General features: G+C 39.9%; 59 protein-coding genes and 1 pseudogene (1 of these 60 running past the window's edge). 53 read left to right on the plus strand and 7 right to left on the minus strand.

The annotated features are described in order from the left end of the window. The first annotated feature begins 45 nt into the window (after nucleotides 1-45). From SPD53_RS05555 to SPD53_RS05715, 33 genes and pseudogenes are all read left to right on the plus strand, one after another. The gene (locus SPD53_RS05555; protein WP_156857068.1) at nucleotides 46-249 is read left to right on the plus strand and encodes a hypothetical protein; all 204 of its coding nucleotides are present in this window, start codon (nucleotides 46-48) and stop codon (nucleotides 247-249) included. A gap of 730 nt (nucleotides 250-979) precedes the next feature. Then, a complete protein-coding gene (locus SPD53_RS05560; RefSeq protein ID WP_336251879.1) occupies nucleotides 980-1,276 on the plus strand; it encodes a WXG100 family type VII secretion target in 297 nt (98 codons plus the stop codon). 184 nt (nucleotides 1,277-1,460) lie between these two features. Next, on the plus strand, nucleotides 1,461-4,994 hold the full coding sequence (gene esaA / locus SPD53_RS05565; protein ID WP_336251880.1) for a type VII secretion protein EsaA: 3,534 nt from the start codon (nucleotides 1,461-1,463) through the stop codon (nucleotides 4,992-4,994). Further along, nucleotides 4,966-5,466: a type VII secretion protein EssA gene (gene essA, locus SPD53_RS05570; protein ID WP_336251881.1), complete on the plus strand. Its 501-nt coding sequence runs from the start codon at nucleotides 4,966-4,968 to the stop codon at nucleotides 5,464-5,466. The genes esaA and essA overlap by 29 nt, the downstream gene beginning before the upstream one ends. An 11-nt stretch (nucleotides 5,467-5,477) precedes the next feature. Next, complete coding sequence (locus SPD53_RS05575; RefSeq protein ID WP_336251882.1) at nucleotides 5,478-5,735, plus strand: EsaB/YukD family protein; 258 nt, start codon at nucleotides 5,478-5,480, stop codon at nucleotides 5,733-5,735. 166 nt (nucleotides 5,736-5,901) lie between these two features. Next, nucleotides 5,902-7,122 carry a type VII secretion protein EssB gene (essB, locus tag SPD53_RS05580; protein ID WP_336251883.1) on the plus strand — a complete coding sequence of 407 codons (1,221 nt, stop codon included), beginning with the start codon at nucleotides 5,902-5,904 and terminating at the stop codon, nucleotides 7,120-7,122. Nucleotides 7,123-7,197: 75 nt separating this feature from the next. Continuing rightward, nucleotides 7,198-11,643 carry a type VII secretion protein EssC gene (gene essC / locus SPD53_RS05585; protein WP_336251884.1) on the plus strand — a complete coding sequence of 1,482 codons (4,446 nt, stop codon included), beginning with the start codon at nucleotides 7,198-7,200 and terminating at the stop codon, nucleotides 11,641-11,643. A gap of 12 nt (nucleotides 11,644-11,655) precedes the next feature. Then, entirely contained in the window at nucleotides 11,656-12,072 is a 417-nt protein-coding gene (locus SPD53_RS05590) for a YwqH-like family protein (protein WP_336251885.1), read from the plus strand. A 5-nt stretch (nucleotides 12,073-12,077) separates the two neighbouring features. Beyond that, nucleotides 12,078-12,383: a TIGR04197 family type VII secretion effector gene (locus SPD53_RS05595; protein WP_336251886.1), complete on the plus strand. Its 306-nt coding sequence runs from the start codon at nucleotides 12,078-12,080 to the stop codon at nucleotides 12,381-12,383. Between the two features lie 50 nt (nucleotides 12,384-12,433). Further along, entirely contained in the window at nucleotides 12,434-13,774 is a 1,341-nt protein-coding gene (locus SPD53_RS05600) for a T7SS effector LXG polymorphic toxin (protein WP_336251887.1), read from the plus strand. Nucleotides 13,775-13,809: 35 nt separating this feature from the next. Beyond that, nucleotides 13,810-14,328, plus strand: coding sequence for a hypothetical protein (locus SPD53_RS05605; protein WP_336251888.1), 519 nt, complete (start codon nucleotides 13,810-13,812; stop codon nucleotides 14,326-14,328). A gap of 207 nt (nucleotides 14,329-14,535) precedes the next feature. Further along, a complete protein-coding gene (locus SPD53_RS05610; RefSeq protein WP_336251889.1) occupies nucleotides 14,536-15,081 on the plus strand; it encodes a hypothetical protein in 546 nt (181 codons plus the stop codon). Nucleotides 15,082-15,135: 54 nt separating this feature from the next. Beyond that, nucleotides 15,136-15,432 (plus strand): DUF4176 domain-containing protein, encoded by a 297-nt coding sequence (locus SPD53_RS05615; RefSeq protein WP_336251890.1) that lies wholly within the window; start codon nucleotides 15,136-15,138, stop codon nucleotides 15,430-15,432. A gap of 745 nt (nucleotides 15,433-16,177) precedes the next feature. Then, nucleotides 16,178-16,591 carry a YwqH-like family protein gene (locus tag SPD53_RS05620; protein ID WP_336251891.1) on the plus strand — a complete coding sequence of 138 codons (414 nt, stop codon included), beginning with the start codon at nucleotides 16,178-16,180 and terminating at the stop codon, nucleotides 16,589-16,591. Nucleotides 16,592-16,596: 5 nt separating this feature from the next. After that, nucleotides 16,597-16,902, plus strand: a complete 306-nt coding sequence (locus tag SPD53_RS05625) for a TIGR04197 family type VII secretion effector (RefSeq protein ID WP_336251892.1) — start codon at nucleotides 16,597-16,599, stop codon at nucleotides 16,900-16,902. A gap of 15 nt (nucleotides 16,903-16,917) precedes the next feature. Next, complete coding sequence (locus tag SPD53_RS05630; RefSeq protein WP_336251893.1) at nucleotides 16,918-18,444, plus strand: T7SS effector LXG polymorphic toxin; 1,527 nt, start codon at nucleotides 16,918-16,920, stop codon at nucleotides 18,442-18,444. 40 nt (nucleotides 18,445-18,484) lie between these two features. Next, the gene (locus tag SPD53_RS05635) at nucleotides 18,485-19,138 is read left to right on the plus strand and encodes a DUF443 family protein (RefSeq protein ID WP_336251894.1); all 654 of its coding nucleotides are present in this window, start codon (nucleotides 18,485-18,487) and stop codon (nucleotides 19,136-19,138) included. 185 nt (nucleotides 19,139-19,323) lie between these two features. After that, nucleotides 19,324-19,977, plus strand: a pseudogene (locus SPD53_RS05640) (DUF443 family protein). Nucleotides 19,978-20,195: 218 nt separating this feature from the next. Beyond that, nucleotides 20,196-20,507 carry a DUF4176 domain-containing protein gene (locus SPD53_RS05645; RefSeq protein WP_336251895.1) on the plus strand — a complete coding sequence of 104 codons (312 nt, stop codon included), beginning with the start codon at nucleotides 20,196-20,198 and terminating at the stop codon, nucleotides 20,505-20,507. 31 nt (nucleotides 20,508-20,538) lie between these two features. Continuing rightward, nucleotides 20,539-20,730, plus strand: a complete 192-nt coding sequence (locus SPD53_RS05650) for a hypothetical protein (protein ID WP_336251896.1) — start codon at nucleotides 20,539-20,541, stop codon at nucleotides 20,728-20,730. Between the two features lie 40 nt (nucleotides 20,731-20,770). Beyond that, a complete protein-coding gene (locus SPD53_RS05655; RefSeq protein WP_336251897.1) occupies nucleotides 20,771-21,214 on the plus strand; it encodes a hypothetical protein in 444 nt (147 codons plus the stop codon). A 24-nt stretch (nucleotides 21,215-21,238) separates the two neighbouring features. Then, a complete protein-coding gene (locus SPD53_RS05660; protein WP_336251899.1) occupies nucleotides 21,239-21,847 on the plus strand; it encodes a hypothetical protein in 609 nt (202 codons plus the stop codon). 100 nt (nucleotides 21,848-21,947) lie between these two features. Continuing rightward, the gene (locus SPD53_RS05665; RefSeq protein ID WP_336251900.1) at nucleotides 21,948-22,442 is read left to right on the plus strand and encodes a hypothetical protein; all 495 of its coding nucleotides are present in this window, start codon (nucleotides 21,948-21,950) and stop codon (nucleotides 22,440-22,442) included. Between the two features lie 73 nt (nucleotides 22,443-22,515). After that, complete coding sequence (locus SPD53_RS05670) at nucleotides 22,516-22,914, plus strand: hypothetical protein (protein WP_336251901.1); 399 nt, start codon at nucleotides 22,516-22,518, stop codon at nucleotides 22,912-22,914. Between the two features lie 301 nt (nucleotides 22,915-23,215). Beyond that, complete coding sequence (locus SPD53_RS05675) at nucleotides 23,216-23,758, plus strand: hypothetical protein (RefSeq protein ID WP_336251902.1); 543 nt, start codon at nucleotides 23,216-23,218, stop codon at nucleotides 23,756-23,758. A gap of 327 nt (nucleotides 23,759-24,085) precedes the next feature. Then, nucleotides 24,086-24,244 (plus strand): hypothetical protein, encoded by a 159-nt coding sequence (locus SPD53_RS05680; protein WP_156857075.1) that lies wholly within the window; start codon nucleotides 24,086-24,088, stop codon nucleotides 24,242-24,244. Continuing rightward, complete coding sequence (locus tag SPD53_RS05685; RefSeq protein ID WP_336251903.1) at nucleotides 24,244-24,888, plus strand: DsbA family oxidoreductase; 645 nt, start codon at nucleotides 24,244-24,246, stop codon at nucleotides 24,886-24,888. The genes SPD53_RS05680 and SPD53_RS05685 overlap by 1 nt, the downstream gene beginning before the upstream one ends. A 153-nt stretch (nucleotides 24,889-25,041) precedes the next feature. Beyond that, nucleotides 25,042-25,905, plus strand: a complete 864-nt coding sequence (locus SPD53_RS05690) for an MBL fold metallo-hydrolase (protein WP_336251904.1) — start codon at nucleotides 25,042-25,044, stop codon at nucleotides 25,903-25,905. Nucleotides 25,906-26,058: 153 nt separating this feature from the next. Continuing rightward, entirely contained in the window at nucleotides 26,059-26,922 is an 864-nt protein-coding gene (locus SPD53_RS05695) for a putative RNA methyltransferase (RefSeq protein ID WP_336251905.1), read from the plus strand. Nucleotides 26,923-26,942: 20 nt separating this feature from the next. Then, nucleotides 26,943-27,374, plus strand: coding sequence for a VOC family protein (locus SPD53_RS05700; protein WP_336251984.1), 432 nt, complete (start codon nucleotides 26,943-26,945; stop codon nucleotides 27,372-27,374). 158 nt (nucleotides 27,375-27,532) lie between these two features. Beyond that, on the plus strand, nucleotides 27,533-28,183 hold the full coding sequence (locus tag SPD53_RS05705) for a B3/B4 domain-containing protein (protein WP_336251906.1): 651 nt from the start codon (nucleotides 27,533-27,535) through the stop codon (nucleotides 28,181-28,183). A gap of 359 nt (nucleotides 28,184-28,542) precedes the next feature. Beyond that, nucleotides 28,543-29,499 (plus strand): carbamate kinase, encoded by a 957-nt coding sequence (gene arcC, locus SPD53_RS05710; protein ID WP_336251907.1) that lies wholly within the window; start codon nucleotides 28,543-28,545, stop codon nucleotides 29,497-29,499. A 493-nt stretch (nucleotides 29,500-29,992) separates the two neighbouring features. Next, nucleotides 29,993-31,012, plus strand: coding sequence for a DUF1646 family protein (locus tag SPD53_RS05715; RefSeq protein WP_156857080.1), 1,020 nt, complete (start codon nucleotides 29,993-29,995; stop codon nucleotides 31,010-31,012). 225 nt (nucleotides 31,013-31,237) lie between these two features. Here the strand turns inward: SPD53_RS05715 and SPD53_RS05720 are convergent, their stop codons facing one another. Beyond that, nucleotides 31,238-33,415, minus strand: coding sequence for a DNA topoisomerase III (locus SPD53_RS05720; RefSeq protein ID WP_336251908.1), 2,178 nt, complete (start codon nucleotides 33,413-33,415; stop codon nucleotides 31,238-31,240). Between the two features lie 160 nt (nucleotides 33,416-33,575). Between SPD53_RS05720 and SPD53_RS05725 the strand changes: the two genes are divergently transcribed. From SPD53_RS05725 to SPD53_RS05765, 9 genes are all read left to right on the plus strand, one after another. After that, nucleotides 33,576-34,136 carry a hypothetical protein gene (locus SPD53_RS05725; RefSeq protein ID WP_336251909.1) on the plus strand — a complete coding sequence of 187 codons (561 nt, stop codon included), beginning with the start codon at nucleotides 33,576-33,578 and terminating at the stop codon, nucleotides 34,134-34,136. A gap of 93 nt (nucleotides 34,137-34,229) precedes the next feature. After that, nucleotides 34,230-35,510 (plus strand): molybdopterin molybdotransferase MoeA, encoded by a 1,281-nt coding sequence (locus tag SPD53_RS05730; protein WP_336251910.1) that lies wholly within the window; start codon nucleotides 34,230-34,232, stop codon nucleotides 35,508-35,510. Nucleotides 35,511-35,634: 124 nt separating this feature from the next. Then, nucleotides 35,635-36,183, plus strand: a complete 549-nt coding sequence (locus tag SPD53_RS05735) for a DUF1648 domain-containing protein (RefSeq protein ID WP_336251911.1) — start codon at nucleotides 35,635-35,637, stop codon at nucleotides 36,181-36,183. A 179-nt stretch (nucleotides 36,184-36,362) separates the two neighbouring features. Beyond that, nucleotides 36,363-37,241 (plus strand): protease HtpX, encoded by an 879-nt coding sequence (gene htpX, locus SPD53_RS05740; RefSeq protein ID WP_336251912.1) that lies wholly within the window; start codon nucleotides 36,363-36,365, stop codon nucleotides 37,239-37,241. Between the two features lie 302 nt (nucleotides 37,242-37,543). Further along, entirely contained in the window at nucleotides 37,544-37,861 is a 318-nt protein-coding gene (locus tag SPD53_RS05745; RefSeq protein ID WP_336251913.1) for a PadR family transcriptional regulator, read from the plus strand. A 3-nt stretch (nucleotides 37,862-37,864) separates the two neighbouring features. Then, complete coding sequence (locus tag SPD53_RS05750) at nucleotides 37,865-38,425, plus strand: HAAS signaling domain-containing protein (RefSeq protein ID WP_156857114.1); 561 nt, start codon at nucleotides 37,865-37,867, stop codon at nucleotides 38,423-38,425. Then, nucleotides 38,418-39,218: a DUF4097 family beta strand repeat-containing protein gene (locus SPD53_RS05755; RefSeq protein ID WP_336251914.1), complete on the plus strand. Its 801-nt coding sequence runs from the start codon at nucleotides 38,418-38,420 to the stop codon at nucleotides 39,216-39,218. Before SPD53_RS05750 ends, SPD53_RS05755 begins: the two co-directional genes overlap by 8 nt. Nucleotides 39,219-39,259: 41 nt before the next feature. Beyond that, a complete protein-coding gene (locus tag SPD53_RS05760) occupies nucleotides 39,260-40,996 on the plus strand; it encodes an ABC transporter ATP-binding protein (RefSeq protein WP_336251915.1) in 1,737 nt (578 codons plus the stop codon). 152 nt (nucleotides 40,997-41,148) lie between these two features. After that, nucleotides 41,149-41,634, plus strand: a complete 486-nt coding sequence (locus SPD53_RS05765) for a competence protein ComK (RefSeq protein WP_336251916.1) — start codon at nucleotides 41,149-41,151, stop codon at nucleotides 41,632-41,634. A gap of 40 nt (nucleotides 41,635-41,674) precedes the next feature. Here the strand turns inward: SPD53_RS05765 and SPD53_RS05770 are convergent, their stop codons facing one another. Then, nucleotides 41,675-42,751, minus strand: coding sequence for an NAD(P)H-dependent flavin oxidoreductase (locus SPD53_RS05770; protein WP_336251917.1), 1,077 nt, complete (start codon nucleotides 42,749-42,751; stop codon nucleotides 41,675-41,677). Between the two features lie 191 nt (nucleotides 42,752-42,942). On the opposite strand from SPD53_RS05770, the gene SPD53_RS05775 reads away from it, so the two are divergent. After that, nucleotides 42,943-43,089, plus strand: coding sequence for a hypothetical protein (locus tag SPD53_RS05775; protein WP_156857091.1), 147 nt, complete (start codon nucleotides 42,943-42,945; stop codon nucleotides 43,087-43,089). Between the two features lie 45 nt (nucleotides 43,090-43,134). After that, nucleotides 43,135-44,628 carry a peptide MFS transporter gene (locus tag SPD53_RS05780; protein ID WP_336251918.1) on the plus strand — a complete coding sequence of 498 codons (1,494 nt, stop codon included), beginning with the start codon at nucleotides 43,135-43,137 and terminating at the stop codon, nucleotides 44,626-44,628. Between the two features lie 47 nt (nucleotides 44,629-44,675). On the opposite strand, the gene SPD53_RS05785 is transcribed toward SPD53_RS05780, so the two are convergent. Both SPD53_RS05785 and SPD53_RS05790 read right to left on the minus strand, forming a co-directional pair. Beyond that, nucleotides 44,676-45,032, minus strand: a complete 357-nt coding sequence (locus SPD53_RS05785) for a DMT family transporter (RefSeq protein WP_156857115.1) — start codon at nucleotides 45,030-45,032, stop codon at nucleotides 44,676-44,678. A gap of 267 nt (nucleotides 45,033-45,299) precedes the next feature. Next, nucleotides 45,300-45,611: a DMT family transporter gene (locus SPD53_RS05790; protein ID WP_336251919.1), complete on the minus strand. Its 312-nt coding sequence runs from the start codon at nucleotides 45,609-45,611 to the stop codon at nucleotides 45,300-45,302. A gap of 114 nt (nucleotides 45,612-45,725) precedes the next feature. Between SPD53_RS05790 and SPD53_RS05795 the strand changes: the two genes are divergently transcribed. The 6 genes from SPD53_RS05795 (at nucleotide 45,726) to SPD53_RS05820 (ending at nucleotide 50,333) form a co-directional block, all read left to right on the plus strand. After that, the gene (locus SPD53_RS05795; protein ID WP_336251920.1) at nucleotides 45,726-46,427 is read left to right on the plus strand and encodes an ABC transporter ATP-binding protein; all 702 of its coding nucleotides are present in this window, start codon (nucleotides 45,726-45,728) and stop codon (nucleotides 46,425-46,427) included. Continuing rightward, nucleotides 46,417-47,559: an ABC transporter permease gene (locus tag SPD53_RS05800; RefSeq protein WP_156857095.1), complete on the plus strand. Its 1,143-nt coding sequence runs from the start codon at nucleotides 46,417-46,419 to the stop codon at nucleotides 47,557-47,559. The genes SPD53_RS05795 and SPD53_RS05800 overlap by 11 nt, the downstream gene beginning before the upstream one ends. Nucleotides 47,560-47,647: 88 nt before the next feature. Then, nucleotides 47,648-47,794 (plus strand): hypothetical protein, encoded by a 147-nt coding sequence (locus tag SPD53_RS05805; protein ID WP_156857096.1) that lies wholly within the window; start codon nucleotides 47,648-47,650, stop codon nucleotides 47,792-47,794. A gap of 14 nt (nucleotides 47,795-47,808) precedes the next feature. Then, nucleotides 47,809-48,477 carry a uracil-DNA glycosylase gene (locus tag SPD53_RS05810; RefSeq protein ID WP_336251921.1) on the plus strand — a complete coding sequence of 223 codons (669 nt, stop codon included), beginning with the start codon at nucleotides 47,809-47,811 and terminating at the stop codon, nucleotides 48,475-48,477. 138 nt (nucleotides 48,478-48,615) lie between these two features. Next, on the plus strand, nucleotides 48,616-49,725 hold the full coding sequence (serC, locus tag SPD53_RS05815; RefSeq protein ID WP_336251923.1) for a 3-phosphoserine/phosphohydroxythreonine transaminase: 1,110 nt from the start codon (nucleotides 48,616-48,618) through the stop codon (nucleotides 49,723-49,725). A 2-nt stretch (nucleotides 49,726-49,727) separates the two neighbouring features. Continuing rightward, complete coding sequence (locus SPD53_RS05820) at nucleotides 49,728-50,333, plus strand: SAM-dependent methyltransferase (RefSeq protein WP_336251924.1); 606 nt, start codon at nucleotides 49,728-49,730, stop codon at nucleotides 50,331-50,333. A gap of 199 nt (nucleotides 50,334-50,532) precedes the next feature. Here SPD53_RS05820 and SPD53_RS05825 read toward each other — a convergent pair whose 3' ends face one another. The 3 genes from SPD53_RS05825 to pulA form a co-directional block, all read right to left on the minus strand. Further along, nucleotides 50,533-51,519, minus strand: a complete 987-nt coding sequence (locus SPD53_RS05825) for a diaminopimelate dehydrogenase (RefSeq protein WP_336251925.1) — start codon at nucleotides 51,517-51,519, stop codon at nucleotides 50,533-50,535. Between the two features lie 101 nt (nucleotides 51,520-51,620). Beyond that, nucleotides 51,621-51,755, minus strand: a complete 135-nt coding sequence (locus SPD53_RS05830; RefSeq protein ID WP_255454397.1) for a hypothetical protein — start codon at nucleotides 51,753-51,755, stop codon at nucleotides 51,621-51,623. A gap of 70 nt (nucleotides 51,756-51,825) precedes the next feature. Beyond that, complete coding sequence (gene pulA / locus SPD53_RS05835; RefSeq protein WP_336251926.1) at nucleotides 51,826-53,922, minus strand: type I pullulanase; 2,097 nt, start codon at nucleotides 53,920-53,922, stop codon at nucleotides 51,826-51,828. Nucleotides 53,923-54,583: 661 nt separating this feature from the next. Between pulA and glgB the strand changes: the two genes are divergently transcribed. The 3 genes in view from glgB to glgD are tightly spaced (each overlapping or abutting the next) and all read left to right on the plus strand, a layout consistent with a single transcriptional unit that may run on beyond the window. After that, nucleotides 54,584-56,491, plus strand: coding sequence for a 1,4-alpha-glucan branching protein GlgB (gene glgB / locus SPD53_RS05840; protein ID WP_156857101.1), 1,908 nt, complete (start codon nucleotides 54,584-54,586; stop codon nucleotides 56,489-56,491). Beyond that, entirely contained in the window at nucleotides 56,488-57,654 is a 1,167-nt protein-coding gene (locus SPD53_RS05845) for a glucose-1-phosphate adenylyltransferase (protein WP_336251927.1), read from the plus strand. Before glgB ends, SPD53_RS05845 begins: the two co-directional genes overlap by 4 nt. Beyond that, nucleotides 57,654-57,671 carry the beginning of a glucose-1-phosphate adenylyltransferase subunit GlgD gene (gene glgD, locus SPD53_RS05850; protein WP_156857102.1) on the plus strand. The gene runs 1,086 nt beyond the window's last position, so only the first 18 of its 1,104 coding nucleotides appear in the window; the start codon lies at nucleotides 57,654-57,656; its stop codon lies beyond the right edge, outside the window. Before SPD53_RS05845 ends, glgD begins: the two co-directional genes overlap by 1 nt.

The raw sequence follows: 57,671 nt of genomic DNA on the forward strand, positions 1-57,671 counted from the left end.
AATAAGATGTGAAAACAAATAAATCTTCCAGGAAGGTGCAAATAAATGAAAGGTACAGCATTACTAATCAATGACGATCAGATCGTAACGGTATTGGAGAATATTGGTCATGAGGTATATGAGGAGATAAAGCATCAGAAGCCCAAGGAGCATGTCCATTGTGAAATCAATAAGAAAAAAGTAGAATTCGGACCCATTACAAAGATTGTCTGGTTAGAAGATAATGTTGACTGGCAATATGGATATTAGAAGTAACATTACAATAAATCGAAGCTTGCATGAGTTGTGAACTTCGCCCTGTTAAGTAGACGGGGAAAACAAAAAATCTATGCTGCAGCCTAGTACCAGAATTCTAACGGTGCTAGGCTATTTAATTTCTTGTGAAATCATTTTTCATTATAAAATTTAATATAGCTATCAATGTCTTTTTTCTCATTCCTCGTAGCCCTTACACTGCTTTTGATTCCTTCTTTCAACGTATGCTCACTCATTCTTTTAGGCATAAGAAATGCCACCCATATAGCAGACAGATAGTTTTTATTATTTCTCCGTCTACTATATGGAGAGCTTATCATTTATGCTTTTTTTGTTTTTATAGATATTGAATTAAAGTTTTATACATCTTTAAAAATGCTATTCTTTCAGCAGGGAGTTTTGATGTTCAGCAGTGAACGAACTTCCGGGTATACATACAAATTCGAACGCCGCCATTAAAATAGCACACCCCTCTCCGGCCGCCCCCAAATGAACCAAGAAAAAGGGTAATCACATGAGTAAAATGGTATGTTTTTCCGCCTCTTTTAAAAATATATATTCTAAATGATTCGGGTCTTATTAATCATTTTTATTAAAAGACCAATCGTCCATTGACACGGTAATTGTCGGATACTAGTCTAATTACTAGGTAGGTAAAATTGTAACAAAACTGTCGATACTTTTTTACTTGCCTTAAATTAAGAAACAAGGGAGATGGGGAATTATGTCAGGACAAATTCGTATGTCGCCAGATCAGTTACAAGCAAAGGCGAAACGTTATGGTCAAAGTTCAGAACAAATTGATCAGATTTTAAGAGATTTATCTAATCTTCAGGAAGAGCTACGTGGTGAATGGGAAGGTCGTGCATTTGAGCGTTTCGATGATCAGTTCAGAGAATTGAAGCCAAAAGTACAAGAGTTTTCTCAATTAATGATGGAAATTGAAATGCAATTAACGAAAACTGCTGAGGCAGTCGCACAACAAGATCAAGCATTGTCTCAAAACTTTGGACTTAGATAGTTCTCTACTGACGTGAGCTGCACGACGAATGTTGTGTAGCTCAAAAATTCTTTAAAGCAGTTAAAGAAGTATAGATCTTTCTATACATACATTTTTACATACATAATCCAGGAATTTTATGGGGCTCCCCGCGCTCCACTTGAAAAAGAAATTGCTTTACAATGCTCGGCAGGAGTTGAAGAACATGAAAAAACTAAATAAACAATGGCTATTGTTTCTTATATTAATTCTATTATTGGCTACAGGCTTACCGTATTCATCATTGTATCAAGAGCGCGATTCGGCATCGGTAGAAGATGCCGATGTACAAGCTATGTCGATTGCCCTTGTGAACGAAGATGAGGGTGCTATATTTAACGGTGAAACAATAACATTTGGAGAGGCTTTTGTTAAAAGCTTGGATAATGATGAAAATCATAACTGGTTCGTCGTTAGCCGTGGGGTAGCTGAAAGTGGTCTGAATCGAAATATTTACGATATGATGATCGTCATACCAAATGACTTTTCAACAAAAGCGTTATCCATTGAATCTGAAGTACCGGAACAAGTCGTGCTTAATTATCGGATTAACGCATCGGATGATGTACATGTGAAAGCCGAGGCGGAGAGAACAGCTAGTACCATATTAAATGAATTCAATCGTCGAATTATCGATGTATATTTTACAAGTATCATAGGAAATTTACATGAGGCACAGGACGCGATTGGAGAAATCGTTGACAAACAAACAGAGCTAACATCCACTTATAACCATAACATTAACCAGCCACTTTCCAACTATACTAATCAATTTGGCATGATTAAAAATAATACAGAATTATCTAGAACTAATTTTAATGGATTGAATGAACAGTTAGAACACTTTGAAAATCGCTTAGGAGAGGGAACGAGTCAAACTTCAGACTATTTATCTGAACTGGATAGTTTTACCTCCATGAAGGATGGAAATAACGCTGAGTTACTAAGTTTTAGCGATGTATTACTACAGTTTAATCTATTGTTAAATAATAAAGGTGCAGAAGAAAACCTAGAACAATTACAGCAGGCGAATCGGTGGATTAATTATCAGTTACAACCCGTTAATGATGGAGAAAATATTGTAACTGGTATAGGCAATTTAAAAGCAACGATAAATGATGCAATAAATAAGGTGGATACAGCTGACAATATCCTGGTTGCGAGACTGGATGGGCTATATGAAGAAGTGGATGAAAAAGTATCTGCTACGTTTCGCGAAATAATGCAGGCATCTGAAGATCAGGAAGAATTTATTAAAAATCTATTTATCACGCAAGACAAAAATGTCAGAGGAAATATTAATGAACAAATTTCCAACTTACCATCATTAAATGAAGCTGATTTTGAAGGGATCGGATTACCAGAGCGAACGGTACGTGAAATCAAAAATGTAATTGCTATCGCAAAAGGATATAATAAGGACCCTGAATTTGACTATGCGGCTTCCCGTATAGACCAGGATGAAATATTACCTCATTATATAGCAAGATTAAAAAATCACTTAAGTGATAATGGAATAACGATAACAGATACGGTTTGGATTCCTGAGAATGAGGAAAAAGGACAAGAATTTACTCTTCATTTACCAGAAGAATACGAATTAGTGAAATTGGGACTGACATTTCCCGGTCAACCTAAGGGAGATTACACGAACGCCTATAAAAAGAACAATAAACTAATACTCGATCCAAATGAAGAAGGAAAATTCCAATTAGAAATTTCATTAAGGCTAAAAGATAAAGACAGTGATATTGACGTATTTGAACCAGTAAAAATTGGCTGGGAACTTAAACATAAATATATTAAAAAAGAAGAAATAGATGAAGCAAGTGCGTACTATACAATGATACCAAGTCGTTTACTGGCGGCAAGTACTTCAGCCGAAAATGAGGAGAGCGAAGAAGCTAAAACCACACCAGCTAGCAGCAGTGAGGTGGAAACAGACACCGACCCGGAAGAAGACGACTCCGTTGCTGACGAGACGAATAATGAAGAAACGAATGCAGGTAATGAAGGCGTAGATAACTCAGATAAATCGGCAAAGGAAGAGGTTGACGAATCAGGTAACGAGCCTATAAACGGTGAAGAGGATCACATTGATGATGAACAAGATATGGAGGAAGATGACCCCGATACAGATAATGGTGAGGAAACAGAAGACGACTCGGATAAAGAAATAGAAAAAGTGAAAGTTTTTAATAACCGTATCAGTCATCAAATTACGGAACCAATAAACAAGATGGATGATGCAACAGCAGCTTTAATTCGTGTTGTTACGAATACGATAAGCCCGTATCAACAGCTGTATGCTACATTTGACAATTATTTCGGTACCGGAGTAATGGAAATGGATACAGCAGATATAAAAAATAAAATAGAGAAAATCGGTCTAAAGAACTTAGCACTAGAGAACGGCAGAAATTCGCTTTACAAATTCTTTAACCATACGGATATTGAAGAAATTATTACGGGAGAAATGGTGGATGCAGTAATTGCGAGCATCTATAGAGAAATTGAAACACCGCTCTCCCGCTTCCAGGAAAACATTGCTAACTTTAAACAAAATGTCAATAAAGTTACGAATGAACAACTTCAAGACATTATGGAAGAAATAGAGAATACAGGACGGGCTGCGCAAACTTTAAATGATAACCTTGGTGACATACTCGAACAAGTAATCAATTGGCGTGAGCAGAGCACAAACCTAATGGAAGCACATCGTGTAATCGAAGCGAATGACGGGGAGGAACAGATGGCCGTGATGTCGCTCTACAATGGCTTCGAGCCGCTTCTCTCTAACAGCCAATCCATTGTTGAAGAGGCAAAGGGGAATTTGAGCAATGCGGAAACGGTTTATGAAACACTGGATACGATTGATAATCAGGCTGAAGACATTGAACAAAGTGGCGTAACTCTCGTAACACAGGCTGACCAGCTATCCAGAAATATGACGGATAAGCTGTTGGATGACCAAGTATTTGCAACTAACTTTGCCGATGTACTTGCAAATAGTCGGTTAGGAGAAAGGGAGAATGAAAACTTATATAACTTCCTGTCCAATCCCGTCCTAACAAGTAATGAAGGGACGATTACATCCGGTGATAACGCACCACCATATTTTCTAGTCCTTTCGATATTCATTGTGGTGTTTTTCACTGCTTATGTTTTATCAACGCTGCAGCAAAGGCGAACTGAAGCAAATCAATTTGCTGAGGAAAAATCCTTGATGGACACAAATATACCAATCACGATTATTACAGCAGGCATTGGTGTACTGGAAGGATTAACAGTAGGTCTTATTTCTAGTCATTTCCTTGGCATAAGTGATGGTGGTATGGTGCTCTGGATAGTGCTCGTCACAGTATTAATTACTGGCATGTTGCTAGTGGCAACGTATTTACTAAGGCAGTTAAAAATGCTTGGTATGTTCGTTCTATTAATTGTCCTGAGTATGTATCTGTTTACAACAAACGCATTTGGAACAGGAATAACCGGTTTAGATTTTCTAAGGAATTATTCACCGCTACAATATGTAGAAAGACTCCTGATGCAAGTAGGACAGGGTCATGCAAATTACTTACTAGCGATGCTTGTTATCGGCGGGTTAATCCTGATAGGTGCACTAGCAAATTTACTTGTCATAAACAGAGATGGAAAAGGGGACCTCGAGGATGAAGGTTCAGAAAATGAAGCTAGCTAAGTATTTCATTTTACATTGTCTATGTTTAGGAGTACTAGTATTCATACCGATGTCAGTAGTTGCTGATGAAGACACACGCGGAAATTTGCAAATTAAAACGGACCGAATCATGAAAGGCCAAAATGAAAATACAAACCTCCGGGAAACAGAGTTGGAAAAAGTATTTCCAACACTATTTATGGAAGAAACGAAAGAAGAAATTGCAGAAATAGAGCTTGAGAGAGAAAGAAAGATGAAGGGGTTAGAGCAATCCATATTTTTCATCGATAAAGAGACAGCCACAACCACCCAAGATGTAAGAGACAGCCTGTTCTCGGAAGAATATACTGCCGTAGCCGCCAGTAAAGATCAGGTGACGGAGGAGTCCTCCTCAAGCAGCAGTCTAAGCAACACGCTAATGGCTGTATTTATCGGAATAGGGATATTATTATTTGTTGGCCTTTATGCCGCAATGCGGTCCTTGTTTGATTAGGAGAATGAAAAATGGCTCAAGTTACACATATCAATGTTACCGTTGATTTCAGCAAACGAATAAAGAATGGAAAACAATACGATTTACGTATTCCTGTTCAATTAAATGTAAAGCAGTTAATGCAATATATTATGGAAGCACTAAATATAGATTACAGTACCAATGCAAAAAGTATGATTAAGGTATTAACGAAAGACCTATTAATCACGGATGAAGACAATCTTACCGATTATCCCGTAACAGATGGTGATGTATTTCTTATCTTATAATGATATTCGTTTCCAACAACTAAATGGAGATCCATCAGCAGATGACGACTCTGTTGATGGAGATTCATTTATGTAGTTAAGGTTAATCGCATTTAGCTTGACTGTATAAATGAGTCTTTTTACAAGAAAAAGAACGTCTCACCGTATAAAGAAGGAGTTAATAGCAATGCAGGAAAAAACAATAGAAATGGAAGATGTAACCCTTCATCTTTCACAGGATAATAATGGCTGGTATGTACAGGTGCCAAAATCGCAAACGAGAATCGAGGACATTCGACAAATGGATTTATTAAAGGTGCCCTCTGATTATTTAGCTCCTATGGAAATAGAAGAAAAAGAAGATGCGTTCCTATTTCATATTACAATAGAGCCAAATCAAAAAAACTGGGAGACTATCCGTAAATTAAAGCTCAACGAAAAGCTGCGTTTATTATGTAATATGGCGAAATTGGAGCGGTTTCTATCCACGCGAATTACTTTATTACTTCACCCGGAAATGATTTTGTTTGATGATAATCTAATGCCGGTTGTTACTTACCGGGGACTTAGAAATTTAATACCGCCCTTTGAGCAAGATGAAGCAGTTTTTTTAAAGCAATTTAAATGCTACATTATTGCACTTACCTCAGAAAAATATGATTTTGATCAACTTTATCACGGTTCATTAAGAAATGCCGATGATACAGAGTTCCAGCGCCAGGTGCGTGATATGGAAAGTCTTGCACAGCTAGAGACATTCCTTCTTGAAACGTATCGAGAAGAACAAAATAAAACGGAACGAACGCAAGTCTTAGTCTCATCAAAAAAGTTTCGCCTTTTTAGACAACTAGCAATCATAATGATTCTTGTATCCGTGTTACTCGCCACCCCGCTTGCCTATTATGGATTAGTTAAAAGTCCTTATCAGGATAAGTTGCTGGAAGCGCATGGTAAGTACTTGTCTTCAAATTACGGAGAAATCATTTCGATATTACGCGCGGAGGACCCGGAAAAACTTCCATTCCAAACGCAGTATATCCTTGCCGATTCCTATATCCATGTAGAAAACTTATTAGATAGGGAAAAAGAAGTTATTTTAAGAAATGTTAGCTTAAAGAGTGATACGGACTATTTACTATACTGGATTTATAATGGACGCGGAGAATTTGAAGAGTCCCTGGAAAAGGCAAAGTACATAGATGATGTGCAGCTCATTATGTACGGATTAATTAAACAAATTGAAGAAGCAAGAAACGATCCGGAATTAACCGGCTCCGAACGAGAAGAACGGCTGAATGAGCTTCAGGATGAACTGGACCGTTACCAGGAAGAATATAATTTGAATGAAGAAGACACTGATGAATCCAGTAGTGGCGAAGCAGAAGAAGAGATAGAAGAAGATGAATAGCTCGCCGGGACAGTATGGTTAGAGAGATTTCAAATGAAAGATAAAGGGCGGGCGCGTGAGGAAAGGAAGAAAAGGATGGCACAGAAATTACTCCTGTTAACCTATAGCAACCAACTGCATAAATGCCATTTAACAGACAATAATTCAAGAGATATTACAATTGGAAATGCTTGGACCGACGACATTACATATACAAATATAAACGAGACAATCAAGGTGAATTGGAACGGGTCTGTTTGTGAAATAGAGGGAAATAAATGGCATGACCACTGGCAACAGTCTGTTTCAGGTGAACCGATGGAGTTTTATTTACTCGATAATGAAAAAAGAAAAATTTATGATATTACTGGAAAAAACACGATTACCATTGGTGGCGATGCATACGCTGATATTAGGATAGACGGACTTCAAACTGAGTTCGTATTGATTAAACAAGCGGATGATAAGGAATTCACATTGAATGTTCAAAAGGGAAACGTCTATCATAACTTCTCTATCGTAAGTGAACATGTCCACGTGCATTTCGGAGATCATTTATTTGCAAATGGTATTTATTTGATAATTGGACAGAAAGAAATCCAGTTAATAGACTCCGGTAGAGAGGTTACAACTAAACTCGTCACCCTTCCGGAAGTTGAACATCCCTACAAAGGAGATTACCCGAATTATCATCGTTCACCAAGGATCATTTATAGAGAACCGGAAGAAAAGAAGGAGTTAGCGAAACCGTCTAACAAGCCATCCAAGCCGAGTGAACAGCTAGCACGTACAATTGTACCACCCCTTGTATTGATTGTGGCACTTGTACTTATTTCATTTGTAAATCCTAGAGGAATTTATATCATCGTGATGCTTGCTGTCACGGTAACAACGATTATATTCTCTATTACATCCTACGTGAAGAATGTACGTAAATATAAACGAGATATGATAGAAAGAGAAGAAACCTATAAAAACTACCTGCAACGGAAAACGAAGGAACTTTATCAAACGAGTGAAGAACAAAGACATGCATTAAATTACCATTATCCAGACATAGAGGAAATCCGTAATATGGCAGTTAATATGGAATCAAGGTTGTATGAAAAAACCATGTTCCATCATGACTTTTTATATTTCCGCACTGGTCTTGGAGAGGTGGAATCGAGTTTTGAAATTAATTTTAATGAAGAGGAGTTTACTCAAGAAAAAGATGAATTGGTCGATCAAGCACGTGAATTGCTTTCCCAATATCAACGAATCGAAAATGTTCCGATTGTGACCTCGTTAATGAAAGGTCCAGTAGGGTATATCGGCCACAGGCAATTGGTTTTAGAGCAGCTCCAATTATTGGTCATGCAGCTTTCCATCTTTCATAGTTACCATGATTTGCAGTTTATTACTATTTTTCCGGAAGAAGAGAAGCATGAATGGGATTGGATGCGCTGGCTACCTCATGCAAGCATGAGGGATGTAAATGTCCGAGGTTTTGTATACCATGAGCGTTCAAGGGATCAAGTGCTAAACACAATGTATCAGATTCTGAAAGAGAGAAAACTTATTCTGGATGATAAAGAAAATAGCAATGAAAAGACGTATTTTACCCCACATTTCGTTGTATTAATAACGGATGAAAAAATGATTCTGGACCACACGATTATGGAATTCTTTAACGAAGATCCAAGTGAGTATGGTGTCTCTCTTGTTTTTGTTCAAGATGTGATGCATTCCTTACCGGAGCATGTGAAAACAGTCATTGATATTCGGGATGCCAAACACGGGAATATCATCCTGGAAGAGGCAGAACTTGTTAACAAACGTTTCACACTCGATCACTTTAGAAGAGATTTTAATAAGGAAGATGTTTCCCGGGCATTGGCGCCGATTAATCATTTACAAAGCTTAAAAAACTCCATCCCTGAAAGTGTTACATTCCTGGAAATGTACGGGGTTGAGAACGTGGAGGAACTAGCTATCGAACAGCGCTGGAAGGCGAATGAAACATATAAAAGTCTAGCGGTTCCACTTGGATTAAGAGGAAAAGAGGATGTTGTTCAGCTGAACCTGCATGAAAAGGCACACGGTCCGCATGGGCTCGTAGCAGGTACGACAGGTTCTGGTAAGTCGGAAATTATTCAGTCCTATATCCTTTCGCTAGGGGTAAACTTCCACCCGCATGAAGTAGCCTTTTTGTTAATTGACTATAAAGGCGGGGGAATGGCGAATTTATTTAAAAACATGCCCCACCTTGTTGGAACGATTACGAACCTGGATGCCGCCCAGTCGATGCGGGCACTTGCTTCTATTAAAGCGGAATTACAGAAGAGACAGAGGCTCTTCGGAGAACACGATGTGAACCATATTAATCAGTATCAAAAGCTTTATAAACAAGGTGAAGCTAGTGAAGCGATGCCACATTTATTCTTGATTTCCGATGAGTTTGCTGAATTGAAATCCGAACAACCAGACTTTATGAAAGAACTTGTATCAACGGCACGTATTGGACGTTCGTTAGGAATCCATTTAATCCTAGCAACGCAAAAGCCTAGCGGTGTGGTGGATGACCAAATCTGGTCGAACTCTAAATTTAAGCTAGCCTTGAAAGTGCAAAATGAAGGAGATTCCAATGAAATTCTAAAAACACCAGATGCCGCGGAGATTACATTACCGGGACGTGCATATTTGCAAGTTGGTAATAATGAGATCTATGAGCTTTTCCAAAGTGCATTTAGTGGTGCCGACTATGTACCAGATAAAGATAATCATGCGTACATTGATACGACAATCTATGCCATCAACGAGCTTGGTCAGTACGATATTTTAACGGAGGATTTAAGTGGGCTTGATCATAAGGAAAACATTGAAAAAGTACCAACAGAGCTTGAAGCGGTAATCGACCACATTGCGGAATTTGCTAAGAATAAGCAAATTGAACAGCTGCCAAGACCATGGCTGCCACCACTTCCTGAACGAATTTTTGCGGATGAATTGCATTCTTTAAATTACAAAGAGGAATGGGAGCAACCGAAGCAACCATTGAAGGTGACAATTGGTCTTCTGGATCAGCCGGAATTGCAATCTCAATCACCACTTGAGCTTGATTTATCAAAGGATGGGCATATTGCCGTCTTCTCTAGTCCAGGGTACGGAAAATCCACCTTCCTGCAAACGGTTATGATGGACTTAGTACGCCAGCATAATCCAGAACATTTACATGTCTATTTACTGGACTTTGGTACAAATGGACTCTTACCATTGAAAAATTTCCCGCATGTAGCAGATACCATTCAGCTAGATGATACAGAAAAGGTCGGGAAATTGGTTCGTCTTTTGACCGGTGTGATAAAAGAACGCAAACATAAACTAAGTAAATTTGGTGTTGCCAACATGGAAATGTATGAACGGGCAAGTGGCGACCTGCTCCCGAATATCTTTATAATTATTGATAACTTTGATTCTGTTCGTGATACGGATTTCGCTGATGAATTTGAGAAGCTGATTACGCAAATAGCTAGAGAAGGTACGAGTGTAGGACTATATCTCGCAATCAGTGCGGGAAGACAGAGTGCGATGAGAATGCCACTGCTTTCCAATATTAAAATGCAAATGCCATTATATTTAATTGAACGAATGGAAGCCCGAACAATTGTTGGAAAAACGGATATTGAGATTGAAGAGATACCGGGACGTGGGTTAGTGAAACTGGAAGACCCAACGCTGTTCCAAACAATGCTGCCGATTGAGGGGGAAGAATCCCTTGAAATCATAGCTAACATTCAAGTACTTGCTGAGGAAATGAGTGCAGCGTGGGAAGGTGGGCGCCCAGAAGAGATACCGATGATGCCTGAGGGCGTGCTCGACTTTGAATCATTTGTAAATCGGAGAAAGACAAAAGAAATATTAGAAAACAAGCAACTGCCACTAGGATTAGAATTTGAGGAAGTAGAACCAATCGCTTTTAAGCCTGAACAACAAGGACATCTAACTGTTGTAAGTGATAGACGGGATGGCCTTGAAAACATGATTAAATCATTAGGAAAGAACCTTACTCGTTTAACTGGAACTTACGAAACGATGATCATTGATACACGTGAACAACTATTATCAAACATAGGTAATGAAGTAAATGCTTATATTTCTGAAGACGATGGCATCGTTACTGTTAAAGAGACGTTGCTCAACGAAATAAATAATAGGCTAGATAACCAAGACAATGAAAAAGAATGGATAGTGCAAATTACAGATTTAAAGGATTTTAACGAGCGAAGCAATATGGATGATGAAATAGCTACTCTTCTAGAGCAAGGAGCTAGAGTTGGAATTCACTTTATCATCTGTGGGGATTACAGTTATATTGGAATGAGTTTTGAACAAACACCAAAGTATGTTAGAAATCAGGCGACAGTTGGGTTAGTTAGTATGCGTCTCGGTGATCAGGACATATTTAAACAGCCATTTATCAGACAGGAAAAGTACCCTGAACCATTTGAATGTTATTTTGCTATGGACCATCAGCATCTGAAAATAAAGATACCTGAATAGGGAGGGGCAATGATGAGCGTCGATGTAGCTTTGTTAAAGAAACAAAGGTCTACTGTTATAAGTGGGATGAGTAATTCCAGACAGCAAATTAGTATCTTATCAGATAAGATCTCTAGATTACAAGCAGCGTCTAGTAATCTACAATCCTCCATTGCTGAACTGGAAACGAGTAAAAATAATATTAATAATCTATCCATAGATAATAGTAAATGGGAAGGATCAAAGGAAAATAAATTTAGTAATCATTATTCGGATTATCGGACCAGTTTAAGGGATTATCTTCAGAGCGTAAATGATGCGAAAGAGGGCATTGATGAAGAAATAAGACGACTAGAGCAGAGTAAGGCAGGCTATATGAAAGGCTTGGGTAACCTTGAATCGACTTTAAGTTCTTTAAATAACCAAATCAGCCGTGCAGAAAGTAGGTGAATGAAATGCCTGAAGTCGGAATTAATTATGATTTGTTTCAAACGGCGATCAATCATTTAAATAACTCAGTTACTGCATTAGAAAGTAGTATGAAAACTAATCGAACGTTTGAAAAGACGAACATCACGCTTTTTACGAATGATTTGGAGAATATAATTAAGGCTGTCGAGTTACTCAACAGGTATAAACAAGTTTTAATTCAAGATATTAGCACCTTGCAAGATATTGGAGAACAGATGAAGCAGAAAGATGAGGAATTAGCTGGTAGGACTAATCAAGTTAGCGATGGTCCCATACCGATACGTATGTGAGGAACAATTAGAACATCCTAAGTTCCGCTTAACAAGGAGGGGTAGATAGAATGGGGAAGAAAGTTGATATTACGGAAGTAAGTGATCTTTCAAGTGATGTATCATCGGCCACAGCCGATATTACGACGCAATTAGAGCGAATCAAAAGTAATATAGAACAAATAACTACCATGGATTCTTTTTCTGGGGAAGCGGCTAACCAGGCAAAAAGTTATTTCACGGATCTGCATCAGACGGTACTAAAATCATTTAATCAATTATTTACGGATCTTGATACTCAATTGAAACAAAACCTCCAATCCTTTCAATCAAATGTTGATTCAAGTGTAAATACAATCATTGAAAGTAATTATCTGAACGAGACAAAAATGGATGTAGACGACGAATTTCAAAATATAAGTCTTGAGCACCAATCGATTAATCGCACCATCGCTAATGTTGCAGATATCACTAGTATAGCTGCACCAGTTTTTTCAAGCCTTACCAATCATAATAATAGGGTTGTTGAAACTATTTTTGATTTGGAAGAAGACTTTACCTCTTTTACAAGCGAGAGAAGTAATCGTGATTCGCAAATAAAAGATTTATTGCATCATATTGAAGTGACGATCAATCGAGTAAATACACAAAATGGAAATGCTCGGTTCACTGATTATCAAAGTAGTTCAACAAACGTTGGATTAGCGGTGCTGAGAGGCTATGCTGATACGAATAAACAAGAAGAAATTAATAACTTAAATGATGATGAACGAGCTATTATCGCAAAAGCTGAAAAGGATTATGAGAATGGGGATATTGATTGGTTAACATATGATTCCATTATATCAGGAGTAATTGCGACTGGTACACAATTTATTAGGAATGCTGCCACTTCGAAATTAACAGAAAGTACTTCCCAAGAGATTGCGAGGTCTGTTACTCATTGGCTACAAAGCAATACGAAACACTTTCTTGATCTCGGACTAGTAGCCGCTCCTGTAGAAGGGAATGTTCAAATATTTTCAGAACCTCCATCAAGTTGGTCTAAAATAATAAGAACAGGAGCAAGGTATGGCGTACCTGTAGTCGGATCTGTTATTGACTTTGGTATTCAGATATATCTAGGAGAAGATGCTACTGATGCTGCAATTAAAACTGCCGGTCATTTGGGAGCTGGAATGGCTGGTGCAGCAATTGGTTCTGCAATACCTGTTATAGGTACATTTGGAGGATTTTTGGTAGGGGTAGGACTCTCAATGACCTTTGATTGGATATATGATAACTCTGATAATATTACAAAAGGATTGCAAAATTTTGCTGAAGGTACGATAGAAACTGTAACTAACGTAGGAGAGCAAATAGGGGATGCTGTTTCTGGATTTTTTAATGGCTTGGGATCTGTATTTGGATAAATACTGGGCAAAATTAATAATGTGAGGAAATGATGATGATGAAACTTATTCCCATCTACACAGAGAATCTTAAAGGAAGACAAAATTACACAATTTTTATTGATAAACAAACCAATTTAACATACAAGGCTTTTCAAAAAGAACCTAGACAAGCTACATATTGGATTGCTTTTTTTATCGTATTAGCGATATTAAGGGGTATACAAGAGATATCTATTACTATTACTAATCCAGTAGCAATTTTATTGTTTTTAACTCTTACCGTATTAGGGATTTTGTCTGGGAAATTATATTATAAAAAATTTGTTTATGAAGAAATAAAGGAAATATATTTAACAGAGTCGATGATTAAGGAGTATATTGAACGAGGGAAAAGAGGATTTAAATTAGAAATAAAGATTGCGGTAATTAGTCTAGTAATTGTACTACTACTAGCATTGTTATTTTTTATAAGTCACAGCATCATTCTGTTAATATTTATGTTTTTTACATTTGTATTTTTTATTGTATATTTATTCCGTTTACCAGTAGAAAGATTTCATTTTTATAAATGAAGATTCTTCATTCTTTTTCAATTAATTAGTACTTGAAAGCTATAAGCGTAGGAGTTAAAGCAAATGGAGATCTTACTAATAGGAAGTGTTGTAAAAATTTATAAGTGAAATTAATGATATAAATAGAGCCCCTCTATATAATCAAGATTGAGATATAGTTTATTTTGATTATTCAGCTTGCATCTATCCGGCTTGAGGAGTGAAGTGGTGAATTATAAATTAATTCCTTTTTATAGGGAGAAAGAGCTGTATACTCTTTTTTATGATCATGAGAATAGCCATATGTATAAATTACAACATGGAAAAAAGTCATTTGCAATGTTTTATCTCGTAATTCTGGCAGTGTTATTTGGATCACAGTATCTTGATCGTATTTACCAAGTTTATAAAGGACCATTCATAAATATTATATTATTCATAGCAGCTTTAATAATAGGCTACATCATTGCAAAAATGGTTTACGATAATAATTATATTCAGGATACAAAACGGAAAGTTATATTTGATGGTCCTACTTTGCAGGAATTTGCTATGAAAGCAAAAAAACAATTTCGTATTGAAATCTATGCTTGTTTATTTGGAGTAATCGTGGCTATTCTATGTTTTGCTTTGTTTTTTTCAATTAACAGGATACAACCGTTACTAATTGGTTGTTTCAGTATTTCGGCTCTATTTATCATACTTTTTATGAAGCCTTTCAGAAGATTAAAGATGCTAAAAGGGTTTATTGAAAATGAAATAAGTATAAAATAAAATCGCCATAGTCTTGACATAAAAAAAATGGGGGATAAAAAGGAGTAATTATAAATGGATATTTTACCAATTGGAAGTGTAGTTAGACTAAAAAATGGAGAAACGAAGTTAATGATTTTAAACAGAGCACCACTATATAACCAGGGTGGAGAAATTGGATATTTTGATTACTCAGCATGTATCTATCCATCGGGTAAAGTGGAAGATCAAGTATACTTTTTTAACAATGAAAATATAGAAGAAATATATTTTAAAGGTTACATAGATGAGCAAGAAGAATTATTTCAACAGGAGTATGAAGAGAAAATAAAGGCTGTTAAATATCCTAAATTTAAAATTGAAGATGAGTGAAGAGGGTGTGGAACAGCCGGCAGCAATGAAAAAGTAATCACAGTAATAAAGTGGAGATCTTATGAAGGATAAGAATGTACGGACGGGAAAATTATTATCAAGAATCGGCGGTACCATTTGCTTAGCTTCGGTGGTGTCATGTTTTTCATCAGCATGGTGACACCGGTAGGATTAAGGAGTATATTGAACGAGGAAAAAGAGGATTTAAATTAGAAATAAAGATTGCGGTAATTAGTCTAGTAGTTGTACTACTACTAGCATTGTTATTTTTTATAAGTCACAGCATCATTCTGTTAATATTTATGTTTTTTACATTTGTATTTTTTATTGTATATTTATTCCGTTTACAAATAGAAAGATTTCATTTTTATAAATGAAGATTCTTCTATTCTTTTTCAATTAATCAGTACTTGAATGTTAATGTGGTTCGATGATGGAGTCTTGAAGGTGTAATAGTGAAAAAAGATTGCTCCTTCTTTAGAAGGGGTTGGAAATTCGATGAATTGACATTCCCTGTTGATATAGCTTATGAATCATTGATTGATCAATTTATTGACCAACAGGAACGGTAAAAAACGATGAAGTGTGTTTGACATTAGGTGACAGCATGCTAGGTAGGTATGCGGCTGAGTGTTAGGACATATGAAAATTGCCATTTATAAGAAAGAAAAAAGTATCTGGGACCATTTGAGTGTTTTGTTGCTGCATTTGAAGTAAAGATACCGGAGTTAGGAGGAGAAAGCATATGACGTCGATTAGCCAGTTAAATGATCAAAAATTAACCGTATTAAGGGGCATCGCAGATACGAAAAACAATATTTCAAATGTGGAAGATAAGATCACACGCTTACAGCAAGCATCAAGTAACCTGGCAAAAAGTATTTCAGAATTGGAAACACTTAAGCGTTCTATAGATAGTTTGATAATAGACACGGGGAAATGGAAGGGTGAAGAGAAAGATAAGTTTGAGGAGAATTATAGCAGTTACAAAGAAAGTGTGAAAAAATTTGTAGCTAGCACGGAAGATGCCAAAGATGCTATTGATCAAGATATTAAGCGGTATGAAGCAGAAAAAGCTACTTGGGCAACAGGGCTAAATAACTTAGAAAATGAGCTTGATTCAATTGATTGGAAAATAAGTCAAGCGGGAAAGGAGTGATTTAAATGAAAGAAGTCGGCATAAATCTGAGTGAGTTCCAGTCCACTATTTCAGGATTAAGGTCTTCGGCGTCCAGTATAGAGTCGAGTATAAAGACCAATCGAACGTTCAATAAAACGAATATCAAACCATTTATACAAGACTTGGAACATGTGATTAAAGCCGCCGAATTACTGACGAAATATCAAGCACTGCTAAGTTCGGACATTGATGTGTTAGAGCAAACTGGAGAGCAAATACGGGAAAAAGATGAAGAGTTAGCGGCAATATCTAATATGGATATCACTGGCCCACAACGGCTACACAGTTAAGGGAGGGTATAAATCGTGCAGAAAGTGGACATATCCGAAGTTATTGAGTTATCAGAGGACTTAAATACTGCTGCTGCAGATCTTAAAACAAGTCTGAACCGTGTGGAAAAAAGTATTGATGAATTGACGGCGATGCGATCTTTCTCAGGGAAAACAGCTGATGAGGCCAAGCACTATTTTACCGATCTTCATCAAACCCTTTTAAAATCCTTTGAGATTTTACTTACGGACCTTGATGAACATGTAAAAAAACATTTGAATGCATTTAATTTTAGGGTAGACACCAGTGAATCTGCCATTATTGAGAAGGATTATTTGATGGATACAGAAGAAAATATGAAGGATGATTACGACCGTTTAAGCGAGGAGCAGGAGTCTGTCAGGGAGACGATTGCCAGTGTCTCCGATATTAGCAGTGCAAACCATCCCTCAACGATATCGCTGAACAGCAATCACAGGTCTTCCATAAAAGTAATCACGGATTTAGAGAGTGATTTAGAATCCTATACAAGTGCAGGAAGGCCGGAAATTTCACAAATAGAAGAGATGCTTCATCATTTGGAGATTGCGATTAAGAATGCAGGGGCAGTATCTGGGAGTGCCCGATTCACGGATTATGCTGGAAATTCCAAGTCTGCTGGCCTAGCGATTTTGAAGGGATATAATGATGAAAGACATGAAGCGATAATAGGGAAAGCGAAGGATGCGAAGGAAACGGCTCTAAAGGATGTGAAATATTCGGCGTCTAAAGATGTCATTCAACGTGCTTATCAGGAATTTGCCAATGGTGAAATTGATGAAGAAACATTTTATTCCATCTTGTCATCTGTTAAGAATACAGACGGAAACGGGAATTTTGAACAGTTACAAGGTAATGATTACAAAGTTCTTATTGAATACCTGGAAGACCGCGAGATGCTGGAAGATTATGTAGCAAGTAATAAGAGTTTTGCAGAATATGTATTAAATAACCTACCTAAGATTGGTTACGAGGCAACACCTCGTGCTATCACTATCTTCGCTGAAAGAGTTGGCCTTACGATGAAAGACGTGGCAAAGTATATAGGCGACCAGCCAGTTCCACTTACAAAGGCATCCGAAGAGCTATTTGATAAAGCCGGACAGATTTTAAAATACGGAAAGGCAGTAGGTTCGATTTTCACTGTCGCGGGACTCAGCTACGGCATGTATGACGATATGATAAAGAAAAATAAAACTGCCGGTGAGGCGGTTGTGCATAATTCAGGATCCCTATTAGCCGGGGTTGGGGCTGCTGCATTCGCTGGTCTGTTCCTTTCTAATCCAGCAGGATTGGGGGTTATTGCAGCAGGTGTAGCGGGAACAGTAATTTTTGAGTATGCATATGAAAGGAATTTTCTTGGACTCCAAACCGGTGTGGATTGGGTAGGTCAACAGCTTGATTGGGCAGGTGAACAATTAAATAACGGCTTGGATACGGTAAATCGTTGGGCAAATGATGCCGCGGATGCTGTTGGCGAGGCTGTTACAGGCGCCCTTGATTGGATCAATCCATTTTCTTAAAAGGTTTTATTTTGCTAATTGAGAAAGGAAGTATTATTTAATGAACTGCGAAGTACAACGCTTAGAGGACAATATCCGATATCGGATTTTAATAATTAATGGAGAGCAGTATATCATCGACATGGAACGGTCCTTTTGGAAGACTGTCTTTCCATTTTTCAATTGGATACTCCCTAGTACGGTATTTAAAGTGGAGGATTCTTCTATCGTAGAACGACTGAAGGGACCGAATAAGGAGAAAGTGGGAGGGGGCTGGGTCACCTCTTTAGCTGGGATAGGCTACTTTCTCGGTATCCTGTTAGCTCCTTTAATGGGTTACTTTGAGATCCCAATGTCTCCTTTGGTCAATACAATGCTCTTAGTGCTTGCTTTAATCTTTGTTACTATCCTATATATGTCAATGAGTCATCGTAGAAAGAAGAAGCTGGAAACCGTTGTAGACCTAGATGAACTATCCAGGAGAGAATTACGAATCCTACCCAGCTCAAAAAAACAGGTATTCAAGTTGTTAGCAGCATTTCTTTGGTTTGTAGTATTTAATGGATTCTTTTTAGCGGTTTATATTGTGTCTGGGAATATTATGGTATTATTCGGTGTATCGTTTTTCTTTTTTATCTATTTATTAGCATCTCGTGTAACAGTTGAAGAAGGCCATACCACTGTTAGATTTAAAGATTTAAAGCATGCGGTTTGAAACTTTCAGAAAAATTAGATGCTATAGACATGTAGAGTATGAGATGGGTTATCTGTAAATGGATACTAGTAGCATGAAGCCGATTCTTCAGATATTATTGGCAAGACTATTAACAGGCATCTTTGACTGAATTAACCTTCTTTCTTAACGAGGATTAATTGTGATGTGAAAAGGGAGATCGTTTCATGAACTGTGAAGTACAACATTTAGAAAAGAATATACGTTATCGAATACTAATTATTGATGGGGAAGAGTACATCCTGGACATGGAACGGTCCTTTTGGAAGATTGTATTTCCATTTTTCAATTGGCTGCTCCCTAGTACGGTATTTAAAGTGGAGGACTCTTCTATCGTAGAACGCCTGAAGGAACCCAATAAGGAGAAAGTGGGAGGGGGATGGATAACATCTTTAGCTGGAATAGGATACTTCCTTGGTATCCTATTAGCTCCTTTAATGGGTTACTTTGAGATTCCGACGTCTCCTTTGGTCAATGCGATGCTTTTGATACTTGCTTTAACCTTTGTGACTATCTTATACATATCGATGAGTCATCGTCGAAAAAAAGAAACTGGAAACCGTTGTAAATCTAGATGAACTATCCAAGCGTGAACTATGGATTCGTCCAAGTTCAAAAAACAAGTATTTAAGTTGGTGGCAGCACTTCTCTGGTTTTTCGTGTTTAATGGACTATTTTTATTGGGCTATATTGAAAGTGGGAATATTATGGTATTATTCGGTGTATCTTTTTTCTTTTTTCTCTATTTATTAGCATCTCGTGTAACGGTTGAAGAAGGCCATACCACTGTTAAATTTAAAGATTTAAAGCATGCGGTTTGAAGCTTAAAAAAATTAGATGCTGTAAACATGTAGAGTATGGGATGGGTTATCTGTAATTGGATACTAGTAGCATGAAGCCGATTCTTCAGATATTATTGGTAAGACTACTATTACAGGCATCCCTGACTGGATTAACTTTTTTTAATAAGGATTAACAAATGGCTTAAGATTTGTATTAGAAAAAAATGTAAAAATAGATGAAGAGAGGTAGAAAAATCATGTTACCAATAGGATCGATTGTGTATTTAAAAGAAGGAACAAGTAAATTAATGATTTTGAACAGAGGGCCGATTCTTCCATCAGAGGAACCAGAGGGGAAAGGGACAATGTATGATTATGCAGGATGTTTTTATCCCCAAGGTTTAGATCCTACTAATGTTTTCTATTTTAATGAAGAAAATATAGATAAAGTAGTATTTGACGGATTTAAGGATGAAGAAGAAGAGCGTTTTCAAGAGATTTATGCTCAGTGGCTGGAGGACAATAAATCAATGATTAAAAAGGGAGATATAAAAGATCCATTAAAATAAACAATTTTCAAACAAAGGAGCGTGTGGAGATATGCTTCTTTGTATATTTGTATGGAATTTCAAAAAAACGCATTCATTAAAAGATTGCAAAGAGGAAATCAAACATAAAGAGGGATTCATCATCCACGTAAAAGTACCGGCAGAAAGAATGCCAGAAGAGAAACGGTTGTATCAGGCAACAGAACTCGCCGGCAGGATTGATGATATTCAGGTCATTCAGTAATGGAGGACACGAGAAACAAGCGTAAGAAGGAGCCGGTAAGATGACAGATGAAAGCAAACTATGGAATCTATTAATCACATCGTCTAGAAAGGCTGCCCGTCTAGGCATCATTATTCCGATTATATTTGCACTAACGGTGGTTATTACTGCTTTAACGGGAGTTTTCCTGCCGGATACATATGAGGGTTCCATCCAGGTGTTGAAGATTGGCTTAAGTATCGGCTTTTCGATTATTCTAGTATTCTACCTGATCACTTGGTTCTCCTGTCTGGATTTTTTAAGGGAAACGAAGCAGCAAGATATTGCAGATGAAAAACTGCGGAGACTGATTGTAATGAATCGTGTCAGCTGTATTATATTTATGATTCCCATCATCTTTTTCGTCGGCCTGTTTGGATTCTTTAAAGTGAAGACATTCGCGGAAGGAAAGGTGCAAAAGGGAACGTTAGACCAAATTTTATATCATTATTTCATTGATAAATAATGAATCGTAGGAGAGATAGGAAGTATGAAGAAGATAATTGGTATCCTAGTAGTCGGAGTATTATTCTTATCCGCTTGTACCGATGGAGATACGGAAGAAGTTGAATCCGACAGCGGACAGACGGAAGAGACCACGGAGCAGGTGGAAGAGAGTAACGGACAATCCGAAGGGAATCAGGAAGAAGTTGAAGATTTGACATTACAGGTGACGAAAGTGGATGAAGAGGCAGGAGTCACGATTGAAAATAGTGAGATCTATCAGGAGCTGAATGAATTCGTTAAAGAAAATTCGAAGTTTGGTACGCCGAATGACTTTTCCTTGCTATCGGTCTCCATGGTGGAGGATGCGGAGGGGAATCAGCAAATGCTGTTCCTGGGAGTGAATCGGCTCGGTTCACCAGTGAAAAATATAACGTTTGATATCACGTTAGGCAGCACAGAAGGTGATATGGTCTGGGAGGACTTCCCAGTCACATTGGATGAGGAAAATGCAGGAGTGTTAGAAACTAATGCAGCATTACCAATTTTCCTGCCAGTCACTTCACAAGAGCAAATCGATGTGATGAACACCATCAGTCAGGAAAACCTTGTGATGGAGTTTAACAACTTCAACTTTGAAACGGTAGATCAGTAGACATTGATAGAGCCTCACAGCAAGTGAGGCTCTTTTCAACAAAGCGATATGGCGTACATCGAAACAAGGTATGCCGTGTAGACAGAAATGGAGGTGCGGGATGAAAGCAAGATATGTATTATCTACAGCCTTTTTAAGCCTAATAATCAATGGAATCAGCCTCTACAACCTTCCGATTGGATACATTTCCATCTTCGTCATGTTGCTCATATTCATCCCCAATCTATTTCTGAAGATCATTGCAATCGGAAAGAACAAAAAAGCGAAGGGGGCTAATCATATACTGGTGAAAACTGCGGTTGATTTTGAGAAGAATACCCACTCAAAAGTTCCTTATATTTTGTTGATCGTGATGATGTATATCGGAGGCGGTGCACTGATTTCTTTCCAAATCTATCAATATGATTATATAGATGCCCTCGTCACAGACAATGTTCACTTTCCTATGTTTTATACCGTTGCCCCATACTTGATTGGGACGGGATATGTTCTCTTTGTCGCAAGCCTGGTGATGATGAAGATTCATTTCCGGAAAATTTTCCGTGAAGCAGGTATGTTCCAGAAAAATGAAGAATCCAAGTATGTGGAGGGTTAATCGTAGGACATTGGAAAGATGATGCAGAGCAATCGGCAAATAGGAGATATTCATAAATAAAGGTGGAGATGTAATGAGGAATAAGAATTTAAGGACAGGAAGATTGTTATCAAAAATCGGCGGAATGATTTGTCTAATTATCGCAGGCGTCATGCTTTTCATCAGTATGGTGAAACCAGTATCTATCACTCTCAATGGGGAGCAATATATTGTGACTATATGGGAAATGGCCAGTTATCCGTCAGCTTTTCAATTCTGGGTGGGAATTTTATTTTACCTGATTGTTTTAGGCATTGCAGGTCTCTTGATCAGCAAACGGGTTTCTGTCATGCCGGTAAAGGGACTTGGTATAACGTTAATCCTCTTGGGGATCCCTGCTTTACCAGTTGTGGGGGCGGGCGTATTGTATATGATTGCAGGAGCACACATTGTGTTTGCAGCTGGAATGAAGAATATGCAAAACTCGATCTGATTTGATTTGGTCATGACTTTAAAGGTTTCAGCGAGACATGCAGCTTACTTGAAAAGGGATGGGTATCTGCGCTAAACCAATTGCATCAACGTATTGGTGGAAGTATGCTCTTTAATGTGATTTATAATAACAAAGAGTCTAGATAAAGCACTAGAGCTTGGGAGTAGTGTAGTGAATTTAGGAAAAGAATTCACCTCTAATATAGGGGAGACGGCTAAAGAAATAGGAGAAGCCGTTTCTGGATTCTTTGGTAATCTAGGTTCTGTATTTAGTTGATAAGAGAGTCTTGAGGAGTGAAATGGTGAATTATAAATTAATTCCTTTTTATAGAGAGAAAGAGCTGTATACTCTTTTTTATGACCATGAAAATAGCCATATGTATAAATTACAACATGGAAAAAAGTCATTTGCAATGTTTTATCTAGTAATTCTGGCGGTGTTACTTGGGTCACAGTATCTTGATCGTATTTACCAAGTTTATAAAGGACCGTTCGTAAATACTATATTTATAGCAGCTTTCATAATAGGCTACATCATTGCAAAAATGGTTTACGATAATTATTATATTCAGGATACAAAACGGAAAGTTATATTTGATGGTCTTACTTTGCAGGAATTTGCTATGAAAGCAAAAAAACAATTTCGTATTGAAATCTATGTTTGTTTATTTGGAGTAATCGTGGCTATTCTATGTTTTGCTTTGTTTTTTTCAATTAACAGGATACAACCGTTACTAATTGGTTTTTTCAGTATTTCGGCTCTATTTATAATACTTTTTATGAAACCTTTCAGGAGATTAAAGATGCTAAATGGGTTTATTGAAAACGAAATAAGTATAAAATAAAAACGCCATAAGTCTTAACATATATATAAATGGAAGATAAAAAAGGAGTAATTTATAAATAGATATTTTACCGATTGGAAGTATCGTCAGACGGAAAATGTAGAATCAAAGTTAATGATTTTAAACAAAGCACCACTTTATAACCAAGATGGTATGGAAATTAGAAAAAAATCACATTCAATAAAAGCTTGCAGTTAACCCATGTGCAAGCTTTTTTGAGCGCATTACTGTATTTCCCTGGCGAACTTAATCTATACTAAAAGTAGAACATTAAAACTCATGCTTGAACAATTATTAAATGTCTAATAAATCAATGGAGGGGAAGCATTGGATAAAAAAGTAACGGAAACGCCAAAATTAAAGCCAATTGAGTTGAAGCCGCTTGAAGAATTAGAAGGGTTTGAGCTTGGTGCCTCGGGTGGATTCGTCTGTGATATGGAAACTGGAATATGCGGTCCGGTGAATAAAGAGAAGGAGAAGAAATAATGAAGATTACGATTTGGTCTGATTTCATGTGTCCATTTTGTTATATCGGTGAGGCACATTTAGAAAAAGCATTGGAAGCATTTGAACACAAGGATGAAGTTGAAATCGAATATAAGAGCTTCCTTCTCTCACCAGATGCAGCTCACAATCCTGATAAGAATTATCATGAGACTTTTGCTGATTTAAAGGGAACGTCTGTTGAGCAGGCGAAAGGAATGTTTGAAAACGTTGTAAACATGGCAAATGATGCTGGGATTGTCATTGATTATGATACTGCGAAATTTTCAAGTACTATTCCAGCTCACCATGCTTTCCAATATGCGAAAGAACATGGGAAAGGGAATGAATTTTTCAAACGCTTCTATAAAGCGCATTTTGCTGAAGCGGAACTGCTTAGTGATGAAGATACGATTGGGCGCTTAGCTGCTGAAGTCGGTGTTGACGCAAAAGCGGCACGCGAGAGCATTCAGGATCAAAGCTATACGCAAAAAATAAATCAGGATATCCAAGAAGCCGGTCAAGTTGGTGTTCAAGGTGTTCCATTTTATGTGTTCAACAATAAATATGGGGTGTCGGGTGCACAGCCTGTTGCTCAGTTTAAACAAGTGCTGGAACAAGTCTGGCAGGAAGAGAATGAACAATAAATAAGGAGAAAAGAAACGGAAGCCTACGAGTTTCCGTTTCTTTTAGCTTATAAAGGTATCGTCACTATACATAATTTTTTTGTCTGCACAAATAATAATCATGGCGGTTTCGAGTAGCGAGAAACCGGAACATTTCAGGAGAGTGGTGGTTTGATGAGCGGTTATCGCAAAAATGATATGTACGATGCGATGGAGAATAAATTTCTTCCCATGTATTCCATAGCAAGCGGAGTGGGAGTTAAAGTTCTACCTGATCTATATTGTTATACAAACCAGATCGTAAATATTTGTTTGGTCGGTGACAGTGCGGATGATTTTGTATTGATTGATACCGGGATGCCTGAATCATCAGGCCGTATAATCGAGGCAATAGAAGAGCGTTTCGGTGCGGACAGTAAGCCGAAAGCAATTATTTTGACACATGGGCATTTTGACCATGTTGGGGCTGTTGTTGATTTAGTAGAGAAATGGGATGTGAAAGTATATGCCCACGAGAAGGAGTTGCCCTTTTTAACAGGTAAACAAAGCTATCCGGATCCGGACGGGACGGTGGAGGGTGGGCTTGTTGCAAAAATGTCACCTATGTTCCCAACGGACCCTGTAGATTTAGGCAGTCATGTAGAAGCCTTACCTTCAGACGGTACAGTTCCACATATGCCGGAATGGAGATGGGTGCATACTCCAGGTCACGCACCGGGACAAATTGCACTGTTCCGGGAAGAAGATCGCGCACTTATTGCAGCAGATACCTTTGTCACGGTGAAACAAGAATCCTTATATAAGGTAATGACGCAAGAATTGGAAATCAATGGCCCTCCAAGATATTTAACGACGGATTGGAATGCAGCGTGGGAATCTGTGAAAAAGCTTCAAGAATTAAATCCTTCTGTCGCAGTGACGGGTCATGGAGTCCCTGTTGAGGGACAGGAACTAACAGAAGGACTGGCGCGTTTAGTGAGTGACTTTGATAAAATTGCGATACCTGATTACGGAAGATATGTGGATGGTGAACATTAGAAGTTGTTTGACAGTAAAAAGTCTTTATCATTATAATAACCTTGAAACCCCCGCGTTTAAACCCGCGGGTTTTCAAGTTCAAAAAATATGTTAGGACAGGTTCAACGTGAACTAAATTTAGAAAATGATTGCCGTTCTATAGGAGGAGTATGATTGTCCCGTAAAGAAAATGCTGCGTTATTATTAAATGAGCATGAGAATATATTTATTTGCCCAGTATGTGGTGGAAAGGTAGAAGTTGTAGATCATAAAAGTATGATTTGTTCGAATCGGCATACGTTTGACTTTGCCAAGCAAGGGTATATCAATATGCTGACTCGTTCAATGAAGGTTAATTATGACAAGGAATTATTTGCGGCTAGGCAGCGCATCATCATGAAGCATAATTTATACGATCCCTTACATAGACGATTGTTAGAAGTAATCCAAGCAGAAACTGAACGTCATTCACGTGTCCTTCTGCTTGACGCGGGAGCTGGAGAGGGGTCCCATTTAACGAAAATTTTAGATCAAAAGGAAGGATCAGTGACTGGAATTGGCATCGATATTTCCAAAGAAGGGATTCGGCTCGCCGCAAGTAAATGTGATACGGTGATGTGGCTTGTTGGTGATTTGGCAAACATACCGATTAAGAATGATGCCCTTCATGCCATTATAAATATATTGTCTCCAGCGAATTATCAGGAATTTAAACGGGTATTAGCAGAGAATGGATTAATGATCAAAGTGGTCCCAGGTAAGAACTATTTAATTGAACTGCGTGAGGCGATTTTAGATGAGCGAAAGCATTCCTTTACGAATGAAGAGACGATTTCACTTTTCAAGCAGCATTTTTCTGATGTGAAGACGGAGGAACTGACATATACAAAGGCGCTAAACAAATCGGAACTCAATGATCTAATTAAAATGTCACCTCTTTCTTGGAATGCAGACAAAGAATCGATTAATAATTTACGAAAACGGGAACAATTTGAAATAACGATTGATTTATCTATTTTAATTGGTAAGAACAGATAAGAAGGAGTGGGTGTAGTATGATTGGCGGCGTAGAAATTGATATGGTCGTGACAGATAGTCTGAAGGCATTGGAGTTGTATGAAAAGGTTTTTGATGTGGAACCGATTGAAATATCTGATTTTCCAAAAGGAGAGAATGAGGTTGTCTTCAGTCTCTATGACGTCCACTTTCATATGTTGGATGAAAATCCGACCTTCGAGTTGAAAGCCCCGACACCGGATGATCCGCGGACAATCTGGTTTAATGTATTAGTTGAAGATATTCAAGCAACATATAAGAAAGCATTGGAAGCGGGCTGTACTGAAATACAGCCAGTGACTGAACTCCCGGATTACGGTATCACCAATGCCATATTTATTGATCCATACGGGTACCAATGGATGATTCATCAGATGAAACAGGAAGTTATTCATGATGAAAGCCTGGATTTCTGGGAAGAAGAACAATTTTAAGAATACACATCGGGACATTGGGGTCAGAGCAACTGTCCCACTTTTGGTGGGACAGTTGCTCTGACCCCTTGTCCCGGTCCTGAAACTTATGGCAATATAAGAACTAGAGGTAAAAATGGGACAAAGGCTCTGACCCTCTGTCCCAATAGGGGGGTGAGATGGTGAGGGTTTTGATTCCTGGGACAATGCTTGGGGTTGTTCGTTATGTAGTTGATGTGAAGAAGAGTGATGAGAGGTTACTTAGCTATTTTGATAAGACAGTAAAGGAGATTGGCTCGCGCTATGAGATGAGCGAGATTGCAGAGATTCCTCATATTCGGGAGACGCGGGAAGCTTACAAAGCTTTAGGAAAATCTCCTTCTCAGTACCGTAATGCGGCTGAAGCGATGCTGCGCCGGATTGTGAAAGGAAATGGCTTATATAAAATCAATAATGTAGTGGAAATCAATAATTTAATTTCCATTCGCTCTGGATATTCTGTTGGTTCTTATGATAAACATGCTCTTAAAGGAGAGATTGAATTGCGTCCGGCTCCAACAGGTGAACGCTATGAAGGGATTGGAAAATCTAATCTTAATATTGAAAACCTGCCCGTGTTATTTGATGAAGAGGGAGCCTTTGGCAATCCTACGAGCGATAGTAAACGGGCAATGATTCAGGAGGGAAAGCGGGAGGTTATGAGTGTAATCTATGCTTTCCACCTGGAACAAGAAGAATTGGAAAAGTGGTTAGCGGAATATCGAAAGTTACTTGAGCAGTTTACAGATGCAACAGCAATCCAGACGGAAACTATTATGACAAGTAAATAAAAAATTAAAAAGAGAGGTTCTAAAGATTAACCTCTCTTTCTTTGTCCACTTAACGGATATCATTTTCCACACATCTTATGACTTAGATTGTATTGATTCAAGAGCTTGTGGATTTTTTGTTTGAAACATTTCCACCTTCGCACTTCCATTCCAACCAACTATTCCTTTTCCATAAAAAATCCAAAAAAATATTAAGCATGAAGGGAATTTATGATATTCTATATCTTAAAGGAAAAATCCTCTGACAAAATTCGGGGTATAAACTAAAATCAATTAGCATGGTCAATGGGTCACAGTTCGGATTTTGATACATAAGTTTTTTATCCTGCTTGGTCTCTTGGCGTTAAGGAGGAAACACAATGGGAGAAAGAATCGTTATTGCGTTAGGTGGAAATGCAATTTTACAACCAGGGCAAGAAGCAACCTTTGAAACACAATTTGAAAATGTCTGTAAAAGTGCAGAGGTCATTGCACGGATTATTAATAAAGGACATACGGTCGTCGTTACGCACGGGAATGGTCCCCAGGTAGGTAACATTTTGAGGCAGAATGAGGAAGCAAAGCATGTTGTTCCATCCATGCCACTCGTTATCTGCAGTGCGGAATCCCAAGGATTTATAGGTTATATGCTTGAACAGGCATTAAGAAACGAACTGCTAAAATTAAATAATGAAACTCCGGTTACAGTCATGTTAACCCAGACGGAAGTTTCAATTGATGATCCAGACTTCCACGATCCATCTAAACCAGTTGGTGTCTTCTATTCGGAAGAGGAAGCGAAACAGTTAAGCGCGGACAAAGGCTGGACGGTAAAAGAAGATGCGGGAAGAGGTTGGAGAAGAGTGGTAGCCTCACCAGAACCGAAGTCGATTATCGGATCTAATACGATCCAGCAATTATCGGAAATGGGAACAATCGTCGTTGCGAGTGGTGGCGGTGGTGTTCCTGTTGTAAAAAAAGACGATGGAACGTATGAAGGGATCGATGCTGTTATCGATAAAGATCGCAGCGCCTTTAAGTTAGCAGAAGAAATCAATGCAGATTTGTTCATGATTTTAACGGATGTAGAGAATGTATATATCAATTACGGGAAACCTAATCAAGAAATACTTACCGAAGTTACGTTGGAAGAAGCGAATAAATATGTAAGTGAAGGACACTTCTCAGCAGGCAGCATGGGGCCTAAAATGGAAGCAGCAATCAAATTCGCCCAAACCGGAAAACGCGCCATCATCTGCTCCCTTGATCAAGCCGACCAAGCTATGCAAGGAAAAATAGGAACACATATAATACCAAAAGCGCAAGCACGCGTTTAGGAGCGACTGAACTGGACCGCGGTGCAGGAAGATAAAGGAAACACGCCGAACGCAGAGAGGCGATGTTGACTTATCGACCGGAAGCGCGGGAAGTACAGTCGGCTCCTGCGTGCTTAAGCTAGACGAACCAAAAACGCAAGCACGCGTTTAGGAGCGCGCGGTAGCTCCGAATGATTATAGGGCAAGAATTAGGGCCTTTCGTGCATAAAGATACGTTTTTCGAATAAATTTATAGTTTGCCCTTTATTTTTTGGACGAAGTAAGTTAAACTATTAGTAACCAAAAAGTTGATAAGAGCACCACCAAGGAGGAGTCTGTCACCAAGGGCGTAGTATGCCCATTTCAGACTCCTATTTGTGTTATTAAAATAAGTGATTAGGGGGGAGCTGGGCTAGGTTTGTATGACGTGAGTTCGTCATTTAGCAGGTTACATATAAGATGTGCAAGAAGTAGATAGAAAACTATTGGAATTATGTGAAAAGGGGAGTTCTTCATGATTGTAGGATTAATCATTATTTTGCTTTTAGTTCTATTTCTGCCATTTACAAAATTGGTGGAAAAAAATCTGGAAATATTCCTGTTTATTATGGGGGTAGCTTCTGTACTCGTTAGTCAAGTCTTGGATTGGCCACTCATTAAAGAAGCATTGGTACACCCGATTAACATTACGATAGCTGTTTTAATAGCAGGTCTTTTGTTCCGCTGGTTTAAAGGTCCAATTGAGAAAGGGACACTTTCAATCAGTAAAGCGATGCCATATCGTGTTTTCATTGCATTGTTTGTTATTATTTTAGGTCTTATTTCCAGTATTATTACAGCGATTGTTGCCGCAATTATTCTTGCTTCGATTGTCGCTATTTTACGACTGGATCGTAAATCGGAAATTCGACTTGTTATTTTAGCTTGTTTTGCGATTGGTCTTGGTGCTGCACTGACACCAATTGGTGAACCGTTATCAACTATTACAGTTGGCAAACTTAATGAAGATTTCTTTTATCTTCTAAGACTGGTCGGTTCTTCTGTTATTCCATTTGTTGTACTTTTTGGTATTGCAGCAGCGTTTGCCGTCAAAGTTCCTGGTGAGTACGACGGATCAGGCTCAGCAGATGACTCAGAGGCTGAATCTTACTCGGAAATTGTTATCCGAAGTGCGAAGATTTACTTATTTGTTATGGCTTTAACATTTTTAGGTGCTGGATTTGAGCCGTTTATTGAAAAATATTTACTTGGTTTAAGTCCGTTGATCTTGTACTGGATTAACATCTTATCAGCGATTTTGGATAACGCTACATTAGCGGCTGCAGAAATTAGCCCTGCAATGGATGGATCGACAATCCGAGCTATTTTAATGGGGCTGATGATTAGTGGTGGAATGCTTATCCCTGGTAATATCCCGAACATCATTGCTGCGGGTAAATTGAAGATTACAAGTCTTGAGTATGCCAAATTTGCTGTACCAGTAGGCTTGGTAGCAATGGTTGGTTACTTCATCATTATGCTATTTACATTTTAATGAATGGAAAAAGATAACGTATATTTACGGACTGTATATCCCCCAACCTTGACATTTTGGTTTACCCTTTTGTTTAGAGACGGGGGTATTACAGACCGTTAATACGTGATAAAACCCCGTTTTGGAAAAATCCAATACGGGGTTTTGTAGTGCAGTGGGACAAATGCACTGACCCCTTGTCCCGATTGTAGTGTGACTGGGGAAGGCGCTGTTGTGCCAGTTGTGCTATTTTTTATTTTTAAGTTTTGCGAGTTGTTCAGCGAGGGCGTTATTTTTAAAGCCGTCGTCCTGGTTTTTAAGATATTTGTTGACATCTCGTTTCGATACATTATGTTTTTTCTCTTGTTGCTTTCTTTTGTTGAAGGTGGAAAGTTTTTCCCGGTGACCACAAGAACAGGTGAAGATTTGACCTTCGCCTTCCCCGCGCAGTTCCAAGCGTTTATGGCAATTCGGGCAGCGGGCATTGGTGCGTTTTGCGATGTTCTTCTTATGTCCGCAGGAACGGTCTTGACAGACGAGCATGCGACCGTGTTTGTTCCTCACTTCAAGCATTAATTTACCGCAATCCGGACATTTCGTTCCGGTAATATTATCATGTTTGAATGTTGCATCCTTCGCTTTAATTTCCTGAATAATTTCTTTTGTATAATCTTTGATCTCTGCGATGAATTTATTTTTATTCAGCTTTCCGTCAGCAATAAGACTCAGCTTCTGTTCCCATTCAGCGGTTAGAGCAGGGGAGCGTAAATCTTCCGGTGCAAGATCAAGCAATTGTTTTCCTTTCGGCGTAATGAAAATGTGCTTACCTCTTAATTCCATATATTCACTGTTAAAGAGTTTATCGATAATATCCGCACGTGTTGCGACAGTACCGATCCCACCTGATTTCTGTAACGTGCCGGCAAGATGTTTTTCATTTGCGTCCATATAACGGACGGGATTTTCCATCGCTTGTAACAAGGCGCCTTCGGTAAATCGTTCCGGTGGCTTTGTTTCACCGTTCGTTAGATTGAGGGTGAAATTTGTGAATGTGTCCCCTTGTTTTACATTTGGAAGGGATTGATTATCAAAATCTTCCTCATCAAAGTTCCGGTCGTAAAGTGTTCTCCAGCCTTGGTTTTTAATGATTCTCCCGTTTGCTGTAAAAGCTTCTCCGGAAATCCTAGCATGAATTGTTGTTTGTTCATATTCATAAGGGTCCATTAAAACAGCTAAAAAACGTTTGACGACTAAATCATAAATGCGGCGTTCTTTTGCATCGAGATTAGACAAATAGACCGGCTCTTCAGTAGGGATTATGGCGTGGTGGTCACTTACTTTCGAGTTATCCACGACAGACTTCGGGAGCTTTTTAATCCCTTTTCTAAGAATCATCTGAGCCTCTCGGACATATTGGTCAATTCCACATGCTTCGAGCCGCTCGCTCAATGTTGGGACAATATCCGTTGAGATTACTCTTGAATCGGTTCTTGGGTAGGTTAACACTTTATGACGCTCGTAAAGGCTTTGCATAATTGACAAGGTTTGTTTACCAGAAAATCCGAATAGTCGGTTTGCGTCTCGCTGCAACTCGGTTAAATCATAAAGTTGCGGAGCATATTTTTTCTTGGCAGCCTTATCGATTCGTTCAATCGTCAGTGTTTCACCTTTTAAGGATTGGAACAGTTTGTCTGCTTTTTCTTTTTGGAAAATACGGGAATTATTCTTGTCATCCCGCCACGTATACGTGACTCCACCGGTAACTTTCGCTTGCAGACCGTAGTAGGTTTTCGGTTTAAATTCATTGATTTCTTTTTCCCTTGCCGCAACCATGCCAAGTGTTGGTGTCTGTACCCGTCCTGTGGATAGCTGAGCATTGAATTTCGTTGTAAGTGCACGGGTTGCGTTCAGGCCAACATACCAATCTGCTTCAGAGCGGGCAACAGCGGAGGCGTAAAGGTTTTTATATTTATCACCTGGCTGCAGTTTCTTGAATCCGTCACGAATCGCTTTATCTGTGACAGAGGAAATCCATAATCTTTTAATTGGTTTTTTGACTCTTGCTTTATCGATGATCCAGCGGGCAACAAGTTCACCCTCGCGCCCAGCATCCGTTGCAATAACGATGTCCTTCACATCTTTCCGGTTCAACTGGCTTTTAACGGATTGGAACTGTTTTCCAGTTTTCTTAATTACAACTAATTTCAAATGGGGTGGAAGCATTGGAAGATCATCTAGCTTCCATGTTTTATATTTATCATCATACACTTCCGGATCGGCGAGCGTAATTAAATGACCGAGGGCCCAAGTTACAATATAATTGGGTCCTTCAAGGTACCCATTCCCTTTTTTATTACATTGCAGAACACGAGCGATATCGCGTCCGACAGAAGGTTTTTCAGCTAGTACTACTGTTTTACTCATTTGTACAATCCTTTCTTCTCGTAAAAGATGTCTCTTTCTACTTTAACATATATACGCGTGGTTGGTTACTTATGATGTTAGCTAAGAATGAAACCTATTTCGGCTTATAACCGTCTTACTATGTAATGTATTTTAATTTTACAGGGGAGGGGCTTGCTTGATGAAAATGAGAGTTGTGTTACTATGCTTCCTTTTTATACTCGCAGGCTGCGGGGCAGCTAATGAAGTGACAAATGAAGGGTTAGAGGGCTATGAAGTTAAACAAACGTTTGATGAAACGATAGAAGACAATTTTGTGTTCCGGCTTGTAAGTGGCAAGGAGGAATATGAAGCGGGCGAAGAAGTGGAATTATATGGAGAAATTATATATATCGGTGAAGGTGAAGTCGAGATTGCCCATGCTTCTTCAGCGGTATTATTTGAGATCAAGGAACAGGTACGGGACTATGAACTTCCGTTTGCTGTGCAGGATATTCATATAGAGACGAAGCTTGCAGCTGGGGAGCCGTACCGGGAGAAGTATGTAAAGCAAGGAGTCTTTTCTTTTGAAGATGATGGTGAGCAGTATGCGGGATTTATTGAAGATTTTAAAAAACGGCGTGATTTTCCACCTGGATATTATACGGTGACCGCTACTACAGCGTTCTCTGATGGGACCATTCAAAGGGAACTTGAGGCAAAGGTTGATTTTAAAGTATGGGCGGAAGAGGAAGAAGAGTGAACGAAAAATGGGACAGATGCTCTGACCCCCTGTCCCACGCTTGGAGGTAGTTTCATTGCGTATGCTATAATTATAGGAAACGGGGGTGTCGGAATGTTTGAAAGAAAGTCGATTCAATTACAGGAAGCGGTTACAAGATTGACGAAGTTTGCAAATCCGGGTGAAATGGAATACCTCTCTCCACTTGATGCAACCGGTTTTTATCTGGCGGAGGACTTAGTTGCCGATCACCCGGTTCCACCGTTTGACCGCTCGCCCTATGACGGATTTGCTATACGTTCAAGCGATACTGCTCGAGCAACAACCCATAATCCGAGTGTGCTCAAGGTTGTGGGAGAAATTGGTGCGGGGCAAGTATTTTCTGGAACGGTTGGGGAAAAAGAAGCTGTCCGCATTATGACCGGTGCGGCAATTCCTGATGGCTGTGACGCAGTTATTATGATTGAAGCTGTGAGAGAAATCAAAATAGACGATAATCCTCATATACAAGTTCGGAGACCAATGAAGGCGAACAAAAATATATCTTTTACTGGGGAAGATGTGCAGCAAGGGACGGTTGTTGCTGAAGCTGGAAAGTATATAAATCCGGGTGTTATTGCGTTGCTTGCGACATTCGGTTACACGCAAGTTCCCGTTAGAAAGAGGCCGGCGACAGGTATTCTCGTTACGGGAAGTGAATTGTTGGATTTGGATGACCCACTAGAGCCAGGGAAAATAAGAAATAGTAACGGCTACATGATTCATTCTCAAGCACTCCGGGCTGGGGCAGAACCAATTTATCTTGGGAAACTAAGCGATGACTTGGAAACGAACTTTGAAAGTATCACAACAAACTTGAAGAAGGTGGATATCCTGATTACCACAGGTGGAGTTTCTGTAGGTGATTATGATTTTATGCCGGAGATTTTCAATCGACTCGGTGCCAATGTGCTCTTTAATAAGATCGGAATGCGTCCGGGAAGTGTGACGACAGTGGCGGAAAAGAACGGGAAGCTTATCTTTGCCTTGTCAGGGAATCCATCTGCCTGTTACGTCGGCTTTGAACTCCTCGCGCGTCCATTCATCCGTGCGGTTTTAGGTGCTAGGCACCCTTTCTCACCGCGAACAACGGCTATTCTTGGGGCGGACTTTCTAAAAAAGAATCCGTTTGACCGTTTCGTACGTGGCAAGCTCGAGCTGAAGCATGGAACGCTCTTTGCTACTCCGAGCGGGTTGGATAAATCAGGTGTTGTCTCTTCTCTTGCTGAAGCGGACTGCTTGATTGTTTTCTTAAAGGGAAGGAAAGAATCAAAGAAGGGAGAGCAGGTAGAAGTAATCTTACTGGATTCTAAAGAAAGTATTTCAATGGAAGATTTTTTCGCGGATAAAGGATGAGAGACAGATGAAAGTTTCACTTATGCTAAATGAAAGGGATCAACAGTTCCTTTGCATCCATGAATCTCGATCGGGCTCTATTTCGTATTATAATTGGATATATACATGAGGGAAGGTTGATTTCATGTGGAGAAATATTCGGCAGTATTATTCGCCTGTACTTGATCTACTGACATTCATCGTGATGTTCAGCATGATAACTTATGTTTCTATTTCTTATAGCAAGCTGCCGACGGAGATTCCCATTCATTTTAATATGGCTGGAGAAGCGGATGGCTGGGGACATAAGGGTACTTTATTCGGCTTGATATTGCTTAACTTCCATACCGTTCTGCTTTGCTTTGTGTTGAATTATTATTTAATCATTCGTTCGGATAAAGCAGACAGTCTGCAATTCATGAATATTCCCTTTTTGAAAAAGGAAGAGCTAACGGAAGGTGAGAGCCATACCGTTAAACGAAATACTGCAAGAATGCTAGCAGTTTCTAACTTGGCAATCAGTCTGACGTTTGCGAGTGTTTACTACGATATTATTCAAAATGGGCTAGGGAAAGAAAATGGGCTTGGTTTCGGTGTAGAAGTGATGATTATTCTCGTATTCTTTCCCTTTATCTACTATACTTTGAAAATTTATCGCAACCTAAAAATTGGTCCATTCAGGAACCGCACTTGAATGGACCGTTCAATTTGATAAGGCGTCACGTATGCTGTATTTCCCCTTCTCTAGCTTTGCCAATCTATTATTACTTGTATGGCGGGAAAAAGCTGCTTAAATCTGTACTTCCTGCTTGTAGCATCACGTGATACCTTATATAATTGAGAAAAGAAAATCAAAGATAAAGGGTGTGGAAGATGGGGAAGCGGATTTTTTACTTCTTACTTACGAACGTTTTAGTCCTACTTACAATTAGTATAATCGTTAACTTAATACCAGGTGGATTGAATTATTTAAATACAACAGGTGGAATTGATTTCGGTACACTACTTATCTTAAGTGCGATTATCGGGTTTACCGGTTCCATTATTTCTCTGTTAATCTCGCGCTGGATGGCAAAGAGAATGATGGGTGTTCGGATTATCAATCCTGATCAACCGGTTACTCAATATGAACAGGAACTTGTTGAAAGAGTTCATCGTTTATCACGAGCTGCAGGCTTAACCAATATGCCTGAGGTTGGGATTTATGATTCACCAGAAGTGAATGCTTTTGCGACCGGACCATCAAAGAAACGTTCACTTGTCGCTGTTTCAACCGGTTTATTGGAAGAAATGGATGATGTTGCGATCGAGGGTGTGCTTGCTCATGAGGTCGCTCATATAGCAAACGGAGATATGGTGACAATGACCCTGCTTCAAGGCGTCGTTAACACATTTGTCGTTTTTCTTGCTCGGATTGCGGCTTTTATCGCATCGCGCTTTGCAAGAGAAGAAATTGCTCCGATCGTCCATTTTATTGCGATTATTGTTTTCCAGCTAGTGTTTTCTATTTTAGGAAGTCTTGTTGTCTTCGCTTACTCCCGCCACAGAGAATTTCATGCGGACCGGGGCGGGGCTGATCTTGCAGGGAAAGATAAAATGAGACATGCGCTAGAGTCATTGCGCGCTTACAGTGACCGCATTAAAACAGAAGAAGATACTTCGATTGCCACGCTCAAAATTAATGGCAAGAAAAAATCGAACATCTTCTCGACCCATCCGGATTTGGAAGAAAGAATAAGACGTTTGCAATAATTAGAGTGGCACGTTCAGAAAAACTGAATGTGCCATTTTTTATTTGTTCACCATATTGGTTAAAGTAGAGCCATGACATGATCAAGTTCAGTTATATGAGCAGTTTACCTGGTCTTGTCTTGGCTTTTTCTTCGTTCTGTTTTGCTAAGTCTCAAGTTGTATGCGGAAATCATGCTTCAGGTCTAGTGACAGGTGAAAAGGGAAATGCTATACTTTAATTGCTATTATTTGTTGAACAGTAACATATACAATATAGTATTATATAATATATAATACCTAAATACATCAAGGGAGTGAGCGGGTTGAATGTACAGTTTAAAAAGGGTGTGCTGGAACTATGTGTGCTCGTTCTTTTAGATAAGAAAGAGCAATATGGCTATGAACTTGTACAACATATTTCTCGTCATATAGAACTATCGGAAGGTGCGGTATATCCTTTGTTAAGGCGCTTTACAAAGGAAGGTTACACAACAACATATTTACAAGAGTCATCAGAAGGGCCACCTCGGAAGTATTATAAGTTAACGAAAGAAGGTAATAAGTATCTTCAGGAATTACTTGAGGAATGGTGGATGTTTACGGAAGGTGTTAATTACCTAATAGATGGAAAGGGGATATAAATGATGGATAAGAGACAATTTTTAAGCAAGTTGGAGAAAGCAATTCTAACACTTCCACGAAATGAACGGGATGATATTTTGTATGATTACGAGGAATATTTTTCAAATGGACTTGCCGATGGTAAAACAGAAGAAGAAATCAGTTCTTCACTCGGTTCACCAGAACAGCTCGGGAAAGAACTTTCTGCGGTATATTATGTGGACGCTGTTCAGGAAAGTGGTACGACAAGAAATTTCTTCCGCGCATTTTGGGCAGTCATCTCGTTAAGTTTCTTTAATCTGTTGATTGTTGCAGGTCCACTCATCGCACTTGCGTCTCTGTTATTTGCGGGCTGGGTTGTTGCGGTATCCTTCTCACTTACTCTAGTCGGTGTTCTGATTAACACACTTATTTATCCCGAGATATTCGAGCCATTCAATATATTCATTTCCATCGGACTAACAGGGGCAGGATTATTAATTGGAATCTGTATGTACGCCGTTACGGGATGGATGAAGCATTGGTTTGTGAAATATTTTCAATTTAACGTCAGAATGGTGAAGGGTGGAATGAAGTATGCTTAATCGCAGAAGAATCGCATTCATTGCGGTAGTACTGTTGGTAATTGGCTTTGGCGGGGCATTGTTCACGTATCCATCTCTTAGTGCTGGCGAAACGGTTGAAGAGGAAAGGACCTTCACAGATACCATTTCAGATGTCGTAATTGAGACGGATAATTCGACCATTGAAATCGTACCGACAACTGACAACGTGACAAAGGTTGAATTTATAAAGAATACGAAAAATAATTCTCGTTATCGTTACAAGGCGGAAGTGGAAGACGGGATACTTCAAGTGACTATAAAGGAGAAAGTTCTTCAGTTCTTTAGTTTCGACTTTTCGCTGAAATCAGCGGTGACAAGAGTTTACTTGCCGGAAAAGGATTATGATTCCTTGAAAGCAAAAACTGCGAACGGGAAAGTAAGGATTGAAAATCTTAACAGTGATATCATTTCTGCCGAATCGACAAATGGTAAGATGTCTTTAGAGAATCTTAATACACAAACCGCGACAATTCAGTCTGAAAATGGGAAAATAAGTGCAGTGAATATATCGGGAGAACTAAAGGCTGAAGTCACAAATGGTACGATCAATGTAGAGGCAAAAAGCTTAGATCATCCGGTTGACCTCGAATCAGTGAATGGTAAGGTCAATGTTCAAGTAGAGGAAGAACCTGATAATGCAGAGATTATTGTTGAAGTGGTCAACGGAGAAGCAATTATCTTTGGGAGTAGTAGCCGGTATCGTACGTTTGGAGATGGGGAAAATCTTATTAAGATCCAGACGGTAAATGGAAAAGTAGTCGTGGATCATTAAAAATTTCCTCCGTGATTTTCTAACAATTGAGGAGAATGCAGATGAAAGAGAAACAATCAGGAATCAAACCATTTATAGAACTAATCCTATCAACGAAGATTTCAAAGTGGGCACTTGTGGCAGGATTAATCGGAAGTATGCTGACGATGCTTGTGAACCTTGCCATTCCGCTCCTAACAAGGAAGCTGGTTGATGGATTTACATTGGAGGCACTTAGTACGACACTAATTATTACAATCTTAGTCGTTTTTATTCTCCAGGCGGTTATAGATGGATTATCGACTTATATTTTAGCTGCAGTCGGTCAGCGGATTGTCGCTCGATTACGGGAAAAGATGTGGTTTAAGCTGCTTCGTTTGCCAGTCCGTTATTTTGATAAAACACCGAGCGGCGAATCGGTAAGCCGGGTCGTAAATGATACGGGAATAGTAAAAGATTTAATCTCCAACCATTTTCCGCAGTTTATCACGGGTACCATTACGATTATTGGAGCGATTGTTATTCTGCTTATTATGGATTGGAAGATGACCTTACTTATGCTGCTTGCAGTTCCGATAACATTCTTGATTATGATGCCGCTCGGTTCAAGGATGGCGAAGATTTCAAAAAAGATGCAGGATGAAACGGCGACATTCACCGGAAATATCCAGCAGACGTTAGGTGAAGTCCGCTTAATGAAATCATCCACCGCGGAAGAAGTGGAGGAAAACCAAGGTAAATCAGGGATTCGTAAATTGTACAGCTTAGGGTTAAGAGAAGCGAAAGTATTTGCTTTGATAGGCCCGCTAATTTATACGATTATGATGTTTGTCATTGTCGTGATTATCGGGTATGGCGGTATCCGTGTCTCGGAGGGTACGATGTCAACAGGTTCGCTCGTTGCTTTTCTACTTTATCTTTTTCAAATCATCTTTCCGATTACATCGTTTGCGATGTTTTTCACAGAACTTCAAAAGGCAAAAGGTGCGACGGAGCGGATTATTGCAATTCTGGACTTGGAAGAAGAGGAAGGACAGGTTGGCATCACGAGGGATATTAGTACGCAATCAATTTACGTTGATGACGTTTCCTTTGGATATGACGAAGGAGAAGTGGTGCTAGCGGATGTCACGTTTGAAGCACATCCAGGAGAGATGATCGCTTTTGCTGGTCCGAGTGGCGGTGGGAAAACGACGTTATTCGGCTTGCTTGAGCGTTTCTATGAACCAGTTCGCGGTGAGATTCGAATTGGGAATACCCCGATTCGTGAGCTTTCCCTAGCATCTTGGCGGGGACAGATCGGTTATGTATCCCAGGAAAGTGCAATGATGGCTGGAACAATCCGTGATAATCTCACCTATGGCTTGGATAATGCGGAGAAAATTCCGGATGATCGTTTATGGCGGGTCGCAGAGATGGCTTATGCGGCGACGTTCATTCGTAGCTTTCCAGATGGTCTTGCTACGGAAGTCGGGGAGCGCGGAGTAAAGCTCTCCGGAGGGCAAAGGCAGCGGATTAATATTGCGCGTGCTTTCCTGCGCGATCCAAAAATTTTGATGCTTGACGAAGCAACTGCAAGCTTGGATAGTCAGTCGGAACACGCTGTTCAGCAGGCTCTTTCCCGTCTGATGGAGGGGCGCACAACCTTTGTGATTGCCCACAGGTTATCAACTATTGTCAACGCCGATAAAATTATTTTTATTGAAAAAGGAAAAATAACCGGTTTGGGCACCCATGAAGAGTTGATTGCAACTCATGATTTATACCGTAAATTTGCTGAACAGCAATTGAATGAATAAGCGTAGACCAGCTAAGAAAATACATCTTGGCTGGTTATTTTTTTGGAATACGGGCTTGCAAATAATTCCCAATGCTCATATAATCGGTGTCAAATATGTAATAAGAACTAGCCTGAAGTACTTAATAATTAGGCGGGAAGGGAGTTATTCAATTGGATAAAATTTTATTAAACTACACCATTACGCAAAATGACAATGCACTTCTTCCGGGGCGAAGCACACATTATGACACCATTGTTTTAACCTCTGAAGGGAAACACTACGTAAAAAAGCCCCCGTTTGACATTATTAAAGAAAGCGCCTCCAAAACATTCTTAACCTATGAAGGAAGTACTTATTTAATTAGAGAGAAATTAGGTTTTAAATATAAATTACCGCTCCCGATCAATACAGCTCTCGGTATTTATGCGTTTCCTACCATGTCACCCTCACACCCAGACTGCATATGGCTATTTTATCATCGGATCAAGAGCATTGAGGATATCAGTGAGGAGTCTGTGTTGTATAAATCCAAAGTACATTTTGTCGACGGGACGTCTTTATCACTTACGACATCTTGCTATTCCCTAGATAAGCAGATGAAGCGTACACAGCAATGTATCGACAAATTTGATGCAGGACAGGCATTGAGTTATTAAAGAGAGGACAGCTTCGTGAGCTGCCCTCTGTTTTTCTTACCTAAAGACTTAAGCTACCCATAAGGTCTTCAATTTGTGAAAGGATGGATTGAATCAGGTCTTCTGCATGTTTGTCCGTGCTGGAACGTGGGTGTTGACCCGACCATAGAGCTAAATATTCCGGACGGTTTCGCTTTGCTGCTTCTTTCCGAATCTCTTGTGTCAACATGTTCTGAATCGGATAATTCGGCAGATGATGTTCCCTATTTTCAAGACTCTGAATGAATGCATTTCGTATCCCTCTTGCCGGTTTTCCACTGAAGGCTTTTGTCACGGTTGTTGCCTCTTCAGTGCTTTCACGAATCGCTAGTTTATAGAGGGGATGGGCGCCGCTTTCTTTGGTTGTGACAAATGCCGTTCCCATCTGTACGGCCTCTGCACCAAGAATGAGAGCGGCTAGTACACCCCGTCCGTCCATAATCCCACCTGCGGCAATTATCGGGATGTTCACCAGGTCTTTTGCTTGGGGAACAAGTGCCATCGTCCCAATCATCGCGGATTGAAAATTACCAAGAAATGTCCCCCGATGTCCGCCAGCCTCACTCCCTTGCATAACGACCATATCAAGACCTTGTTCTTCATTGGCAAGTGCTTCGTTTACCGTTGTTGCTGTACCGATTAATGTTATTCCTTCGCTTTTTAAGCGACGAACAATTTTCTTAGGGGGCAGCCCAAAGGTAAAGCTACAAATTGGGACTCGTTCTTCGATTAATACTTCAATTTGTTGTTCAAAAAGATCCTTGTTCATTTCAGGTAGTTGTATTTGCTCTTCCATGTTTAAATCCCTACGAATAGGAGCAAGTAACTGGTTGGCCTGTTTAATTTTTTTATCGGAAAAAGTCGGGTGTTCTGGAATAAATAAATTCACCGCAAACGGTTTGTGGGTGAGCTGCTTAATCTTCTGGATGGCTTCTTTCGTTTTTTCCGGTGTTAAGTAACCTGCTCCAAGCGTACCAAGCGCACCGGTTTCTGCGACACTGGCAACGAGCTCGGGTGTCGTTATCCCTCCCGCCATGCCTGCTTGAATAATGGGATAGGTTATGCCAAGTTTTTTTGTAATTGAATTATCATAAATCATGTTTCCTTCTCCCTTCCATTATTTTTAATCTATATGTAGTATAAGCCAGTTTAGAGTAAATTGAAAAATTAGGCAGGTAGGAAAGTCCAGTACATTTACAAAAATTACTCAATTGTAAGTAAAAATAAAAAATGATAAAATAGGAATGTTATTTTACTAAGACAGCCTTGAAGTGAAAGGTAGGGAAAAGGATGAATTCAGAACGGAAAAATATGTATCGCGGCATTGCCTTCGTTGGGCTTGCGATTGCATTGTTATTGGATTTAAAATATAAAGGATTGGTGTATCGGATGATATTTCAGAAAGAAACCAATCATAACGTACCGATAGAAAACTGAAGGGGTCTTAGAAATATTTACAACTTAGAGGAGGATTAACAGCAAATGGACTCTAAAGAACGGGATGCGATATTGAAGACCGTGCCTCAAAAAGGTTTCTTCGGGCATCCAAAAGGTTTATCAACATTATTTTTCACCGAGTTTTGGGAGCGGTTCTCATACTACGGGATGCGCGCTATTCTACTTTACTATATGTACTATGAAATAACCGAGGGTGGCCTAGGGCTGGACCGCACAACAGCTAACTCGATTATGGCTATCTACGGTTCTTTAGTATATATGTCTGGAATAATTGGTGGTTGGATTGCCGACCGCTTGCTAGGAATGAACCGGACCGTATTTTACGGTGGAGTTCTGATTATGATTGGTCATATTATTTTATCATTGCCTGGTGGATTTACCGCATTGCTATTATCCATGCTCTTTATCATTATTGGGACAGGCTTATTGAAACCGAACGTCGGTGGAATGGTTGGGGAACTTTACAGCAAGACAGACTCACGCCGTGATTCCGGTTTTAGTATCTATTATATGGGAATTAACATGGGTGGATTCATTTCACCATTAATTGTCGGAACAATTGGACAGGAATATAGTTTCCACCTTGGATTTAGTTTAGCCGCCGTAGGTATGTTCGCGGGCTTAGTTGTCTATTTATTCACGCGGAAGAAGAATATGGGTCTTGCGGGAATGCAAGTACCGAACCCTTTATCTGCTACTGAAAAAGGCAGCATTGCACGCAGATTTTTATTTGGTGGAGTTGCCATCGCGGCGTTTCTTCGGTTAGGGTTTTCCGGTGGCTGGTTAACAATTGAACGTGTCATATTCTTTATTAGTATTTCAGGTGTTATTATTCCAGCTATTTACATTTTTGTAATGTACCGCAGTAAGAAGACAACCGATGATGAGCGTTCCCGGTTATTGGCATATATTCCGCTATTTATTGCTGCAATGATGTTCTGGGCGATTCAGGAACAAGGCTCGAATATTCTTGCAACATATGCAAACGAACGGACACAGTTAAGTTTCTTAGGTTTTGAACTGAAATCTTCGTGGTTCCAATCACTCAACCCATTATTTATTGTGGCACTTGCTCCAGTATTTGCTTGGCTCTGGGTGAAACTTGGTGATCGTCAACCGAGTACACCACAGAAGTTCTCGCTTGGGTTAATTTTTGCTGGTTTGTCCTTTATTATTATGGTTTTCCCAGCTATATTTAACGGAACGGAATCTCTCGTTAGCCCATTATGGCTTGTGGCGAGTTTCTTCCTCGTCGTAATCGGTGAATTGTTATTATCTCCGGTTGGACTGTCTGCATCCACGAAACTTGCGCCGGCTGCGTTTGCGGCCCAGATGATGAGTCTTTGGAATCTATCAAACGCTTCCGCACAGGCAATCAACGCGCAAGTAGTACGTTTTTATTCAGTGGAGACGGAGGCGATTTATTTCGGAGCCATTGGTGGTTTTGCCATTCTGTTAGGAATTTGTTTATTATTCCTGGCACCTAAATTGAAGAAATATATGCGTGGAATTAATTAAAAATTGGAATGGGGCGATCAAGTTCAGTACATTGATTGCCCCATTTTTTAAATGGTTTTTTCTTTTGTTTTATTTTTATTGTGTGCTGTGTCACTTGTGTTCAGGACGAGGATACCTCCAATAATGAGAATAATGCCGAGTAGCTTGGCGAGGTGGAATGCTTCATTCCAGAAAAGAAAGCCGATCAATGCAGTTAAAGCAGTTCCAGCTCCAGACCAAATCGCATAAGCGAGACTTAGCGGGACGGAACGCAGGCAAAGAGCGAGAAAATAAAAAGATAGCCCATACCCGAAAATGACTGCAAGCGATGGATACAACAACGTAAAACCATTGGATAGCTTCAGCATCAGCGTACCAAAGATCTCAGCAACAATCGAAACAACAAGGAAACTATAACCCTTCACATTCATATCTAACACCAACTTTCTTTTTGGGGTCAGAGCATTTGTCCCAGTTAGACAGCTCTGTTTTTGTAGCTTGTAATCTTTAATTCCCCGGAACACAGAGAATCTCCCTTATTCAGTCGATTAAAGGCCTTCTAATCACTCGAACGACAGCAACTCTTCCTCGTTCCGTCAGTTAGAAGTTTCCTAATCCCTTGAACGACAACGATCCTCATTCATTCGGTCAATGAAAAGCCAATCCCTCGCTCAAAATCCTAATACCTGCTTTCAAATATTCAATAGGACAACTCCGGAAATGATGAGCAGGATCCCTGTTAACTTTTTCATATTAAATACTTCTTTATAAACGACTATTCCAACTATGGCGGTTAGCGCAGTTCCCATCCCAGCCCAAATTGCGTAAACCAAGCCAAGTGGTAATTCGGTTAGCGTGAGAGAAAGAGTGTAAAAAGCGGTTCCGTATCCGATTATGACCCCGAGTGTTGGTAGTATCTTTTTAAAGCCATTCGTCAGCTTCAAAAAGGAGCTGCCGAACACTTCACTTATAATTGCAAAAGCCAAAAGTACAATAGCATTCATGTGAGCAACATCCTTTCTTTTACTGCAATATCCTCAATTATACGTGAAAAGCATGAAACTTTCAGCGATGAGTAGCCGTACTAGTTAATAGAAATGAAAGGAGCGGCTTCATTTATGTTACGATGCGAGATCCAAGAAGCGGGTTACAGTAAAAATGAACCAGTTTTAAAAAATATTACATTTAATGTTCATCCAGGCGAGCTCGTCGGATTAATCGGACCGAACGGAGCTGGGAAAAGTACAACAATTAAATCCTTGCTCGGCGTCATTGATTACGTGCAAGGGGAGATCGAAGTTGAAAATTATGCTTACATACCGGAACGTCCCTTTTTTTATCCTGGCTTGACGCTAATGGAACATTTTCATTTTCTTCTAGCTACGATTGAAGCGGACGAAGCGGATTTCACTCGGAAAATGCAAGGATTGCTAAAAGAATTTGAACTGGAAAATGTGGTGCATCATTATCCTGAAAGCTACTCCAAAGGCATGCAGCAGAAGGCAATGATTATGCTCGCATTTTTAAAGGAAGCGAATATGCATATTATTGATGAACCGTTTATGGGGCTAGATCCGAAAGTGGTCCGGAAGCTCCTTGATATGATTGCAAAAGAAAAAGAGCGCGGTGCCGGCATTTTAATGTCGACGCATGTACTTGATACAGCGGAGAAGATTTGTGACCGCTTCTTGCTTATCTCACACGGAAAGCTGATTGCGGACGGTACATTGGAATACATCCAGCGTAAGAGCGGACTGCAGGGAGGGTCTTTATTCGATTGTTTTCATATATTGACGGAGCGTGAGGCAGATGACCGGTAGGAAACTATTTAAATTACGATTAATTGATGATATAAAATATCAGCGGAAGATACTTGGAATGTTCATCGATTGGATAGTTTGGTTCTATGCTTTTATTCCATTCCTTATATTCGGGGTGCTTTTTTATATTGATATCTGGAAGGATACCGCATCCTATTGGCCGGAAATATTGCCGGGAACGGTGATTATCTGGTTGATGTTACTTCTCTTGACGATTGTCCAATTCCGTATGTTTATGAAAGAAGCAGATCAATTGTTTTTACTTGACCGGCCCAAGTTATATCGTGGTTTACGGACCACGGCTTTTTCATATTCTGTGTTGCAGAGGATAGGGCTGGCCGTGGTATTACTCGTTATTACCTTACCGTGGCTTATCCAGCTGATTGGGCTTGGTGTGCGTCAAATCTTTTTTCTGTTTGTTTTTCTCCTAGCTTATCAATTGCTTATATCTACCGTGAAAAAAATCATTCGCCACCCAGTGAAGCGTTGGATTTTGCTTGCTGTTCTCTTTATTTTCATCAGCAATCTTGTCATGTACCTATCGCTCGATATCCTTTTCATAGCAAGTGCTGCTAGCGTCATTTTTCTCACCGTCTGGAATTATTACGTTATGGTTCCGGCAAAACGCTACTTTTTTGAAGAGGTGAATAACGAGGTCAAGGTGCGGATGCGCTATGCGAAGTTAATGCTCGGAATGGCGAAAGAGGTGGAGAAGCCTCCAATTCGTTTCGGGAAACGGCCTCTACTCTTTAGAAATAGCAGAAGGATTTTTAAAGAAACAAATCCGGAAAATGGCCTTCTGGAAATGCTCTTAAAAGGATTCCTGCGACATACAGTCTATCTTAAAAGCTATTTCCAAATCATCGGCGTCACCTTATTTGCAATTACGTTACTTCCAATTATCTGGTTGAAATGGTTGATTTTCATTACGTTCTCATTGTTTTTGACGTATAATTCCTGGCTGAGAGGATTGTATGAAAAAATGCTCGATGAACATTTCTTCAGTGTCGTACCTATCGAGAAAACTGTTCGAGACGCGGCTTGGTTGCGCTTCAGACGCATATTTATAATCCCAGCGGTTATTCTAGTCGGTCTTACTGCTGTACTGATGACATTTGTTACGATAAAGTGAAACTCATTCACTGGGATTTTCCGTCCCCGTTCAAAAGTGGGGGTATTACAGACCGTTAATACGTGGTAAATTAGATGGAGGGTATGTAATGAGTGGGAAAGAATTGAAAAAGAAAAGTAGAAAAGCCGAGGAGCGTATCGAACAGCTTGATTGGTATATGTTCATAGTTGAGTTTTTTCTATATATCCCGCGTGTATTCTGGCGGATGCTCCGAAGGTTTTTTGATTGGAGTTGACAGGAGGTTAGCTGATGACAATTTTAAAAAATGATTGGGCCCCCTTGCTTGAAGGGGAATTTCAGAAAAAATACTACTTGGAATTACGGGAGTTTCTAAAAGAAGAATATAAGAATTACAAGATTCATCCTGATATGGACGATTTTTTTAATGCCCTCCATTACACAAGTTACGAGAATACGAGGGTTGTTCTGATTGGACAAGATCCGTATCATGGACCGAATCAAGCCCATGGCTTAAGTTTCTCTGTGCAAAAGGGTGTAGCGATTCCCCCTTCTTTACGAAATATCTATAAAGAACTTCAAAGTGACTTAGGAATCGAACCCCCAGCCCATGGTTACTTGAAAAAATGGGCTGATGAAGGGGTGTTGTTGTTGAACACGGTACTTACGGTAAGGGAAAAACAGCCAGCTTCTCATCGCGGGAAAGGTTGGGAGCATTTTACGAACAAAGTAATCCAACTCGTCAATGAAAAGACAGATCCGGTCGTGTTTATTTTATGGGGAAAACATGCCCAGGAAAAGGAAATATTCCTTACGAATAAGCGCCACCATATTATTAAATCGCCGCATCCGAGTCCGTTTTCAGCAAATCGGGGATTTTTCGGCAGTAGACCATTTTCGGAAACGAATGAATTTTTGAGTGCAAATGGACGAGCTGCGGTGGATTGGGAAATTAGGTGAATGTTTACGTACGTTAAATCAGTTGTGCTATAAAACGTTCGTTTACCCGCTTGCAACATGCAAGGGCATTGATTATAATGAAGGTTAATATTGAAAAATCCGAATGTTGAACATGAAAATAGTTAGGGGCGAGAACGAATGAAGCGTGTTTATAACTTTTCAGCAGGGCCTTCCATCCTACCGTTAGAAGTCTTGGAAAAAGCACAAAAAGAATTATTAAGCTATGCGGATTCTGGAATGTCAGTTATGGAACTTAGTCACCGGTCTAAACTTTTTACAGAAGTGATTGAGAAAGCAGAACAAGATTTACGTGAATTAATGAATATACCGGATAATTACAAAGTGTTGTTCCTCCAAGGTGGGGCGACGCTACAGTTTTCCATGGTACCGCTGAATTTGATGCAAAATGGGAAAGCGGGCTTTGTCCATACTGGTTCCTGGTCGAAAAAGGCGATCCAAGAAGCGGAGAAATTCGGTGAAGTGGAAGTTATCGCTTCAAGTGCAGACCGCGGGTTCAACTATATCCCTAATCTTGACGAGGTGGAATTTGATCCGGAGTTAGATTATATACATATTACGACGAACAATACGATTGAAGGGACCGCTTTTACGGATATCCCGGACACAGGCAACATTCCGTTAGTTGCTGATATGTCTTCCAATATTTTATCTGAAGCAATTGACGTGAATAAGTTCGGTATCATCTATGCCGGTGCTCAGAAAAATATTGGTCCAGCTGGGCTTACAATTGTTATTATCCGTGAAGACCTAATCGGTAAAGCGAAGGCGGATTGCCCAATTATGCTTGATTATAAGACACATAGCGAAAGCAATTCATTATATAATACACCACCAACCTTTGGCATTTACATGGCATCCCTCGTATTTGAATGGTTAAAAGGTCTTGGCGGTATTGAAGCGATGGAGGCGAAGAACCGAAAGAAGGCGCAACTTCTCTATGATTTTCTGGACGAGTCTGATTTCTTCACGACTCCAGTAGACAAGGCAAGCCGCTCCTTGATGAATATTCCTTTTGTCACGCCATCCAAAGAGCTTGATGCTGCATTCATTGAAGAAGCAAAAGCGGCGGGACTTGAAACGTTGAAAGGTCATCGTTCCGTTGGCGGTATGCGGGCGAGCATTTATAACGCAATGCCGGTGGAAGGGGTAGAATTACTGGTCGATGTAATGCGAGAATTTGAAAAGAAGCATCATGATTCAGCGGCAGAAGTAGAAAAGGGAAGATAATGTTGAAACAATATAAGTATGATAAATTACTTGGGATCCGCACGGGAGAGAACAGGTTTGTAAAGCTCCCTGTTTCCTACCATAATAATCCATATGAAGCGACATCTTATGAAACATTGGAAACGTTGATTGAGCATTATCCAATAACGGAGAATGATTGTTTTGTTGATTTCGGTTGCGGGAAAGGGCGGATTAATTTCTATCTTCATCATTTTACCGGTGCTTCGGTGAAAGGTGTGGAAATGGAGGATGACTTATTGGCAGATGCAATTGAGAATTTAGCAGGCTATCAAATGCAGCACCCGGATCGTTTAAAAAGGATTGAATTTTTAAATTGTCCGGCACAAGAGTATCAAATTGCACCAGAGGATAATCGGTTCTATTTTTTCAATCCATTTTCGGTCAAGATTTTTCAAAAAGTCGTCCATAATATTTTAAAGTCGGTGGAGGAGTATCCGCGTTCGATCGATCTTCTGATTTACTATCCGCATGCGGAATATATTTATTATCTGGAAAAGAATACGAGCTTTGAATTAGTTCAGGAAATAACGATTGATATTTTCTACAAAAATGATTCCGACGATCGTATCTTAATTTATCGAATATAAAGTGAAACTTCATTCAGTGGGGGTTTCCTTATCCCCCACTGAAATGTTAGTTGAACAGAATCAGAGATTTACGGACTATTTATCCCCATCTTCATATGTTGGGTTTCTTTTATGTTTAGAAGTGGGGATATTACAGACCGTTAATGCGTGACAAAAAATCCCAAGTCATAACAAAGACTTGGGATTTTGCCTCTCAATATTATAATAAATCTCTTCTTAAATCGCTTGCCGGGCGTGGAGAGAGGAGTCCTGGTGCGATATCGAATACGGTTTTGGCTCCGGTCGTGCCTGCTTGGTTCAAGCGGTATGCTGCGCGGGCATAGGCGACAAGCACACTTGAAGTGAATTCCGGGTTACTGTCCAGTCTGAGTGAGAACTCGATTAGCTGGTTATTGTCTTCTCCAGTCTGTCCGGAGCGGATCACGAAGCCGCCATGAGGTGCTTTCGCATGTTCTTTAGCCAGTTGCTCTTCGGTAATGAAGTGAACATCTGTATCAAAATCCGCGAAATAGTTCGGCATCATTTTAATCGTATGCTCAATTTTTGCCTCATCATAGCCAGTTTCTGGCACGATATAGCAGACACGGCGGTGCTTTTCTGCTGTTTCCAATGTCGGGTTCTCTCCACTGCGAACGCGGTCCATTGCATCTTCCGACGGAATCGTGTACTGGACACCAGCCTTAACTCCTTCTACGCGGCGGACAGCGTCGGAGTGTCCCTGACTTAATCCTTTCCCCCAGAACGTATACGTTTCCCCATTTGGTATGATTGATTCGCTTACAAGCCGGTTGATAGAAAATAGACCCGGATCCCAGCCGACTGCGATAATGGAAGTATTGCCACCTTCCTTCGCTGCTGCGTCAACAGCTTCAAAGTAATCTGGAATCTTAGCATGGGTATCATAACTATCAACGGTCGTAAACAGTTGAGCGTATGCTGGTCCTTGATCTGGCAAGTCTGTCGCTGAACCACCGCAGAGGATCATCACATCAATCTTATCCTGATAATCGGTTATTTCATCAATATGTAATGCCGGAATGGAGGCATCCTCCAACTCTAGATCTGCTGGATCTCTTCTTGTGAATACCGCTACAATTTCCATGTCGGAGGATTGTTTAACAGCTTTTACTGTACCTCGTCCTAAATTACCGTATCCTAAAATGCCTATTCTAATTGGGTTATCCATGAACATCCTCCTCTTTTTGTCAAAATAGTATAGATTTAATCATACAGAAAAATAGTATATAGCTCAAATATTAATTTATCTTATTAATAGTCTTATCTCAATTATTTCTTCACTGGAAACACCGTTAGGAGGGAAAGAATAATCGTATCCGGACCGGTATGATGCTGCATTTCAGTATTCGCTCGCCCTAGTTCTACGTTTTTAACGGCCCCGATTGCTCCGAGGCCGATTACCATATGAAACCTTCTAATCTTTCATTTCTCTAATACTTTCAATTTCCAGTAGTATAATAAAAACCAGCTGACTCTAAAAACGGTCTTTCTCCAGTACAGCAACTTCATACTCATAAACGTGGAACAAGTCACCTTGAACAACTTTGTCCGGTCTCTCTTGGTGATTCGTAACCGTAACTTTCCAATTGCCTGGTGCTGGAAGCTGTATATGCCTTACTTCACGAGTAGGATTGATGAAGATGGTAATATCTTTTCCATCTTCTAGTAAGGTGAAGCCAAATAATGGATTATGTCCCTCTAACAGGTGCAGGCGCTGGGCGATTTCCTCTTGACTGCGCATACGAAATACGGAATGATTTTTCCGCAACTGAATCAGTTTTTTAACAAACTCAACTGTTTCATTCTCTGTTTCCCGACGGGTCCAATTCATTGCATTGATAGCATCTCCGGACAGGTAACTATTCTCCACTCCATATTTCGTCCGGAAAAATTCTTGCCCGGCATGAAGGAAGGGAATACCTTGGCTAAGCAATGTGAGTGCTGTTCCCAGTTGATGCATTTTCTTCCGTGTGGAAAAGTCTTCTTTATTTGTAAGGGCAAGCCGATCCCAAAGGGTATGATTATCATGGCATTCTACGTAATTTACGCTTTGCTGAATTTCGTGGTTACTAATTCCTTCCGTTAACGTCACAGCTTTCACAAGGTCGCCGAGTCGTTCATGAAAACGCCCGGATCCATTGATGAAGCCTTTGTCCCCGGTGTCAAATAGCCTTCCTTTCAAAGTATCTCGAAAATAATCATTAAAGAAGCCAATCCCTTTTAATTGAGCTGCATGGGCAGTAATCGCTTTTTTCTCCCGATCTAGTGCGGTTGGTAAATCCCAGCCTTCTCCGAGTAAAAGAATCATTCGCTCTTCTTGCAGACAGCGTTCTTTAATTTGCCGAATTGTTTCGATATCGATATTCCCCATTAAATCAAAACGGAACCCATCAACTTTATATTCTGTTAGCCAATAATCAATCGTATCGACAATAAATTTCCTTGCCATTTTCCTTTCCGAGGCAAAGTCATTCCCGACACCGGTTCCATTACTCGGGTTTCCTTCGTTATCGTAACGGAAGTAATAGCCAGGAACTAATTTTTCGAAATCGGATTCTTCCCTAACGAAGACATGATTAAATACAACATCAAGAATGACTCCAATTGTTTCTTCATGGAATGCTTGAATCATCTTTTTCAGCTCATTAATTCGGGCAAGTGTCTGATCGGGAAGAACGGAATAACTGCCTTCAGGTACTTGAAAGTAAAGCGGGTCATATCCCCAGTTATATCCTAATTCTGGTTCCATTTCAGGAACGCGGGCATAGTCATTAACAGGGAGAAGCTGTACGTGGGTCACACCCAATTCATTTAGATAGGATAACCCGGTTGAATATCCATTTTCCGTTGTCGTATATTTCTCCGTGAGTCCTAAAAATCGGCCTTTATTTTTCACACCACTATTCGGGTGAATCGTTGCATCTCTCACATGAAGTTCATAAATGATTGCGTCTGTCGGATACTGAACAGGTAGTTTCGTGTTTTTCAATTGCATCGTACGGGAAAGGTCGATCAAAACAGATGTTTCACTGTCTGGGGTCATGCCTTTTGCATACGGGTCATTTGCACGCACCCTTTTGCCTTGGATGGATGCTTCGAAATGATAAGGTGAACCGTGCCAATCGCCGGCTAATGTAAGCGTCCATACGAAGTTCTCGGTCCGGTTCATGGGGTACAACTTATCGTCAACATTTACTTCCACGGTAGTTGCAACAGGAGTCCATAGTTGAAAAGTTGCTTCAGTCTCCGTACAAATCGGTCCCAATGTCGTGTCGGGTGCGCTATATCTTTCATCCAAAGCCTCTTTCCGGACAATGTCTCTAGGATAGACAGGGATTTCCGCTTCTCCCCATAATAAGGTCAATTCCTCGCCAATTGGAAGTGCTTCTTGATGGGTGAAATGTAGGGTATGCGGATTCGGTGCTTGATGGAACTCGGTATGAAAATAGGTCTGTTCTTTCTCCCAATAGATGATCGGTGGAGTATCAAGCCTCTTTCTTAATGGGTCCAGCTCATCAACTGAAATTGTAATGAGATGAACGTCATCCATCCATGCCGTATGATTGCTCATGAACCTGCCTCCTTTATCGCTCGCCTTAGCAGCATCGTAACCCTTTTTATAAAGTGAAACTTCATTCAGTGGGGAATCCTTCCCTCCCCACTGAATGTTAGTAGAACAGAATCAGGTATTTACGGACTGTATATCCCCACGCTTCACATATTGGTTTTCCCTCATGTTTAGGAGTGGGGTATTACAGACCGTTAATACGTGATAAAGTGAAACTTCATTCAGTGGGGAATCCTTCCCTCCCCACTAAATGTTAGTAGAACAGAATCAGGTATTTACGGACTGTTTACCCCCTTCACATATTGGTTTTCCCTCATGTTTAGAGGATGGGGTATTACAGACCGTTAATACGTGATAAACAGTTAAACAAATATATGCCTTTTAGTATAGACAGTTAACTGTGAAAATACTTGTTACAGCTTTGTTAAATTTATTTTGTCTTTCCAAAAATATTGATATTCGTCAATCATATAACCGTATTTATACTATAGTATTAGACATCATGCGAACGGTGAAGGGATGAGGTTTTATGAATTAACGAATATTATTTTATATTTTTTCATCGATTCGCTAGGTTTCGACAAAAATGTATAAAAAATATTCAAAATCTTCCTTGCCTTTATCTTGAATTAGTGATAATCTTCTGTTGTAATAAAGGAGGTGAATGTTGTTGTATGGCATGAATGAAGATGCAATTTATTTATTTCATCAAGGAACGAATTATCAAGTGTATCAATTGCTTGGCTGCCATTTCATTGAATGGGAAGGTGCGGAAGGCTTTCGATTTGCTGTCTGGGCTCCTCACGCAAAGCGTGTCGCTATTGCAGCGGATTTCAATGAATGGAAGGGACAGACTCATGAGTTGACGCGCTTGAATGACGAAGGGATTTGGGTAGGTTTCTTCAGCGATATACCTCCTAATACTGCTTATAAATACCATATAACTACAGCAGACAACGAAATGATTCTAAAAGCAGACCCCTATGCCGGGCAAGCGGAAATCCGTCCACGCACTGCCTCATTGACACCTTCTCTAGAAGTCTATGAGTGGAAGGATACTGCCTGGCAGAAAGAGATGCGGACCTATAATCCTTATACCTCTCCGATATCCATTTATGAAGTGCATCTTGGTTCATGGAAATTGAAGGAGAATGGTGATCATCTAACCTACACAGAACTAGCAGAAACACTTATTCCATATGTATTAAATCTCGGATTTACCCATATTGAGCTTTTGCCATTGGCAGAGCATCCATTTGATTTATCATGGGGCTATCAGATAACCGGCTATTATGCGGTCACGTCCCGTTACGGCACCCCGGAAGAATTCAAAGCGTTCGTTGATACCTGCCACAGGGCGGGGATCGGTGTCATTATGGACTGGGTGCCGGGACATTTTTGTAAAGATGATTTCGGTTTACGTCAGTTCGACGGGGAAGCCCTCTATGAATACCGTGATTTGAAAAAAGCGGAGAAACATAACTGGGGTACCCTAGCCTTTGATTTCGGACGTCCGGAAGTACAGAGCTTCCTTGTTTCGAATGCCATTTATTGGTTGGAAGAATTTCATATAGATGGAATCCGTGTCGATGCGGTTGCAAGTATGCTTTATCTTAACTTTGACCGGCCCGAGCACGAGGGGAAAATCTTTAATTCTTACGGGGGAGAAGAGAATCTCGAGGCAACTGCCTTTCTTCGTAAATTGAATAAAACAGTCTTCCAATACCGGCCGAATGCGCTCATGATGGCGGAAGACAGTACAGATTATCCGCTCATCACCGCGCCGACTTATCTTGGTGGTCTCGGCTTTAATTTCAAATGGAATATGGGCTGGATGAACGACATGCTTGAATATATAGAGATGGATCCAATCTACCGCAAGTGGCATCATAATCTCGTTACATTCTCCTTCATGTATACATTCACGGAAAACTTCTTGCTGCCATTATCGCATGATGAAGTCGTCCACGGAAAGAAATCTTTATTATCCAAAATGCCTGGTGACCAGTGGCAGCAATTCGCCGGATTACGATTGCTCATTGGTTATATGTTCAGCCACCCGGGGAAAAAGTTATTGTTCATGGGCGCAGAGCTTGCTCTCTATTCAGAATGGAAGGATAAAGAGGAGCTTGATTGGCATCTATTGGATTATCCATTACATAAAGGAATGTTCGATTATATCAAAGCTATACATTGCCTGTTTAAAGGTGAGCCGGCATTGTATGAGCTTGATCATGAACCGGAAGGCTTTGCTTGGATTGACCCGCATCAGATTGATCAAAGCGTAATTGCCTTTAGAAGACGGGCGAAATGTAAGAAGGAAGAGCTCGTTATCGTCTGTAATTTCACACCGAATGTCCATTATGATTATAAAATTGGAGTGCCGGAACCAGGCGTTTATGAAGAGATTTTTAATTCGGACGCAGAGATTTTCGGCGGTTCGGGTCAATATAATGATGAACATTTCAGTTTTCCCAAGAAATGGCATGGCTTAGAGCAGCATATCAAAATAAAAGTTGCACCACTTGCTGTCATGATTTTTAAGAGAAGAGACGAGGAGGATGCGAATTGAAAGAATGTGTTGGAATGTTATTAGCAGGAGGAGAGGGGAAACGCCTCGGTTTACTTACGAATGAGAACGCAAAGCCTGCTGTTCCATTCGGCGGGAAGTACCGGATTATTGATTTCACCTTAAGCAACTGTGCAAATTCCTCGATTCAAACACTTGGCGTATTGACACAATACTCGCCAATCAATTTAAATCAGCATATCGGTAACGGCAAAGCTTGGGACATGGACCGGAGGAATGGCGGTGTGACGATGCTTTCACCGGCAACCGGCAAGCATGGAGGGGATTGGTATTCTGGAACTGCTGATGCAATTTACCAGAACATTCATTTCATCGATCAATATGATCCGAAATATGTGCTCATTATTTCCGGTGATCATATTTATCAAATGAACTATCAATCTGTCCTCGCGCAGCATAAAGCGACGAATGCCGATGCAACGATTTCGGTCATTGAAGTTCCGTGGGAGGATGCTTCCCGGTTCGGAATTTTAAATACAACCGAGACACTCGAAATCTATGAATTTGAAGAAAAACCTGCTAATCCGCAAAGTAATCTTGCATCGATGGGAATTTATATATTCACATGGGAAACACTCCGGAAATTTTTAATAGAAGATGCGACTGATCCGGATTCCAACCATGATTTTGGCAAAGATATTATCCCGGCAATGCTTGGTCAGGATAAACGGCTTTTCGCTTATTTATTTACCGAATACTGGAAAGACGTTGGCACGATTCAGAGTTACTGGGAAGCAACGATGGATTTACTTGACGAAGATTCCGGTAGTCCGCTTTCAGTAGCAAGAGAAGACCGTAGTAAACAAATCTATACAAATGAAGCCAATTTCCCGCCACAATATATTGGAGGAACCGGGAGGGTGACAAATTCGTTCATTAATACCGGCTGCTTTATCTATGGAGATGTATCGAACTCCGTCCTTTTCCGAAATGTGCTCGTAAAACAGCATGCATCAATCCATCAATCGATCCTGCATCCTGGAGTGACTATCGGAGAAAATGTCGTCCTGGAACGGGTTATCGTCATGGAAAATACGGAGGTTCCGGACGGGGTGCAGGTTTACGCGACGAAGCACGCAGAACCATTAGTCCTTAATCAGCAAAATATAAGGGAGCATTTTAGTGAAATGGAGGGTATGAACTAATGGACCGGATGATGGGG

The organism is Oceanobacillus sp. MO10714A, from assembly GCF_037072045.1.
GTDB classification, from domain to species: Bacteria; Bacillota; Bacilli; order Bacillales; family Amphibacillaceae; genus Oceanobacillus; species Oceanobacillus indicireducens.

Excerpts from the sequence above, each read along its gene's own strand:
- SPD53_RS05645 (WP_336251895.1), top strand. The coding sequence starts at position 20,196 with ATGTTACCAATAGGATCGATTGTGTATTTAAAAGAAGGAACAAGTAAA.
- SPD53_RS05605 (WP_336251888.1), top strand. The coding sequence starts at position 13,810 with ATGATGAAACTTATTCCCATCTACACAGAGAATCTTAAAGGAAGACAA.
- arcC (WP_336251907.1), top strand. The coding sequence starts at position 28,543 with ATGGGAGAAAGAATCGTTATTGCGTTAGGTGGAAATGCAATTTTACAA.
- SPD53_RS05735 (WP_336251911.1), top strand. The coding sequence starts at position 35,635 with ATGTGGAGAAATATTCGGCAGTATTATTCGCCTGTACTTGATCTACTG.
- SPD53_RS05760 (WP_336251915.1), top strand. The coding sequence starts at position 39,260 with ATGAAAGAGAAACAATCAGGAATCAAACCATTTATAGAACTAATCCTA.
- SPD53_RS05830 (WP_255454397.1), bottom strand. The coding sequence starts at position 51,755 with ATGGTAATCGGCCTCGGAGCAATCGGGGCCGTTAAAAACGTAGAACTA.
- SPD53_RS05800 (WP_156857095.1), top strand. The coding sequence starts at position 46,417 with ATGACCGGTAGGAAACTATTTAAATTACGATTAATTGATGATATAAAA.
- serC (WP_336251923.1), top strand. The coding sequence starts at position 48,616 with ATGAAGCGTGTTTATAACTTTTCAGCAGGGCCTTCCATCCTACCGTTA.
- SPD53_RS05655 (WP_336251897.1), top strand. The coding sequence starts at position 20,771 with ATGACAGATGAAAGCAAACTATGGAATCTATTAATCACATCGTCTAGA.
- SPD53_RS05650 (WP_336251896.1), top strand. The coding sequence starts at position 20,539 with ATGCTTCTTTGTATATTTGTATGGAATTTCAAAAAAACGCATTCATTA.
- SPD53_RS05670 (WP_336251901.1), top strand. The coding sequence starts at position 22,516 with ATGAGGAATAAGAATTTAAGGACAGGAAGATTGTTATCAAAAATCGGC.
- SPD53_RS05665 (WP_336251900.1), top strand. The coding sequence starts at position 21,948 with ATGAAAGCAAGATATGTATTATCTACAGCCTTTTTAAGCCTAATAATC.
- SPD53_RS05555 (WP_156857068.1), top strand. The coding sequence starts at position 46 with ATGAAAGGTACAGCATTACTAATCAATGACGATCAGATCGTAACGGTA.
- SPD53_RS05560 (WP_336251879.1), top strand. The coding sequence starts at position 980 with ATGTCAGGACAAATTCGTATGTCGCCAGATCAGTTACAAGCAAAGGCG.
- SPD53_RS05795 (WP_336251920.1), top strand. The coding sequence starts at position 45,726 with ATGTTACGATGCGAGATCCAAGAAGCGGGTTACAGTAAAAATGAACCA.
- essB (WP_336251883.1), top strand. The coding sequence starts at position 5,902 with ATGCAGGAAAAAACAATAGAAATGGAAGATGTAACCCTTCATCTTTCA.
- SPD53_RS05575 (WP_336251882.1), top strand. The coding sequence starts at position 5,478 with ATGGCTCAAGTTACACATATCAATGTTACCGTTGATTTCAGCAAACGA.
- SPD53_RS05810 (WP_336251921.1), top strand. The coding sequence starts at position 47,809 with ATGACAATTTTAAAAAATGATTGGGCCCCCTTGCTTGAAGGGGAATTT.
- SPD53_RS05775 (WP_156857091.1), top strand. The coding sequence starts at position 42,943 with ATGAATTCAGAACGGAAAAATATGTATCGCGGCATTGCCTTCGTTGGG.
- SPD53_RS05825 (WP_336251925.1), bottom strand. The coding sequence starts at position 51,519 with ATGGATAACCCAATTAGAATAGGCATTTTAGGATACGGTAATTTAGGA.
- SPD53_RS05625 (WP_336251892.1), top strand. The coding sequence starts at position 16,597 with ATGAAAGAAGTCGGCATAAATCTGAGTGAGTTCCAGTCCACTATTTCA.
- SPD53_RS05770 (WP_336251917.1), bottom strand. The coding sequence starts at position 42,751 with ATGATTTATGATAATTCAATTACAAAAAAACTTGGCATAACCTATCCC.
- essC (WP_336251884.1), top strand. The coding sequence starts at position 7,198 with ATGGCACAGAAATTACTCCTGTTAACCTATAGCAACCAACTGCATAAA.
- SPD53_RS05725 (WP_336251909.1), top strand. The coding sequence starts at position 33,576 with ATGAAAATGAGAGTTGTGTTACTATGCTTCCTTTTTATACTCGCAGGC.
- SPD53_RS05620 (WP_336251891.1), top strand. The coding sequence starts at position 16,178 with ATGACGTCGATTAGCCAGTTAAATGATCAAAAATTAACCGTATTAAGG.
- htpX (WP_336251912.1), top strand. The coding sequence starts at position 36,363 with ATGGGGAAGCGGATTTTTTACTTCTTACTTACGAACGTTTTAGTCCTA.
- SPD53_RS05690 (WP_336251904.1), top strand. The coding sequence starts at position 25,042 with ATGAGCGGTTATCGCAAAAATGATATGTACGATGCGATGGAGAATAAA.
- esaA (WP_336251880.1), top strand. The coding sequence starts at position 1,461 with ATGAAAAAACTAAATAAACAATGGCTATTGTTTCTTATATTAATTCTA.
- SPD53_RS05720 (WP_336251908.1), bottom strand. The coding sequence starts at position 33,415 with ATGAGTAAAACAGTAGTACTAGCTGAAAAACCTTCTGTCGGACGCGAT.
- SPD53_RS05600 (WP_336251887.1), top strand. The coding sequence starts at position 12,434 with ATGGGGAAGAAAGTTGATATTACGGAAGTAAGTGATCTTTCAAGTGAT.
- pulA (WP_336251926.1), bottom strand. The coding sequence starts at position 53,922 with ATGAGCAATCATACGGCATGGATGGATGACGTTCATCTCATTACAATT.
- SPD53_RS05755 (WP_336251914.1), top strand. The coding sequence starts at position 38,418 with ATGCTTAATCGCAGAAGAATCGCATTCATTGCGGTAGTACTGTTGGTA.
- essA (WP_336251881.1), top strand. The coding sequence starts at position 4,966 with ATGAAGGTTCAGAAAATGAAGCTAGCTAAGTATTTCATTTTACATTGT.
- SPD53_RS05790 (WP_336251919.1), bottom strand. The coding sequence starts at position 45,611 with ATGAATGCTATTGTACTTTTGGCTTTTGCAATTATAAGTGAAGTGTTC.
- SPD53_RS05705 (WP_336251906.1), top strand. The coding sequence starts at position 27,533 with ATGGTGAGGGTTTTGATTCCTGGGACAATGCTTGGGGTTGTTCGTTAT.
- SPD53_RS05750 (WP_156857114.1), top strand. The coding sequence starts at position 37,865 with ATGGATAAGAGACAATTTTTAAGCAAGTTGGAGAAAGCAATTCTAACA.
- SPD53_RS05615 (WP_336251890.1), top strand. The coding sequence starts at position 15,136 with ATGGATATTTTACCAATTGGAAGTGTAGTTAGACTAAAAAATGGAGAA.
- SPD53_RS05715 (WP_156857080.1), top strand. The coding sequence starts at position 29,993 with ATGATTGTAGGATTAATCATTATTTTGCTTTTAGTTCTATTTCTGCCA.
- SPD53_RS05590 (WP_336251885.1), top strand. The coding sequence starts at position 11,656 with ATGAGCGTCGATGTAGCTTTGTTAAAGAAACAAAGGTCTACTGTTATA.
- SPD53_RS05635 (WP_336251894.1), top strand. The coding sequence starts at position 18,485 with ATGAACTGCGAAGTACAACGCTTAGAGGACAATATCCGATATCGGATT.
- glgB (WP_156857101.1), top strand. The coding sequence starts at position 54,584 with ATGTTGTTGTATGGCATGAATGAAGATGCAATTTATTTATTTCATCAA.
- SPD53_RS05730 (WP_336251910.1), top strand. The coding sequence starts at position 34,230 with ATGTTTGAAAGAAAGTCGATTCAATTACAGGAAGCGGTTACAAGATTG.
- SPD53_RS05780 (WP_336251918.1), top strand. The coding sequence starts at position 43,135 with ATGGACTCTAAAGAACGGGATGCGATATTGAAGACCGTGCCTCAAAAA.
- SPD53_RS05660 (WP_336251899.1), top strand. The coding sequence starts at position 21,239 with ATGAAGAAGATAATTGGTATCCTAGTAGTCGGAGTATTATTCTTATCC.
- SPD53_RS05685 (WP_336251903.1), top strand. The coding sequence starts at position 24,244 with ATGAAGATTACGATTTGGTCTGATTTCATGTGTCCATTTTGTTATATC.
- SPD53_RS05595 (WP_336251886.1), top strand. The coding sequence starts at position 12,078 with ATGCCTGAAGTCGGAATTAATTATGATTTGTTTCAAACGGCGATCAAT.
- SPD53_RS05805 (WP_156857096.1), top strand. The coding sequence starts at position 47,648 with ATGAGTGGGAAAGAATTGAAAAAGAAAAGTAGAAAAGCCGAGGAGCGT.